Source organism: Ornatilinea apprima (assembly GCF_001306115.1).
Taxonomy (GTDB): Bacteria; Chloroflexota; Anaerolineae; order Anaerolineales; family Anaerolineaceae; genus Ornatilinea; species Ornatilinea apprima.
Window position 1 is genome coordinate 1 of sequence record NZ_LGCL01000012.1, and the last position, 40553, is coordinate 40553.

The following is a 40553-nucleotide window of genomic DNA, read 5'->3' on the forward strand; positions in this document are numbered from 1 at the left end:
TCCAATGCTCAATGCCAGTCTTCAAAGGCCCTCATCAAAACAGGCCTTGGGCCATTGCACTCCATAAGGCAATCTATGGCCGCTGAGCTCTCTCTTTTCCAGATCTATGGATATTCGATACAGTAACTTTTTCGCGACCCGGAGGACGATGGTTAAAATTATTAGAGATGTCAATTGAGAAAATTATCTATCAAAACCAACCGATCATATTTGGATTGAATTTCTAGTTGAAGAGGGCTCGCCTTCTTCCAGTTCAAAAAAACTGCTGGATGGCTAACACCCAGCAGTTTTAAAACCATTATGTAAAAGTTATTGGTTGAGCTTCAAGAAAGAGGAAAGCGGGCGCTTAACCAATTCTGAAATAATTAAATATAAAGTTGCCAGGCCTACTATCAAACCCAAATGTCCCCAGGTCGGTCTGATAAATTCAAAGAATGCGGCTGTCCAGGGAATCATGGGCAATGCAAGTGTGATAATAAAGGCTACTAAAGAAAGACTAATAATCAGTGGGGCGGGTTTTCCGGCTTTCTCAATTGGCAGCATTGAGCGTATCGAAATCAATAATAATAATTCTGTAATGACACTCGCGATATACCAGTTTGTTTGAAGAACTTCTGGTGAGATTCGATAGAATAATCCAAAATAAATAAAGTCAAAAACAGTACTCACTAATCCCAGACTGATAAAAATTATGTACAACGAGCGGAAGTCATATCGTTGGGGATGGGACACTTCTTTATCAGAGACCCGATCAAATGCGATTGCCATCATCGGAAAATCAGACAACAAGTTCAACAATAAAAGTTGTTTCGGAAGCATTGGCAAAAAGTCGATAAACAACGAACCGATTGCCACCGCATAAAAATTGCCAAAATTTGACACCAACGTGGCACGAATGTACTTTAATGTATTGGCATGTGTTTCACGCCCCAGTCGGATTCCTTCAACAATAACCCGTAAATCATTTTTCAAGAGCAAAATGTCTGCGGTTTCGCGCGCTACATCCGCTGCGGATTGGACGACCATTGAAACGTTGGCAGCTTTCAATGCAGGAGCATCATTGATCCCTTCACCGAGAAAACCAACGGTATATTGTTCTTTCAGCAACTCAATGAGTTCCAATTTTTGCTCTGGCGTTGTCCGGGCAAACACCCGTATCGATCCGATCAATTTATGCTGTTCCTGCAAAGGAAGTGATAGAAAGGTCTGGGCTTCCATCACCTCACTATCATGACTTACCAAGCCCGCTTCTCGCCCTACTGCTTCTGCCACGATTAATGCGTCACCTGTGATGATCGTGATTAACACATTGAGTTTCTTCGCTTCGGTGATTGTACCGATAGTCGTTTCTTTTAGACGGTCCTCAAAAGAAACAAAACCCGCAAATTTGGGACCACTTCCATCGTCATAACTTGTGCCGAGTACGCGGTGTCCTCTTTTTTCCTCCTCGTTTATCCACACTTCAACCTTATCTTTCGCAATCCAGCCTTGATTGAAGAAGTATTCCGGGCTTCCGCGGCGAATATGAAATTGTTTCCCTTCTTTCGATCTCACAATTGCGCCATTACTCCGAATCGCGGGATCAAAAGCTTCTTCTTGTATTATCGTGAATGAGTTGATCATATTTCTTTGTTCATCGCTCAAAGCTTCATCGCTTGCCTGGTCAAAGGGTTCCGGATTTTTTTTGTCCAAATTATGGGCAGCTAACCGCGCAAGCACCAATGGGTGGAATTGCGAATTAGGATTCACCCATTCATTCTGATATGTCAAGCGGTTTTCTGTGATGGTACCGGTCTTATCGGTACAGAGGAGGTTCACTGTTCCCAAATCTTGTACTGATGAAAGACGCTTTACGATGACATCTTTTTTGGCAAACAGCATCGCGCCACGAGAAAGAGAAAAAGTTAATACCAGTGGTAATGCTTCTGGAATAACAGAAACTGCCAATGCAATCGCGAATATTAATAAACTGGGAATATCAGCATTTTTACCTTCAATCAACACATTTGCCAGGATGACAAATACCAGTGTCAGGATGGTCGTTCTTAGAATAAACTTGCTGATACGGTCAATCCCCTTAACCAGGTCACTCTCAGACTGGACGGATGAAGCGGTTTTTGCAATATTGGCAAAACGGGTATGGACACCCGTCGCGGTCACTTCTGCAAACGCATTTCCACTAATGATAACGACACCTTGTAATAGTCGACTACTCTCTTGTTCAGAATCGTCGTTTGTTGCAGCAATTTTTCCGACCGGGATGCTTTCACCAGTAAATGTAGTTTCATCTACTAAAAGATTGTGTGCCTGGCGAATGACTGCGTCCGCGGGGACAATATCACCCGATTCAAGCTTCAGGATGTCTCCAGGCACGATTTCTTCCACGGATATTTCCTGCTCTTTGGCATCTCTTATCACGGTAGTATTTCTAACAAGATAGGTTTTTAATTTATCCGCAGCGTCATTTGCTTTGTACTCCTGGAAAACATTCAACCCGGTTCCCAAGAAAACAAAAAACAGGATAAATGTTGCATCGATTGGTTCTCCGAGAAGGAACGTGACAATAGACGCGGCGATTAATAGCAGGTTGAAGATCCCACTAAATTGGCGAAGTATCAAACGCAAAAAACGATTTTTCGGAACGGGTAATGCATTTAGCCCGTATTTTTCTTTTCGTTCCTTGACTTCATTCGTGGATAAACCAATGATTTTTTCCATATTTATACCGTCCACAACATTTATGTATGACTTTATAAATAATATAATAAATGAGCTGCCTTCTTATGGCAACCCATTACAATGCATATTGAAAATAAAAGACCCACCCCGGTGCGCGTGCAGAGCAGAGGCGTGGATTGTACTGTTGGATTTTTCAGGTCTAGATGATCAATCCTCACAAGAACTAATCCACCTATACTAATCAGATCTGAAGCTAAAGAAATCTAAACTATCATAATCCAAATTTCTTTATTCGCGTCATTTATATAAAAGCTGACAAAATTTACACCATCAATCGCGGAGATCGGTATGATCGAACGACAGAATTATCTTAAAACCAGCAAACATCTTCCCTTTCTCCAGGAAGTGATGCAACTGAACCCGGCATCTCTGGATCGCTACCGCTTTTATTTGCGTCATCTACTATTATGGGCGGATGATCAAAACTTCCGTCAGGTGCAGGCGATTCGCCCGACCCTCCCGTCCTATCTGGCTTCATTACCTGGTAAGGAAGGAAAAGGAACCCTGGCCAGCGCATCCCAAAAGAAGATCATTGACTCAAGTAAACGCTTTTTTCGTTGGGCGAAGGTTACATATCCCCGCGAAATGAACAACCTTCCTATTTCATGGATTGATACTCTACGGAGACCACGCCTACCACAAATTTCTTCCGAGCATGTTTTTGTTTCTCTGGATGAAATCCAAAAATAAATTACTGTCGCTGTTCCCGAAGATAGCCTGGCCTTACTCCGTGATAAAGCAGCTGCTGCCATGCTCTTCCTATCCGGTATGCGTGCCAGCGCATTTACCACATTACCAATCGAGGCTGTGGATCTGGATAACTTGAGACTTCGCCAGTGGCCAGAGCTGGGCGTCCATACCAAGAATGGAAAGAAGGCGACTACTTTCCTATTGAACATTCCTGAAATTCTTGCGCCAGTCCGCCAGTGGGATGCTATTGTTCGAAAGTCACTTCCAGGGTCAAGTCCCTGGTATGCACCGATCGCCCATTCCTGGGGAGATCAGTTTCTTTCCCAGGATGAACCTGGAAAGACGCGTTCTCAGGCGCTTCAAAAACGCCTAGAGTTGTTGTTTTCTATTGCAAACCTTGAATTCAAATCACCTCATAAATTCCGGCATGGACACGCCGTCTATGGGTTACTTCATGCTCAGACTATGGCGGATTACAAAGCGGTTTCCATGAACCTGATGCACGAAAGTATCGAGATCACTGACAGCACTTACGCTCCCATGCTTTCTTCTGATGTTCAAGAGCGTATTGCCGGGCTGTCTGGGAAGGCGACGTCCATGCCGGGTGATGAGCTTGAGGTCTTCCTTAATAAACTTGATCGAGAAAGCCAGAAAAAAGCATTGATGTTTATCGCAGGAAAGTTGGCTCAATGAAGACTTCTTGGTTACAGACGCATGTTATCGGCAGGACTGGCTTTGCGATGCGCTTGCTCCACATCCACTTCAGCTATCTGGGCATAGTGGCGTACCATATCAAGCGATCCATGACCCAGAAGCGATTGGAGGGTAAAAACATCCCCTCCGGAGCGCAGATAGGTGATGGCGAAGGTATGCCTGAATTTATGAGGATAAGCTTTCTTGATTTCTGCCCGGTCTCCCAACCGATTGATCAAGACTCGCAAACTGTCCTTGTTGAAAGCTCGATCCGCATGGCTGATGAAGAGGGGGGCGTCGGGATCGTCCCCATCTTCTCGGCTGGCAAGATAACGCCAGACCGTTTTTCGAGCAACTTTGCCCAGGTAAACGGTACGACCTTTGCCACCTTTTGCGCCACCAGCCACTCCGTGGCGAATGGTGACCTTTCCGGTCTTGAGATCCACATCGTTGATGATCAGAGAACACAACTCAGTTGCTCGCAATCCAGTGTCCAGCAACATCAATACAATTGCCTGGTCACGGTTGGCGGTTGGCCGCCGCATCACAAACTTCTTCCTTTCTTCAGTCTGCGATTCTCGCGAGTAAACGCAAGCCTTGAGAATTTTTTCCACATCCTCTTTTGTAAATGTTTCAACGGGATGTTTTTGAAACTTGGGCGCTGTGATTTCTTTTGCGGGATTGGGAAATTTGAACTCCACCTGCAACCATCCGAAAAAGGATCGGAATGTTACCCAAACATTTCGGATGGATTTGGCGGACAGCGGTTCGGAGCTACCGTTCCAACGTCGCGGTTTATACTCGGTTCGCAACCAGGCCATGTAACCGGTCAGGTCGGAAGATTGAATTTCCGACACCTCTCGGTCTCCAATGTATTTCAACCAATGACCAAGCGTGAACTCATAGGAGGTAATTGTGCGTTGGCTTAATCCCTCTGCTGTTTTGAATTTTAGGAAGCCGTCGATGGCTTTGGCTAAGGAAAGTGAAACTTTGGATTTTGACGTACCCGGCGAACTGCGGTTCATAAGAAATTCCTCCATTTTTGGAAAAATGTCTACCGCTGTGTGCCGGGCTAACGAAAAACCAGAGCCCGACGGACTCTGGTTTGACTTTAGTAGCGGGGAGTGGATTCGAACCACTGACCTCCGGGTTATGAGAGATTTTCCTGGTTTCGGAACGTTTTTCACTCAGGCTCCGCATTTTAGCCTGGCCTGAGGGACGCTCTTCTGATGAGGCCGGAGGATCTTTGGTTACGAGTTATTAGACGTATGATAGCGACTTTTTATGACAGGGTCAAGTAGTAGTTTTTTCGCGACCCGGAGGACGATGGTTGCGAATTTGTGAACGAACGTCCAAAAATCACGAACTTTTCGTTCTATCGTTCATGTGCGATTTGTTAAGGTAATTCAAGTTTTTCGTTGTCACAAAAGGTCAATCGTTGCAAAAAATGGATGTGTGTCAATCATCATTCAATAAACCACTTCCTAAATCGTCAAATTGTGGAAAAATTGACGATTTAGGAATTTAACAATAATCCCAAAAACCAGGTTTGTTTGAACTCGAAAGACAGAAATTGAACCGAACAAGTGTCATCAATTTTCAAGATTACCCATTTGTACTTGACCTAATGTCATCTTGCCTTACTGGTCTCGTTGACACTCTTTAATCCTTATTCACCTGTCGGCAGAGAATACAGCTCCTCGATCGTCATACCAAAGGTATCACTAATGTATTGCACCATTAAATTCATGGAATGCTGGTAAACATCCTCGATCGCGGGATCGTTGTAAGCTTTGATGAAGTATTCTTCCACGGTCTTGTCAGGATCGCTGCACCATTCATCGATGTGTTCGCCGGTATCCAGATAATAGTAAAAACTTGCACCACCGTTGTAATTATCGTCGGCGCCAACAAAAAGTTTGTTGTCGGTTGTGTGATAGAACAAGTTTACGCGGTAAACGTCAGTAATCGGTTGAAAAAATACGACATCATATTCCTTATTTTCTTTTTCGTTGTGGTCGATGCGGATGTTGGTATAGATGCCTTCGTGCTGCTCATACATGTAAATCCCGGGGGTCTCGTCTGGGACAAAGCCCAGACTCTTGAGGGTCGGCGGTTCATACGGCAATGTGAACAATTTTTCGGGGGTCATTTTGAAGGCGTTCTGAATGGTTTCATTAAAGAAGCGGATAGGTGCATACAGCGGATCTTCGCCATTTTCAACTTCCAAGGCGGCACGGATCATCTGTTCTGAGTTCGCCCGATCCTGCCCATCGATGGAATATTCGCCAGTGGCGATGTCGTAGAGGTAGTTTACGGGCGGCTGGCCTTCCTTATCCATTTGGCAGAGGTAAACCTTGTGTACGTCATAGTAACCGATAGAGGTTTTGTATTCATCATTCAGGTACAGGGTCATACGGATGATATTCTGGTTGTCTTCCCTGGATGGCGGCCCCCACTTGTCATGGGTAACGGTGAAATTGGCTAACTCGCTTTCGAAGTAAGCTTCGTGATTGTTGGGATCAAGGTTGAATCCAAGGTCTTTAAGTGTGGTAGGAATGATGAAATCTTTGTTGGCGAGGGTGGTGTAGATGTTTTCGAGGGATGAATAGTCTTCGATACTGCTTTTGTCGAGGTAAAGGGTCTGGAGGTTCGTCAGCGAATCCAGCGAAGAAACATCTGAAATGGTTGAATTGTCGAGCCACAGCACCTGCAAATTGATCAGGTTGGAGAGAGCGCTGTAATCTTGCGCCTGGCAGTTGGAAAGTATCAAGAGCTTAAGGTTGGTTAATTTGGCCAGAGGTGCGACATCCGTGACGGGATTGCCAGCTAGGGATAAGGCGGTTAGTTTGGTGAGCCCGGCTAGAGGGGAGATGTCGGTCACGGCGTTTTGAGACAGGTCGAGGCTTTCGAGGTTGGTAAAGGCTTCCAGGCCGCCGAGGTTGGTGATTGGGGTGAATTCGGAGAGCTGTCGCTGCAAAGAGTCGGTGAGATCCATGCGAGTGACGCCCTGGGCTTCCGCGAAGGTGATTTCGCCTTCAGGTTTGCCCATCGCGCTGCGTATCATTGCTTCCAACACTGGATCAGAAAAGGTTACGACGACGGGCGCCGATGTCGCAACCGGAGACGATGTCGTCGTGACCTCCACAGCCGGGTTTGATGAGGTCTTTGTCACAGTGGGCGTGTTACAGGCTGCAAGGGTTATGGTCAGCAAAACGGTTATCAGAATATTATGAGGTTTCATCTATGAAAGTAATCCTTTTTATTACTCCGCGTGAAAACTATAAAGGCGGGTATCTTTTTTAGTTATTTACATAATGAGAATTTTAGTACCCCTTTGAATTTTACACTAACCGTCTGATCACACGTAATGCTATGCACTTCAAAGGACATCACTTGTTGACGTTTTGGTTTAATAAAAAATGACCCACCTCGGTGCGCATGCAAAGCAGAGGCGTGGTGGGTACTGTTGGATTGATTATAACCAGTTTAACTATTACGGGGCTATTCTAACAAACTTCCTGGCAATCGCATTAAGCACTTTGTTATTATCAATTTCAGACTGAAATGATAATAACATTGGAAGTGTTCTCATTTATGATCTTAGCCACTGGGAAGCGAGCAGGTAAAGATGATGGGATTACGCAACCTTTTTCTATAAATTCAAGTCAGAGAAATCCAGAGATGTTTGATAATTTGATGGCTTGCCATACAATTCCTGTGCCCTGGAACGCGAGATCAAATCCTCAGCCAAAACGCGATAAATTAACCGTTCCATCCGCATGGGCGTTTCAGACGGATAAGGTTTTCCTGGTTCCTGGCGATGCCAATCATTGACGCAGAACTGCTGGAATAAACGCGCTGCGGTGTTTTCCGAAATAATGGAAAGATCCTTGGCGCGGTAAATCCAGATATACTAGAGTTATTCCTTGCTTTATGACTTGTACTCCATTTTCGTTGACATTTTTTGTTTCCTCACCTATGATTATAGAATACTCCCACGTGAGGTAGCTCATGCCCGGAAAGATTGTCAATCACTTTCGCATTTTACTGGCCCAAAAAGCCACAAAGCAACAACAAAGCATTGCTCTGATGGACGTTCAGCGCGAGACGGGCATTGCCTGGTCAACACTGAACTCTTGGGCGAATAATCAGTTGACCCGTTATGATGCACCAGTGATCATGGCGTTATGCGAATATTTTGATTGCCAGGTGGGGGATTTATTGGTATTTGAGAAAGAAATTTCAGCGCAATAATAAGATTTTCCACCAGTAATTTTTGGAAATCTTAATAACCAGAGGAGAATTATGCCAGCAAAAAAGAAAACAACGAATGGTGCCGCCCTGGGATTTGAGCAAACTCTGTGGTTGGCTGCAGATAAACTGCGTGGATTTATGGACCCGGCAGAATACAAGCATGTAGTACTTGGTCTAATTTTCCTGAAATATATTTCCGATGCATTTGAAGATTTGCACACCCGACTGGTGGCGCAGCAAGCTGAAGGCGCCGATGCCGAAGACCCGGATGAGTACCGTGCTGAGGGGGTTTTCTGGGTGCCGCCGGCAGCACGTTGGGGCTACCTGCAAGCCAATGCCAAACAACCAACCATTGGACGTTTGTTGGATGACGCCATGACTGCCATAGAACAAGTCAACCCTTCTTTAAAGGGTGTCCTACCCAAGGACTATGCCCGCCCTACATTGGATAAACAACGATTGGGTGGCTTGATTGACCTGATCGGTACCATTGGACTGGGTGATAAAGAGAACCGTTCGCGAGACATCCTGGGCAGGGTGTATGAATATTTTTTGTCCCAGTTTGCCAGTTCGGAAGGCAAGAAAGGTGGAGAGTTCTATACTCCCCGATCCATTGTTCAGTTACTGGTGGAAATGCTGGCTCCGTATAAAGGCCGCGTCTATGACCCGTGCTGCGGTTCGGGTGGGATGTTTGTGCAGAGTGAAAAGTTTGCCGAAGCACATGGTAGCCGCATTGGCGATATCAGCGTCTACGGGCAGGAATCTAACCCCACCACCTGGCGCATGGCGAAGATGAACCTGGCAATTCGAGGAATAGAAAATAATTTGGGGGCCGAGCCATCTGATTCCTTTCGGAGAGATTTACACCCTGATTTGAAGGCTGACTTTGTGATTGCGAATCCGCCATTTAATATTAGTGATTGGGGTGGAGAAATCCTTAAAGAAGATAAACGATGGAAATTTGGCACACCACCAACAAGCAATGCAAATTTTGCATGGGTTCAGCATTTTATTCATCACTTGGCTCCGGACGGGCTAGCTGGTTTTGTTCTTGCCATTTCATCGCTTGATTCAGAATCTTTGGCTGAAAATGAAATTAGAAAAAATATAATTGAATCTGACTTGGTTGATTGTATTGTGGCTCTACCAGGAAAATTATTTTACTCAACCCCAATTCCTGTTTGTCTATGGTTTATTAGTAGGAATAAGGCTGCATCTTTATTTAGAAACCATAAAGGAGAAACCCTATTTATTGATGCAAGCCAATTAAGTAAAGAGGAAAATAGAACCCATAGTTTCCTTACGGATACCGATATTAGTAAAATTTCTTCCACCTATCACTCTTGGAAGAGTAAATCAGGTTCATATGGTGATGTAGACGGGTTTTGTAGAACAGTAAGGACAGAGGAAATTCGTCAATTCGGATATTCGTTATTTCCTGCCAGGTATGTGAAGATAGATTATAAAGAAGATGTTGTTACTTTAAGTGACTTTACAACAAAAATAAATGCCAATTTATCTCAATACTCGATGCTCCTAAGCTCATTAATGCAGGCTATTGAGGAGGTAAAGAAGCAGACTGATTTATTAATGCCAAATAACACAATAAAGAAGCCAACACGGCTAATCACGGTGCCTCTGTCTGAAATTCTTGATTGTTCTGACGAACGATTAGGAAATATGGAAGAACCTGAAATATTAACGTGTACTGAACGAGCAGGTTTAATTTTTCAAAAAGAGCGATTTGCTAAACGAGTTGCTACCGATAACACATCCAAGTATAAAGTAGTAAGAAAAACTGATATTGTCTATAACCCCTATTTACTTTGGGCGGGTGCAATTGATCAGTGTTGGATAGTGGACATTGGTATAACTTCACCAGCATATGAGGTTTTAAGGATACGTGATGGCTATGACCCAACATTGATAGGGATCCTCTTAAAAAGCAAACAGATGATAAAAACTTACAGCGGGATTTCCGTTGGAGCCATTCAAAGACGAAGAAGAGCCCCGGTCGAAAAGTTTTTACAATTGCAGGTGACTGTACCCTCATTAGAAGATCAAAAAGTCTTAACGAAATTGAATACAGCGCTCCAACATGAAATTTCGAATTTTAGCCAATTAAGCGGAAATATGAGGAATCTAATCGCTGATATTTCTAAGTTTTGGTTATTCTCAAATCTTGAATAGGAATATTTTATGCCGCGGGTAAACCTTTCTCAGGCTGAAAAAGACTTGATAGAGCGCTGGAAAATCGCCGCCCGGTATCAAACACCGCGCCTGTCTGGATTGGCGATCGAGGGGAATGACGGCATTCGCGGAATTAGGAATTTGGCTGTCAATTTCGACCGGCCGATCACGGTGATCTGCGGTAAAAACGGCTGTGGTAAAAGCACGCTTATTTCCCTATCCAGGCTGGGATTTCAGCAAGATCATCAGTTAGATGATCTTTTTCTTGAAATCAACAATCCACATCCGTTCAATGATTTTTCGGTTCATTGGTCCTATTTAAAACATGATCCACCGCAAATCAGTCTGGATGGCGGCACCAGCACCTATTCTACTCCCCCTCCGGCTAAAAATGTCGTATATATCGGGCTTTCCAGGATTGCACCCGCCTGGGAAAACACTGCTCTGACGGCTCATTTTCGCCAACAGCCAGTGTGGGAATCGCAGAACCAGCTCGAACCGCGTAACCTTGAGCGGCTGCGCGATATCCTCAACAAACCTTTCACTGGTGCGGGTTGGGGAAAGTCCGGAGCATATGAAATGCGCACCTGTTCCACCCATGCCACATACACCAGTTTTAACATGTGTACCGGTGAGGAAATGCTGGTTGAAATGATCCGGCTACTCCAGCAGGCAGAAGTTGAAAGCTTGGTATTGATCGAGGACGCCGAGATTGGCCTCAATCCGGTGGTTATGCCGCGCTTTGCCAGGCACCTGGTTGAGATCTGTGAGAGTAAGCGTTTGCAGGTAATTTTATCTACACATTCCCTGGACCTCATCACCGCCTTTCCAAGCGAGCTTGTCTGCTTGATCAAGTCGGACGGGGCTGCACATCAGGCGAAAGATAACCCCGAAATGCAGGAAATCTTTACCAGCATATCTTCACAGGTGGAATCCGATGTCATTATCTTTTGTGAAGACGATGTAGCGGAAAGCTTAATTCGCCAGGCTGTTTCGGGCGATCTACGCAGAAGATTGAAAGTAGTCTATGGCTCAAAAACCAAATTATTAGCATACGCCGAAGCGCATTTAAAGGCTGGTTGGCCACAGATACCGTTGATCGTTTGGGACGGAGACGTTAACGATAATGAGGTGAAAAAGTGGTTGGATTCACTAGATCAGATGACAAGGGATGAGCTTTCCGCAAAGGTGAGTCGAATCAAATTACCAGGAGAGCTTCCCCCTGAACGATGGATGCTTACACAGCTGGATACTGACGAGGGCTGCCAGCTACTGGCAGAAGAGCTTAATGAGGACGTACCAACTACTAAGGCTTTTCTGGGGATGCTTTCGACAATGACGGCGTTTCATTCGCTTTCATACGAACTTGCTGAACGAACGGGACTGGATGAAAAAGCTGTTCTACGTTCGTTAACTCGCTCAATTGGTCGTCTGTCAACAGATCCTCTTGCGCCACTTCGGGAGCAAATTGGAAAAGCAGTGAACAAAGAAATAATCCAGGTTGTGTGAGATAGAAATACGGGAGTGGCGATGATTACAGAACAGTTTGTTGAAGAATTTGTCCTAACCTTATTTACCAGCCTCGGATACGAGGTAGTAAATGGCCCGCAAATTGCGCCAGATGTATCTTCCTTATACCGCGACAGTTATAACCATGCCTGCCTGGATAAAATCTTGCTCGAAAGTCTTCAAAGGATTAATCCTTCCATACCCGCTGAAATTATTGAAGACGCCGTTCGTAAACTCAAGACTCCTGTCTCTCCTTCATTGACGGTTAACAATCGCAATGTGCATAAAATGCTGGTGAATGGAATAGACGTTGAATACCACCGGCCGGATCACTCGATTGGTGGGGATAAAATCGCCCTGATTGATTTCGATAATCCCGACAATAATCGATGGCTGGTGGTTAACCAGTTCACCGTAATTGAAGGAAATCAAAATCGCCGCGCGGATGTTGTGGTTTTCATCAATGGTTTGCCTTTAGCCGTCTTTGAATTAAAGAATCCGGCAGACGAAAAGGCAACCATTTGGTCCGCTTTCAACCAACTTCAGACCTATAAAAATCAAATTTCCAATCTGTTTATTTATAATGAAGTTTTAGTGGTCTCAGACGGTATTGAGGCTAGAATTGGTTCATTAACCGCCGATCGGGAAAGGTTTATGCCCTGGAAAACAATTGAGGGGGAAGATCTGGCTCCGGTGCAAAAACCTCAGTTGGAAGTGCTTTTGCGCGGTGTTTTTGAAAAGCGTCGTTTTCTGGATTTATTGCGTTATTTTATTGTTTTTGAGGAAGAAAATGGCGGTGTGCTGAACAAGAAACTCGCGGCATATCACCAGTTTCACGCTGTTAATGTCGCTCTGGAACAAACCCTGCGGGCGTGCGATGTCATACAGAAAGGACAGGTCGCTGAGCGGCGCAGCGGCTATTTTACCCGCACGCCTGTTGACTGTGCTCCAGGGGATCACCGCGTGGGGGTCATCTGGCACACCCAGGGCTCCGGTAAAAGCCTGACCATGGCATTCTATGCCGGACGCGTAATATCCCACCCATTAATGGAAAACCCTACCGTGGTCATTATTACAGATCGCAACGATCTGGATGATCAATTATTCGGTACATTTTCACGCTGCCATGACTTGCTACGGCAGATTCCAGTTCAAGCTGAGAACCACCAGCATTTGCACCAATTGCTACAGGTTGCATCCGGCGGGGTGGTTTTCACCACCATTCAGAAGTTCTTACCACCTGCAGGACAAAATGGGAACGGCGAGCCGCTTTCAGAACGCCGCAACATCGTAGTCATTGCGGACGAAGCCCACCGCAGCCAGTATGATTTTATTGATGGTTATGCCCGCCACATGCATGATGCTCTCCCCAACGCCTCATTTATTGGCTTTACCGGTACGCCGATTGAACAGAATGATCGCAATACGCGAGCCGTTTTTGGAAATTACGTCAGCGTTTATGATATTCAACGAGCTGTTGAAGACGGTGCCACAGTCCCGATTTATTACGAAGGGCGACTTGCGAAATTGGAATTGGATGAGCAGCTCAAACCACACCTTGATGAAGTATTCGAGGAAGTCACAGAAGGCGAAGAACTGGAACAAAAAGAGAAATTAAAAACCAAATGGGCTGCACTCGAGGCGGTAGTCGGTTCTGAGAAACGGATTCAAATCATTGCTCGTGACTTTGTCCAGCATTTCGAGAATCGGCTAGAAGTAATGGATGGTAAGGCCATGATTGTTTGCATGAGCCGGCGCATTTGCGTTGAGCTTTACAATGCCATTATTGCACTGCGCCCCGAATGGCACTCTGAGGATGATTTACAAGGCGCGATTAAGATTGTCATGACGGGGTCGGCTTCCGATCCACTCGAATGGCAGCAGCATATCCGCAGCAAAGCCCGGCGAGAGGAATTAGCAAAACGTTTCAAAAATCCAAATGACCCATTTAAAATCGTTATTGTACGCGATATGTGGCTAACCGGCTTTGATGCCCCACCGCTGCATACTATGTACGTGGATAAACCCATGTATGGGCATGGTTTAATGCAAGCCATCGCCCGCGTCAACCGGGTATTCAAAGACAAACCAGGCGGTTTGATTGTAGATTATCTTGGTCTGGCTGATCAATTGCGCCAAGCCTTGGCAAATTACACCGCCGAAGGTGGCACAGGGGAAGCCGCAATCGAACAGGAACAGGCAGTTGCCATCATGCAGGAAAAGTACGAAATATGTTTGGGACTTTTCCATGGCTTTAATTGGTCAAAATGGACCATTGGCACCACTGCAGAGAAGCTGGGCCTATTACCAATGGCTCAGGAACACATTTTTGCTCAAGATGATGGCAAAAACCGATTATTAAAAGCCGTAACCGAGCTATCGCAAGCCTTTGCGCTGGCTGTGCCGCATCCAAAAACCATAGCCATTCGCGATGATGTCGGCTTTTTTCAGGCTGTTCGCTCAGCGGTAGCCAAAACCACTAGCGATAGTGGCCGTTCGGTTGAAACCATGGATCACGCCATTCGGCAAATCATTTCTCGTGCTGTAGCTTCGGAAGAAGTTATCGATATTTTTACTGCTGCCGGCTTAAAGAAACCCGATATTTCCATCCTCTCAGATGAATTCCTGGCTGAAATTCAGGGTATGCCCCAGCACAACCTCGCACTAGAACTATTGAAGAAATTATTGAACGACGAAATCAAATTACGTTCACGGAAGAACCTGGTTCAGTCTCGATCTTTTTCTGAAATGCTGGAACGCACCATTCGTGCATACCAAAACCGAGCCATAGAGACCGCACAAGTCATTGAAGAATTGATTTCGATCGCCAAAGAGATTCGTGAAGCGGACAAGCGTGGCGAAGAGCTGCACTTAACGGAAGACGAGGTCGCGTTCTATGACGCATTGGAAGTGAACGACAGCGCGGTTAAGGTCTTGGGGGATGAAACACTTCAGGAAATTGCACGAGAATTGGTCAAAATGGTACGCAACAATGTGACTATTGACTGGACTGTAAAAGAAACGGTACGCGCAAAATTAAGGGTAATGGTAAAACGGATATTAAGAAAATATGGTTATCCACCAGATAAGCAAGAAAAGGCCACTCAAACCGTATTAGAACAAGCAGAGTTGCTGGCAAGGGATTGGGCAGAATAAGGGGGATAAATGCCAAAAATTGTTCCAGCGTCAAAATTTCAAGAACTAAAGGGGCTTGATCGAATTTCCCAAGTGGTTCATGAAATGCAATGCATTTGGAGAGAGATCTCCAAAGATGATATTGGAATTGACGGTGAAATTGATCTCCTGGAACCCCGCCCGGATGGAAAAGGCGCGATTGCCACCGGCAAGATCATCAAGGTCCAAGCAAAGTCTGGATCCAGCTATGTAAAACAGGATTCTGCATCCGGTTTTATAACACCAGTACGACAAGAAGATCTAGAGTTGTGGACGAATGCAAACTATCCCGTGATTTTTATTGTCTACCACCCTGATGATGACAAGTTATATTGGAAAGATGTAAAAGAATACGTCAGGGCAACCCCGAATATTTTTCACCCCCCGATAAAATTCGTTTTCAATAAAGAAACTGACGAATTCACATCCAAATTTCGCGATAAAGTACTGCAAATTGGCAATGTTAGTTCGCCTCGCGTGTTATTTCAAAAACAAGAACGATTATTTTCCAACCTGTTTCTGCTCCAGCGTGCGCCGAAAGATTTGTATAACGCGCCAATCCTAACAAATTTAGACTACCCAATGATTACCTCCATTCTACGGAGCAGGCAATCTTTCACACCTCCATTTTGCGTCAATCGTGGACGAGTCTTCACTCTCAGCGATTTATCTGATCCTGGATGCGCTTTGCGGGAATTTTGTGATACTTCAAATATTCTGATAGAAAATGCTCAACCTTGGTGGGCAAATCCAGATCTAAACCGATCTTATGTTTCGATGCTAAATCGACTGTTGAGAATGCACACTAACCGGTGTGGGATTAAATACAACCAACAATTCAGGCGGTTTTATTTTCCGCGTATGGATGACACTTCTGATTCAGTAAAAGTGGCTTGGGTAAATCAAAGAACAAAATCTCACGCAACCCGAACTGTGGCGGCATATTACCACTATGGTCACGATTATTTTTGGCGGCATTTAGCTGCAGATATGACTTTTAAAAATATTGGCAATTCCTGGTTTTTGCAGATCATACCCAAATATCTCTTTACAGTTGATGGAATTAATATATGGGACACTGAAAAGGTCGGATCCTATACTACCCGGCAAAAATCCAGAGAACGAAATCCTCATGTATTGAATCACATTCTTTTCTGGGCAGATTATTTGTCCCAAGGAAAAAGCAGAGTTCAAGTGGAACTTGATTACAAACCAATCATGGTTATAGAAAAAATGCCTCAAACAGGAATTGCTGATTTTGCAATTACGGATGATCCGGCAATCTATGAAGAACCCCCAGAAGTGCTTCAGCCCAATTTGTTCAGCTATATATTAAATAACGAGGATGACGATTTTATTGAAGAAGAGCCAGAGGGGGCTGAAGATGATCAAAATTAAATATCTGCAGGAGCCAGCTCTTCAGTTTGGTGGGTATTTTGAACACCAGGACGCCAAAACCGGACTGTCAGAATTTGGCCCCTTTGGGAAAAATATCCCAGGATTGCATCCTACAGAAATAAATCTTGGTTTTATTGGTACAAGAGAGACTGTGTCATGGGCTCAGGAATGGATCGAGCGGTGTGGTGAGTACATCGAAAGCGAAAACATAAAGAGAAATAAACCATCAACTTCCCAAAGTATTGAAGGTCAACTATTTGATACCGAAGCCCTCTTCGATAGTCCACAAACCCTAAACCGTTTGGAAAAAATATTAACCCCTGATTTTATCGGATTTAACAATGATTCCGCATTTAACTGCAGTTTTCAAACAAATGATCGTTGGGTGCGATATATTCAACCTCGAGAATTGATAGAAATCCTTGCTCTTGATAACAAGACAGATATTATTTGGAAGATGGTCAATCTTTTTGATGAAAACATTGCGAATATCGCCGCGAATGATCCCACTCCAGATATTATCATTTTGGCGCTTCCCCCTGAAATCGAAAATAAGGCACATAGTGTGCGCATCTCAGGTAACTATTTTCTCAACTTTCGCCGGGCAATCAAAGCTCGTTCGATGAAATGGAATATTCCTTTACAGCTGATCACTAAAAGTACAGTAACCGGCGAAGGAAAAAATGTGCAAGATGTAGCGACTCGAGCCTGGAATTTTTGTACTGCACAATATTACAAAGCCAATGGGGTTCCTTGGCGAATTACATCCCTTGATGAAGCTACTTGTTTTATCGGCGTGAGCTTTTTTATCGCCAAGGATCTGTCCGATATTGTGACAATGAGATCAAGCGTAGCTCAAGCTTTTGATTTTATGGGGCAAGGTTTGATTTTAAGGGGCGACTATTTTAATTGGGACGTCCAACGGTTGGGAAAAACACCCCATCTCACATACGACGGAGCGAAAAAACTTGTTAAAGATACTTTGAATGAATATATCCGCTTAAAGGGTTACCCACCTAGAAGAGTGGTAATTCATAAGACCTCCGAATTTTGGGGAAAAGAACATATTGATTTCAATGAACTTGATGGATTTCAAAATGGAATAAACGAGGTGTTCGGTCGTTGTGAAATCGATTTGGTTTCCCTTGCGCAATCTGGAGTCAGGTTATTCCGAGAAGGTAAATACCCACCTCTTCGAGGAACTTACTTTTCAATCAATAACGCCTATCACTTACTCTTTACAATGGGTTACATTCCATTCCTGGAAACTTTTCCAAAACCTTATGTACCAGAGCCTTGGCAGATTATGCAACACATCGGGGGAAGTTCTCCGGAAGACCTCTTTAAAGAAATACTCGCTTTAACCAAAATGAATGTAAACAATTGTGCGTTCGCTGATGGATCCCCCATTACCTTATCCTTTTCAAGAATGGTGGGAGAGATTATGAAACACATCCCTGAAAACGGGATTGTGCAACCGAAATACCGGTTTTATATGTGATACGACAGAAATCCACTGTTGGCAGATGAATGGATCGAGAGGTTTAAAATGCAATTCAAAGACGCCGCGTACATAATACTAAAGAAAGCCGGACAACCCCTACACTATAAAGAAATTGCCGCCAGAGCTATGGAAGCAGGGTTGCTCGAAACACTGGGACGTACACCCGAAGCTACTATGGGCTCCTTACTTTATACTGATACCATCAATCCGGACTCGCGCTTTCGACGTGGTGACGAGCGGGGCACATTTGCATTAAAAATAATGGTTTCCAGCAACATTCAACAGCAAATAGAAAACATCCAATTACAGTTTCAAAAAGATCTTCGCAAGCAATTATTGAACATGCACCCACAAAAGTTTGAAGAGTTGATCCGCTTACTTTTAGAGCAAATGGGTTTTGAAGAGACGAAGACAACTCCTTATCACAACGACAAAGGCGTGGACGTGCGCGGTGTATTGCGTTCGAATCCACTGAGTGTCGTCAAAGTGGCAATCCAGGCGAAACGATGGACGGCGAATGTCGGTGCTGGTGTAGTTCGCGATTTGCGGGGTTCGCTTAAAGTAGCGGATTCAGAACAAGGATTAATCATCACTCCCAGCGATTTTTCTACCGGTGCGAAAGAAGAAGCGCAGGCCAGCGGGAAAACGCCGATCCGCCTGATTAACGGAAATCAACTGGTGGACCTATTGATTCAATACAATGTCGGTGTCAAAAAAGAAGAATATGTCGTGCCGACCATCGACAACGAGTATTGGACAGAAGTTTTAGGTGTCGCACTCGTTGAACTTGAACCTCCTGTGAAGAGTCCAAAGAAGGAGAAAGCGCCCGTTCAGGTACAAATAGCCTTTCCAGTCAATATTCAAGCCAGTCACAGAGATCACATTTATCAAGCGCAGCTCATGAATCTGAAAGGCGTTGTGCGATGGAATGGGCAAGATTTTGAAACCCCCTCCAGTGCAGCAAAAGCTGTTGCGGTGGATTGGAAATCCGTGAATGGCTGGGACTTTTGGCATTTCAAGGACCCAGAGACCGGGAAACTGGAAAAGATCGGTAAACTACGCAAATCCTAATGTTTAGAATAATACCGAAGGATTGTTAGTGATTTACAATCCAAATAGAATCGATCAAGGGTTTTGTTGTTGGATTATTATTTATGAATGATTTATATCCCCAATGGACTGCCGAAATCATTGAAAATACGGTGGCTGGTGAAGACCAACTGGGAATCGAGGGAGCTGCCCAGAGCTACCAGCAGGAAATTCTGCCGGGTATTATCACCGTTACAGACCATGCCCGGTATTACAGCTTCTATGCCTGGATCCTATATCGCTTTATATTCGGAAAAGAATCAAAAAGGCTCATTAAGGATTTCCGTGGAGCCTTCTTCAAACACCACGAGATGGCGTTAATTCTTTCTGGATATTTGCATCACAGCAATGGCAATCCATTTTCAGGTATTGTTGGCAGTGGAACCAATAATGTCAAAGTAAAACGGTTTTGGGGTACAGCCGATCCTGTTTCATTGGATCAGGACTATTTCCAAAATAAAGAGGGGGGATTTGGCCAATACTATCGAACAGCGATGATGGCGATGGGGATTATCGAAGAGCAGGAAGAGCCACGTCTCGTCTATCGGTTGACGGAACGTGGTAAAGCATTGGCAGAAGCTTATCAAGCATCAATTTCAGATACAAAATATTTTCAAAATCTGGAAACCCACGGGCAAATCTCACAAATCAGTAAACAAGATGCGGAAGAATATGCTCAGGTGGGATGTTTATGCCCCGAAGCAATTAATCACGGACAAGACCGCAAATTATTACTTGACACATTTTTCCGACTTGATGAACCCCCAAATTACAATAATCCCCATGTGCGCCGGCGTAATTCGCTCGGTGTTGCATTGGATATTGTCTATCAGGCAAAAGGACAATTCCATCGCGATCAACTTCGTCCAGCTTTGTATATCGGGGAATACTCACCAGGCATTCATTATTTGCCTGCCAATGACTTAACAAATTGGGTGCAGCGCTGGAAAATGGTAGAAGTTCGACATATGTTCACATTTGGTCTTCAATGCTTATGGGCTGCATTTTTACTCGAATTACGCTCAAAAACTGACATTAAGAAAGACGATTGGAAGAATTGGGTTCAAAATCAATTTATTGAGTCTGAGTGGAATCTTTCTGTACCGCAACTTGCTGAAAAATTTTGCGCAGAAGCTGGATTATCAGGTGATTATGGCACCCTGTTGAGCCGTGCCAAAAAAGATTTTGGTATGGGATCTGGCCTGGATGAGTACTCTTTGTATGTTAACGCATCCCGCAACCAAACCAATCCTGTTATCCTTGTCAAAACTGGCATCCGGATACTTCTTCAACTTTTTCTGCGATATTTTCCCGAATACCACAACCAGGATCCAATCTGGAAAGAAATGGCGGATAAACCTCGCTTACCTTTAGTTGACTATTTCCATTCCATGGATGGAAAACTTAAAGACTTTAAATGGTCAGTAATGGAATGGGGGCCCTGGATCTATCAAGAGTACATTTTTGAACAACATGAAATGATCGCTTTAGAGAAGTTCCGTTACCAGGAATATGACACTTTCAAGTTTTATTACGAAGATGGAATATTTCACTGGCCTACAGGGAAAACCCCATACCAAGAACCAATTCGCTTAGCTGGGAATCGATTGAACAACTGTATTACGATGTTGGTTGATCTTGGACTAATCCTTCAAGGTGACTTGGGGCTTTTATCACTGTCGTCAGAAGGTGAAGTTTATCGCGAAAAAATATTAGAGGGGTTAAGAAATGCCGATTAATCTTAAATCATTTATAGAAGATGAATCGGCAGTAAAAACCGAAGGTTTTTCAGGCGCTGTCTTTTTAACTTATACGCTTAATCTGGGTTTTTTTGAGCAAATCATCGCTCCTGCGCTTGAGCGAGCTGGCTGTTCAAACGTTTTGATAATTACCGATCCAGATGGCTACGCTGAAGCTATGGAGATGGGTCTGAGAAATGTCGTTTATGCTGGTTTACGGTATGTCTGCACACCACTTCCTCGTAAAGGGTATGGTGTCCAACATGCCAAAATACTCTTGATGGCTGGTGCAAATCAAGGAAGATTATTAATTGGCAGTGGGAACTTAACTTTACACGGATATAGCCGTAATTTAGAAATATTCTCCCGCTTTGAATTTGATCCCAAAAATCCAGATCCAGAAGCAAAACAGGCTTTTCATTCTGTATGGGACTTATTGCGGGATCTCTCGCAAAACGAGAAATTTTCTCCTTCAGCTCAACGTCAATTAGATGTAATTTCCGCAAATGCAAGTTGGCTCCTCGATCAAACCCCTACTTCTGATTCCTTCTATGTTTGGAACAATTTTCATTCATCTATTTGGTCACAAGTCATCGATTGGAGAGAAAAATCAGGTCTGCAAAATTCTCCAGTAAAAGCACTGAAGATTTTTTCACCTTATTATGACCAGGACTCTGGAATGCTGCGCAGATTTTCGGAGACTTTTCTACCAAATGAAGTGAATCTCTATGTAAGTCGTGAGAATACTACGTTGAATGGTCAAGCACTGCTTGGTAATTGGCCAAAGGATTTTCCGGATCCTCAGTTATCTGACATCAGAGAATCGAGGGCTAATCAAAGCCAACGCCTTTTGCACGGAAAGCTGATCGTTGGAATTGAGGAGGCTGGTTCTTGGTGTATTGCTGGCAGTGCAAATATGACCCGCGCCGCTTTCGAAAATTCCTGGCAAAATGGGTCTAATCTGGAAATGGTAACTTTTCGTTGGTCGCCTGATCCGGCCGCTTTTAATTATCTGTTCGAAGATCCGATATCGATTACACCCATTGCGATCAATTCTCTTAATAATTCTCAGCTCACAACTAATTCAGAAAACCCAAGAAGAGTAACTGAAGAAACCGTCCTGATTACGGAACTTATCCTCAACAATAAAATTCTAAGTGGTAGGTTAAGTCAATGGCCGGTTATTGATGATGAAAACGTGGAACTGATATTTCTAAGATCAGGTCTGAAATATTCTACTCAAATTGATAGAGATTTGCGTTTTCAAATTCCATTCGCGGACGAAATTCGAACGAGTGAATCTGCATTTGTCCGCGGAGGAGGAATTGAATCCCTACCATGTTGGATTGATATTCCGGCAGTTCTTCAGGAATATGGATCCCGTTCCTATCATGAACGGATTCAAGCTAAACTAGATACAGTTGTTGGAGCAGAAACTTTATTCCACGAGCTTATGGAATTTTTATTTGATCGTGCTATTCCAGATCAACCTTTGTCACAAAATTATCGTCGCTCATCACAAAAACCAAAAGGTGATAATTCGGATGACGAGGAAACCGGTGATTCATCCTCTGCTCCGGATATCGAACGATTTGTAGTTCCTGAACGAGATCCATCAGGATTATTCCAGATTGGAAAGTATACTCGGCTCCCGTATAGCCGTAATATTCGAAGCTTACGCGATCTTCTTTCCATTGTTCTTTTGAGACTCACTTCAACCCCCATAAATTCAACTGAGACGAAAGTGGATGAAGATAGTGAAGGAAGCCAAGGAAAAGAAATAAATCCTGAGGGTACAGAGACTGAAGAAGGCCAAATCAATGCCCGCCAACGATTATGTAGCTATTTAATTGATTACTGTAAAAGATATTCAAAACGTCTTTGCAATATTGATTTTATTGAGAAAATCACTCCCGAAATCTTACTGGACAACCACCTAACCTTATCTCGAGTATTACTTGAGTTCAACAGTCATATAATCGAATTCGGGCCAGATGATTTTGCACGCTGCACCTGGTTAATTTGGGCACCTCTATTTTCCCCATCCATTGTTGGAATAGATGAAAAATCAACCTGGCAATTATTTGAAGATAGAGGAATGAAAACCAATTTAATAGAAACATTGAATAGAATGGATATCTTTCCTCTCTTGGTTGTCATGACCAGTATGGCAATGGGTCAACCACCTTCTTGGTCATCCGGACTACATATGCCAAAAGTAGTTTCAAAGTTTTTAGCAATTAATAAAATGCTGCTTAAAGTAAATTCTTACCTACCCTTTAACGTTAATGAATTAACCAATCCAATAAGTTTTGGAATACAAAAAGTAAATTGGGATGAATGTATCCGTACTTTCTCAAGCATCATGGAATATCTTCCCCCTGCAAGAGAAAGACTATCTCTATTATTTGAGTGGATTGAAAATAACAATGACCAAACTAAACAATCAGAAATCATCGATCAGATAAAAAAGGCAAATTTAGTTACCGAATTTGAAATGTACAAGGAACAGCCCAAAAAAATTCTTGGCATTCTTACAGAACCTGATGATGAGGGATTAATCTATTGCCCCAGGTGTGGAGGTTCGCTTCGCACTAACACAGTCATCGAAATTAATCGGGGAAAATTAGTGATGTGCAGCACTAGTTCTGACACCTGGTTGTATAAAACAGAAAAGCCAGCAAAGTTAGTATTATAAAAACAATTACCACGCTGTTCTCCCGTTCCCTCTTAAGTCACTACGGGAATGTCTTGGAGAGAACGATCGGTCAGTTCTTAGCCCTTAATTCCTGGATAAGATAAAATTGTTAGCAATCAGGCACGATTATTATAGGATGGCTCCCGACAACATTCTCAACCTCACCCTAAATACCTGGATCATTTCCGACACCCACTTCTTTCATGAGAACATCGGAAGATACTGCAATCGCCCCCAAAACTGGCAGGAATTGATTATCAAGAATTGGAATGATCTTGTTTCCCCAGACGAAATTGTTCTGCACCTGGGTGATTTTGCGTTAGGCAACAAAAGCAATTTTGAGATGTTGACCGGCATTTTGAATGGCAGATTGTTCTTAATCCAGGGAAACCACGATCGGTTGAGCCAGTCCTTTTGTGTAGCACATAGCGTGACCCTGATAAAGAATTCATTACTGGTTGAATTAGAAAATCACATGAAACTGATTTTTTCACATCGCCCGATCATTCCTCTTGAAGATGGTTGGATCAATCTACATGGTCATATCCATAATGTCCCACCGCCGCCTGAAGGTTCCAATCTGGGACCGAACCATATCAATATGAGCGTTGAGGTCAGGAAGTATCATCCCTGGCGATTGGGCGATATTCTCAAAACCATCAAAGACCATCCAACAGAGAACGATGTGTCACTCCGTTGACCTGTTCCCCCTTAAGACTCTAGGGGATCGAAGTGGATAGAACAAAGTGCACACTGTTCCCATGGATCGGGGAAATTTTTCTTATCACAAAAAAATACCCGGATTTATTTGTGCAAGAATTTACGGTCCCTCATCTGGTAAATTCTCCAATTTACCTATCCGTAGTGGTGCAATTTATACCGGTTTAGATTCGAGTTTTTCTGGGTAGGGAGGGCAATTCTCGGTCGAATGGTATTTCCATATCTCGTTACGGTAAAAGGCGCTTCAGCGCTCTTCCTGTTCAATCAACGTCTGCGGAAAGGTCTGCGTCAACGTCTGCGGCGTGTCAACAAGGCGTCTGCGGCACGTCAGCATGGACGCAGACCTTTATTTTTGTCGATATTTTAAATTTGTCTTTTCCCGGACTTTGAAATCATCAGCCAAACAATAGGATACGTCATCCGGATTTCAGGTCACTTAACCTTCAGGTCAGTTAACCTAAATATCAGGGGACATGCAATAATTCTCTATTGCTGGACGATCCTTCACTTTCACTGTATGATTAACTTGTAGTAAATCGCATTCTGTGAGCAGTCCGTGAAACTCGATCAATCCCGTTTGGAATATTACATCACTCCCGAACAGGCCGCCAAACAGCTTGGGTTGGATTTGGATTCCATATATCAGTTGGCAGATGAGGGAAAACTTCAGGCAGCCGTGATGACCGATGGAAGTATTGGCATCAGTCAAATCAGCGTCAACAATCTGCTGCCCAAGGAAGCCTTACCTGAGTATCAGCTCAATGCCGACTTGAAAGGCGTTCCGATCAGCATCAATGAAGCCGGCCGGAAATACAAACTCAACACTTCCACGCTTACGCGCTGGATGCAGCGAGGGCTGATCCACCAATTGGGCAAAGAGGGTCGAAAGACCCTGCTGGATGAAGCGGATGTGGCTTACTGCGCCAGAGTCTATCGCCAAAACAGTGGCCAGGGCAAATGGGCATTTGATGATTCAGGTCGTCCATATAAAAAATAATCCCCTGAATAATTACTACAAGTTATTGATTAACATGGAGTAATATGCTACAATAAATTCAACCGATGAGGTTGATTTTTTTACCTCAATATACTCCAAGTTAACTTGTATCTTGTAGAATAAAGGAGATTGCATGACAGAAACAATGAATTTTGGACTTGATCTGGGAATGGGAGCGCTCAAGCTGCACGGGAATCAGCAGAGCATTCAATTGATCTCTCAGGTCGCGGTCAATAATGGCCCGCTGGTAGGGCGCATGCTGGGATTGGGCAGTTCCCGCCTGCCGTTGCGGATTGCTTTGCCATCGAGAAGCACGTTCTTTGTCGATAGTGGCGCACACGACAGCGGACGGCCAGTAGAAAACCTGAGCATGGATCGTTTTGCCGGTTCACCGGAAATGCTGGCGCTTTTCTATGGGGCATTCACCCGCCTGATTCAGCGGTCGGGTGACATCTCTCAGCCGGTCAGCATCACCTGTGGTTTGCCATTGGATACGCTTTCCGGAGAGGAAGCACGAACCACGGTGGAGAGCATTCAGCGCTGGATGAAGGCAGATCACATCTGGAAAGCCAATGACCAGGAAAATCACCTGAATGTGACCGAGGTTCGGGTTACATCTCAGCCCGCTGGTGCTCTGTTTGATTATGTGCTGGATGATGAAGGTAAGATCGTTCCTGAACGGCGCAGCGCATACACCCAGGAGGTCGGGATTGTATCCATCGGCATGAACACCACCGAATTGTTGGTTGTGCGCGAAAAAGTTCCAGTTCAACGATTTACGGGTGCTTCAACCACTGGTGTACGCCGGCTTTTGGAGCTGGTCAACGGTCAGCAGCTTTACTCCCTGGGTGAATTGGACACGCTCCTGCGCGCCAATAAACTCGACATTTCGCAGGCACTACCAATCTGGGAGCGTGAGGTCACTGGAGAAATTGAAAAGCGGTGGGGCAAAGCCTGGCGGCGTTTCACAGCCGTCATTCTGGTAGGCGGTGGGGCGATCCTACTCAAGAACTCATTGCCTTATTTCTTCAACGGTAAAGGCATCCTGACAGATGATCCTGTTCAATCGATTGCGAGGGGTTTATGGAAACTTTCGCTATTTCAGAACCACAATCGAAAAAACTAAACGTGCATTCAAAGCGCGGTCGCCCAAAGCTGGATTGCAAAGTTCATCAGATTCGCTTCACACTGAGCCTGCGAGAAGGGGAGGATGATGATCTGATCTTCTTCTTTTCCGATATTCCCGAACGGAGGCGAGCTGCAGCCTTGAAAGCCGCTTTACGAGCGGGGGGTATTTCACTTAAAGCCGGATCCGTTCCAATCACGGATGATCTTGACCTGACCATTCAGGGTCTGGTTTTTGGCTAATCAATTTTCTGGAGGAAGATATGTTTCTGCTGAAGGGATTTCATTTGGTCTTCAAGATTTTCAAAAACGCTTTGCTTCTGTTGGTGATCGCAACCATCCTGTTTATCGCTTATCGGGGCAATCTGCCGATGAGCGTTCCCCAGGCACCACAAGGTATAACCTATTTCGAATTCATGGCAGATCGGATCGATGCTGCGAAAACGGTCAAACCGTCTCAATGCGGATGGGGGATGATGCTATCACTGGCTGCACTTGGGCCAATCTATTCAGTAGTGTACACAACGGTTGCGGTCAATCCAGATAGTGCATTGGCCAAGGGAACCGCTCCGGACCCGGATATTGCGCGGGATGTTGCCGGCGCAGCCTGGTATCAAATCCCAGATATCTGGTGGAAAACGGTTGAGCGATTATCCTGGACGATGCTGGGTAAACCTGCTGCGTATGGTTGTCAGTTCCGACCTGTCCAAATCGCTGAACATACGAATTAACATGACCACCTTGGATCATGCTTGATTTATTTGTAGAATAAAAATGTAATCGTTTTGGGTCGCTAATCTCATTGGACATCCATCAAATCGTAGGAGCGGCCGCATAACAAAGAACTTTGTTATGCCGGTCGCTTTTCGTTTTCTCCGGCGACCTTCTTGTTGAAGCAAAGAGTAAATATCAAATCATTTGGAGCCTTTGATGCCAGATCCCATTCCGCCCAGAGATATTGATGCCGAACAGGCCTTGCTCGGTTCGATCATGATTGCACCTTATTTATTTGAGGATTTGGTCACCATCGTGAAAGCGGAATATTTTTATCGCAACTCACACCGCTGGATTTGGGAAGCAATGAATCACCTGTTGGAATCTGAGCAACAGATCGATCATGTCACCTTGTGTAATGCTTTGAATACCAGCGGAAAACTAAAGGAAATTGGTGGGCCGGCATACATCATGGGCTTACTCAATGCAACTCCGACTTCCATGCACGCCGAGTCTTACGCGAAGATCGTGCGTGAAAAAGCATTTAAGCGAAAAGCGTTAGAGGTCGCTACAAACCTTGCGCAAAATGCTATTCAAGATAAACCGCTTTCTGAAGCTCTGCAGCAAATGGAAAAATTCTTTGTCAGCTCATCCGCCTTGTCGGGAGTCACGGAGCGAATGGTTATGACCGCAGAGAAATTGTGTTTGTCGGAGATGGGTGAACTGACCTGGATTCTCAAAGACTGGATTATGGCCGGCGGAATCAACTTGATCGCCGGTATGCCGGCAGCGGGAAAGAGTTTTCTCGCGCTGGACCTGGCGATTGGCATGGCTTCTTCGGGTGTGGCATGGGATAACCAACCGGTAACCCAGGGTAAAGTGCTGTATCACTTCCTGGATGGCAGCTACCGGGGTATGCGCTCGCGGGTTCTTAAACTGTGCCATGCGCGAGGCATTCAACCGCCTGCCAACCTGATTTTCGACTTTTCTCCGCTTAACCTGAAAGTCCCTTCGGAAGTGCTGGCTTTACGCCAGCGAATTCATCGATTGGATGCCTCTGTAGTCATTTTTGATGTCATGGCCAAATTTATGCCTGGCGCAGATGAAAATTCGGTCGCGGAAATATCTCCGATGATGAACACCCTGCGTGAAATTGCCAACCAGACCGGTACGACTTTCATTCTGATTCATCACCTCAATAAGGGTGGAAACACCGATCTTTCCTATCGCGTCCGGGGTTCCTCCGATATTTTAGGGTCTGTCGATACCGCCATTGTGATTACACACGAAAACCAGCATTCGGCACACTCGATGCGAACGATCATTCCACAAAAGGTGCGTGAATCCCTGCCACCTGCGCAGTTGCAGTTTCAAATTGAATCGACCGAAGATAGCATCGCTCTTCGATTTTCTGAAGCGAATGCTTCTGAACTGCTGCGCGCTCCTGGTCAGGCGGAATTGATCTTTGCGGATATCCTGGAATATCTGCAAAGCGTTCCGGCGCAGGAATTTAAGAAGAATGAGCTCATCTCAGCACTCCAAATCAATAGCAGCGCCAGGACGATAGAACGGGCATTTTCAAAACTCAACAATGATCCGCGTATCAGAGTTACAAAACGAGGATCTTTCAACACCTATCAGTGGGAAGAGGATACGCCAGCCACGCCATTCCCTTAAGGGGTTGGCGTGGCTGGCGTATGTTTGTTTCATGCAAAGTTTACAAATAACAAAGGAGAAGAATGTCAGAAAACCAAAATACTTCAAATTGCCGGATTTCCAGGAATGTCTTGATCAAAGCACCTGGTTTGCTGCCCATGCTCTACACACCGCGGGAAATCGCTGAAGACCTGGACGTTCCTGAAACCACCTTGCGGGATTGGCTCAATCATGGCGCGCCACACAGCCGGGACGAATCCAACCATATCTGGATCGACGGCAAGCAATTTGCCGCCTGGGTTGACAACCAACGGAACGCCAGAAAGAAACCAGCCCATCAGCTTCAAGCGGGGGAAGGTTTTTGTATGCGCTGTAATACGATCGTCAAAATCCAAAATGCGGAAATTCGCCCTGTCAAAGGCCGCCTGAGCCATCTGAAGGGCAAATGTCCCATCTGCGGCAGGATTGTTAATCGCGGGATTTGGAATGCTGGATCGGCAGAACTATCTCAAGGTTAAGTTGTTCCTAAAATTTTCACGAGATGTTCATGGGCTTTCATCGCTTCAGATCTCTAATGATTTCGAACATCTTAAAGCGCTGCTTCTCTGGGCTGGCTCGCAACCGCTCAGTTCAGCGCACGCTTTCAACACCAATCTCCCTGATTCCCTTTTTCAGATAGGCGAGAAAGGATTGGATCAAACAGAATTACAGAGCATCTTGAATACCAACCAGCGATTCCTCTTGTGGGGGAAAGCCATGTTTCCGGTTGAGTTTCAGAATATCCGGCTGAGCTGGATTATGAAAATTACAGGAATCTCGAAAGGAAAGGAGGTGATTATTTGAAAAAACGACCGATTATCATTACCGCGACCAACGCCATCACAATCCCCAAAAAGGTTCGTAACCTGTTGGATTTACAACCTGGTGACTGCCTGGATTATGAAGTCATGGCAAATGGTTCAATCATTTTGGTGCGCAAGGAATGCTGCGATTCGCCGTCGCTCCGTCCAACATGCAAACTTCCCTGCCAGGCTCAAAAACGGAAATAACCTGAATGGCTGGAGGAAGGGTTTACTGAATCCCTTCCTCCAGCTCTGGCGTAAAGAGAAAATGATTGTTTTTAGAACCTCAAGTTATCAACAGGACTGGCTTTCCGATGCACTCGTTCAATGTCCATCTCAGCGATTTGAGCATAATGACGGACCATGTCCAACGAGCTGTGACCTAACAGGGCTTGTAGGGTGAACACATCCCCACCTGAACGGAGGTAAGTGATTGCAAAAGTATGCCGGAATTTATGTGGATGAGCACCTTTGACGCCCGCTTTATCAGCCAGGCGCACGATCAAATGTCGCAGGCTATTGGAGTTAAACGGATGATTGCCACGGTTGATAAATACTGGCGATTCTGGGTCATCGCGATCTTCGCGGTCAGCCAGATAGCGCCACACAGCCCGTCGGGTACTCTTTCCTATGAACACGGTGCGCCCTTTGCCGCCTTTTGCCCCACCTTCGTCTCCATGCTTGATGACAACTTTACCAGTGCGCAAATCCAATTCGCCGATTTTCAAACTGCAAAGCTCGGAAGCGCGCAAACCGGTATCCAACAGGAACAGTATCATGGCTTCATCTCGTTTGGCGGATGGTCGTCGGGTAACAAAATTATGGCGATTGATTGGATTGTATTCACGGGAGTAAACGCAGGCTTTAAGCAGTGCCGCAAGATCCTCTTGAGTGAAGGCAGCCACGGGTGCTTCTTTGTAACGCGGTCCCGGGATGCCTTCCATGGGATTCTTGATTTTGAACTCTGCGACCGCCCAACCGAAGAAAGCTTTGAAAGTGATCCAGTGGTTTCGCAGTGTCTTGGGGGAGAGTTTGCGCGTTGGTGCATCATGCGCAGGATTCGGTTTGGCGAAGGTGTGGGGAACGTACTCTGTGCGCAGATAGGTCATGTAATCGAGCACATCAGCAGAGGTGATCTTCCCTATCGGTTGATCGCCGATCTTTTCCATCCACTTACGCAGCACCCACTCATACGAATCGACCGTCCTTTGGCTTAAGCCTTCGGCGGTTTTGTATTTGACGAAGCCGTCAATACAAAGTGAAAATAACAGGCCTGAGGGATTACGGTTCATCGAAAAATCCTCCTAATAGTGATTTTTCGTAACCATCGACCCTCAGGCCTATCAAAAAACCGTAGCCCCAGGGACTACGGTTCTCGTTAGTAGCGGGGAGTGGATTCGAACCACTGACCTCCGGGTTATGAGCCCGACGAGCTGCCACTGCTCTACCCCGCATCAATGAGTGTAATTCTACCCGAAGCGGAGGGATGTGTCAAGGGCAATCTATTTCTGGTTTTTTAACATTTCTCCGATGGTTTATACCTGCGTAAAGTAATCATGCTCAATTTGCTGCCAGGTTTCATCGCTGCAGCAGCGCAAGTGCTGGCCCAGCAGGGGTGTTACCGTGCGTATTTGTTCAGCGATGCGCTGGGCGACACGGCGGATGGCATAATGGGCGTTGGGGGCGGTGCGCAGGTTGATGAGGTGGTCGGCACTTCGCAGGTTGGTGCAGAACAATACGCGCCGGTTATAGCCGTTGGGCACTACATACGCTGCCACATGCGGATTGAAACGGTACAGTTGCTCGTAGGCGGATGCGGCGCTGTGCATGGCGGCTCGATATGCGTTTTCTAAACCGGCTTCCACCAGCAGGCGCGGGACGGCGTAGCCCAGGCAGGTGGTGAGCGCTTGCGCGGTTTGGGTCATCATGCGGTGGCGTTTGAATTCAAAGTAAGCGCCCTGGTCCAGAACCAGGTCGAAGGTGTAACTGGCATATTCCAGTTCGCGCAGGGGAATGTCGTGGCGGCCCAGGCCAGAAAGGATCTGCGCGGCCAGGTCTTGTTTTTGGGGGTGTGAAAGGGTGCCAATGAAATCCGTGTTTTGCGTATAGCCAATGCTATTGAATCGGTAAAGGGCGGCAGCCAGGGCGCGGTCTTCGGCGTCTTGATCCCAATGGACCAACTCACACCAATCGGATGAGCTGCTGGGCGAGGGAACCTGACTGGCAATCCGGGTGAGATCCTTTTGCAGTTGCTCAATGCGATGGTCGGGTTCGGCGTATTTAACCAGGGTGGGGGCGTTTTGCTGGGCAACCTCTTTGATTTGCGCGCCCATTTGGCGCACTTCTTCCAGAGGGTGCGAGAGCATTTTTTGTAGGCTGTGTTCGAGGGCGCGCGCGTTGATGCTGACGCCCACATTCGCCAGGGCGGCGGCCGGTAAGAAGTACCGGCAGGAGTCCACAATTTCCGAGCGCACGCGGCGCTCCCAGGTTTCTTCACTTTCACCCGGTTTGCGCGGAATTTTGGCGGCTACCACCTGCTGCACTTTAGGCAGGGCCGATTGGTATGCTTCAAACAAACCGCGCACTGTTTTGGTGTAGATTTCTTTGAGCGGGTGGTTTTCCAACTCCATGGGGGTGTGGAATTGGTCATTTTTCCATTTTTGGTAGCGGGTGGATTTCTCGGTATAGGAGGCCAGACGGCAGCTTTCAAGGGTTTCTACGGCCAGGCGGGATATATTTTCCACAGCGATATGGAGAACGGCGTGTTCGGCCACCGAAGAGTGCCCGTAACCCACCACCCATTTCTCATGAAATTGGGCGCTTTTTTCTTCGCTTAATTCCTGGGCAATTTGTTGAAAAGATTCAGGGGATCGAGATGTTTTGGCAAAAGCGACGGCGATGGTCTCGGGAGATAATTTTTGCGGGTCAAGCAGGTAGATCTGGCGTGGGTTGGGCATGGCTTAATACCTCTCTGGCTTGGGAGGAATCTTGCTGCATTTGGTCGATCAGCGCCTGAACGGTCTCAAACTTTTCTTCAAAACGCAGCCGGCGAATAAATTGGAGGGACAAAGTTTCTCCGTAAATGTCTTGCTGAAAGTCAAAGATGAAGGCCTCTACTCGCGGAATGGGTGGGGTGTCGGTAAAGGTGGGGCGAAAGCCGACGCTGGTTACGGATGGGTGACGTGCTCCGTTGAGCCAGGCCCAGGTCGCGTAGACGCCCGGTGCTGGCAATATTCTTTCCAGCGGCAATTCCAGGTTGGCGGTCGGGAAGCCGAGCAAACGGCCGCGGCCGTCGCCACGGATGACGGTGGATTCCAGGGAGTACCACCGTCCCAAAAGTTGGCTGGCGTGCTCGATTTCTCCCTGTTCCAATAACTGGCGAATTCGGCTGCTGGAAATTTTCTCTGAACCGTTTTTCATCACAGCTTGAATGACTCGAGTCTGGAAGCCGAGGGACTGCCCAATCACTTTAAGCTGCTCCACGTTGCCTTCGCGGTTGCGCCCCAGGGCAAAGTCGCTGCCCACCCATAGTTCCCGAGGGTTGAGTTTTTCGGTGATATTCCGCATGAAGTCAGACGCGCTGAGGGCAGCCAATTCGCGGGTGAATGTCAGGGTAACCACGGCATCCACACCCAGTTCCGCCATGAGCGCGGCACGTTCTTCCGGCATGGTGAGGTAATAGGGCTTGTCCAGGCCGCGTAAAACCACAGCCGGGTGGGGGTGAAAGGTGATGACCACCGCTTTGGCCTGGTGTTGGTGAGCGCTGGCTACCATATCTTTGATAATGGTTTGGTGGCCTAAATGGACACCATCAAACGAGCCGATGGTGATCCAGGTGTGTTGGTGTTGGTATTGAATGTTTTCCAGGCCGTAAAAATGCTGCATGTCTGAATCCATCACCCGCATTAATTTCCTTGCTATTCTACCAGCAAGCCCTCCATTGATCAATCAAAACCCCGCAAGGTGATGCTGGCGGGGTTTTGAGTTTCTTCAAGTTAATGCTGGTCTACATCCAATTTAGCTGAAAAAGACTTTGCGTGGCTGGTATTCGTTGGTGTCTTCTTCGTAGCTCAATAGCGCGACCAGTTCACCCTGTGCGCTGACGCCGCGCACCATGTTGCCCAGTTTCTCTTCGGCGGGGATGCGATGACCGTGACGCACCACGTCAAGCTGGTCGTCGTCCAATTCGAGCGCCGGCCATTCGGAGAGGGCTTCAGCGGCAGGAATGAGGTATTGGTACCAACTGCCATCATCGAACGCTTCGCGCAATTTTTGGAGGGGCACTGCATCTCGCAGGGTGAATCGGCCGCTCTTGGTGCGGCGCAGGCCAATCAGGTGCGCACCGCAGCCCAGTACGTTGCCCAGGTCGTGGGCCAGCGAACGCACATAGGTTCCGGATGAGCAATAAATATCGACAACCGCTTCAGGGGGCGCCCATTCCAGCAGTTCCAGGCTGTGAACGGTAATTTTTCTGGGTTCCAGGTCTACCTCTTCGCCTTGACGGGCAAGCTGGTAGGCTTTTTTGCCTTTTATCTTGACGGCGGAATAAGGCGGCGGCACCTGCTCAATTTCACCTATAAACTGGCTCAGTGCGTTTTCAAACTGTTCTTCGGTAATGTCCACTGGTGAGGTATCGGTTACAGTGCCATCTGCGTCGTAGGTGTCGGTGCGGCTGCCCAAGCGGATAATGCCCTGATAGCGTTTGTCCGACGCAGACACATATTCACTCAGGCGAACAGCAGGGCCGATTAAGACGACTAATACGCCTGATGCGCGTGGGTCCAGCGTGCCAGTATGGCCTGCGCGGCGGATATTGGTACCTTTACGAACGACCTGAACCACGTCATGTGAAGTCATACCGACAGGTTTGTCGATCACCAGCACACCTGACACGGTATTCTTTATTTCGTAGTTTTCCATATCGCTCATTGGATATCTCTCCTTTGGAGCAGGATCCAATAACATTAATATATTGGATTACCCCTCTTTATTTTTTCCATTCAGGATGGCTTTGGTTGCGTCTAAAACTTTTTCCTGAACTTCTTCTAACGAACCAGTAATTTCTGCGCCAGAAGCAGCCGGGTGGCCACCTCCGCCAAATGCCAGAGCAATTTGAGAAACATCAATCCCAGGCTGCGCTCTCCAGCTCACCTTCACTTTATTCTCGTCTTTTTCGGTGAAGATGATGGAAACATCATTGTCTTCGATGGAAGAAATGATATTGATCAAGTCTGCGTCATCTTTCCCCTGATAGGCAGCTGAACGCCGGTCTTCATTGGTGAGGGCAGTCCACACCAGGCGCCCTTTACGCTGCATGCGGGCGATGCCCTTGCCCCAGAAGCGAACCGCTTCGTAAGAGCGGTAGGTGATGGCACGCTGGTAGATGTCTGAAAGTTCTGCGCCTTCATCCATTAAGTTCGCGGCAATTCTCAGCGCTTCTGAGGTCATATTTGAGGTGCGAAAGCCTATGGTGTCGGTAACAATGCCAGAGAGCAGGGCCGTGGCGACTTTTTCGTCCATCGGCAAGTCCCAATCCGCGCGGAGATGGCGGGCAATGAGCGCCGTGGTGGAAACAGAGGAAATATCCACCAGGTTCAGGTTGGCAAAGTTCAGATTGGTGATGTGGTGATCAATGTTCAAATCGGGCTTTTGCTCGCCCAATACCGCGCCAGTGCGTTCAAGATCAGAGCAGTCAACCACGATGCTCAAATCAAAGGTCTGTTCCGCGTGGGTAGTGACCAGCTCCGCGCCAGGGATGAAGCGCAGCTGCGCTGAAACGCGGTCTGCCAGCACCATTTGAACTTGCTTGCCCGCCAGGCTGAGCGACAAGCCCAGCCCAACGACGGATCCGACCGCGTCTCCATCTGGACGAATATGTGAGGTGATCACAACCGAGTTGGCGTTATGAAGCCTGTCGCGGATGGATCTGTGCAACGCCTCATTCTTCATCTTCTTGTTCACCTTCTTCGTCTTGCATTTCCAGGTCTGCCCCATCTGACTGATGCAGTTGGGCGAACAATTTTTCCATGCGGTCCGCGCGCTCTGGCGTGGGGTCCCAGAAGAAACGTAGTTTTGGGAAGGAGCGAAGCTGAACTTTTTCGGCAAGGTAGTGACGGATAAAGCTTCCGGCGTGCTGTAAGGCCTCGATGACGTCTTTGGCGCGTTCCTGGCCCTCCACCGCGGAGACATAAATATCGGCGAAGGCCAATTCGCGGTCAATTTGCACATCGGTAACCGATACGCCCAGCAGGCGTGGGTCTTGAATTTGATAGACCAGCAGTTCAGACATTTCTTCACGCACGCGGCCAGCGATGCGTTGGATTCTCATTTGTGACGGCATAACTCAACCCTTTGTTCCATTCACCCTTTCGGGTTAAAGGACATTTGACTTTTCCATGACATAACAGATGATGCGGTCACCAACCTGCATGTCCTTAAAATTCTTGAAGCCCATGCCACATTCAAAGCCTTTGCGCACTTCGCGCACGTCATCTTTGCCGTGTTTGAGGGATTGCAATTCACCGGAATAAACGGTCTCTTCGCCGCGAAGGATATGCACTTTGGCGTTGCGGCGGATTTCACCGGTTAAGACTTTGCAGCCGGCAATCGCGCCCAGTTTTGAAACCTGGAAAATAGCCAGGATTTCGGCTTCACCGATGGTCTTTTCGACATATTCTGGTTCGAGCATGCCCTTAAGGGCTTTCTCAATGTCTTCGATCAGGCGATAAATGATGTTGTAAACACGCACTGAGACTTCTTCGGTTTCGGCTAGGCGTCGGGCGGCAGCATCGGCATCTACGTTGAAGCCAATCACCACTGCGTCCGAGGCAGCGGCAAGCATGATGTCGCTTTCGGTGATGTTGCCGGTTTCGGCGTGGAGAATGCTGACCTTGATGGACTGCTGTTTGTTCAAATCATCCAGCGAATTGGTAATAGGCTCTAGCGAGCCCTGAACGTCGGCTTTGACAATCAGTTTAAGTTCCTGCGTGGTGCCCGATTGGAAATTGGCGAACAGCTCTTCCAGAGAGGCGCGTTTGATCGATCCTTTGCGGTCTTTTTCTTTCTGTTTGCGTTCTTCCACAATCGCGCGAACTTCTTTTTCGTTGGCAACGACTTCAAAAATATCACCAGCGTTAGGCACGTCAGAAAGACCCATAATCTGGACAGGAGTGGATGGGCCGGCTTTACGGATGCGCTTGCCGCGGAAGTCGAACATGGCGCGGATTTTTCCGCCGGCCATGCCGGCAACAATCGCGTCGCCGGCCTGCAGGGTGCCATTTTGAACCAACAAAGTGGTCATCACGCCTTTCGAGCGGTCAATTTCCGCTTCGATGACCGTGCCCACGACTTTGCCGGCAGGGTTGGCGCGAATGGATGTCGAATCGGCAACCAGCAGAATGGCTTCAAGCAGATCTTCGATGCCGATTTTTTGCTTGGCAGAGACTGGAACCATAATTGTATCGCCGTCCCATTCATCAGGAACCAGGCCTAATTCGCCCAGTTGTTTTTTGACAAATTCGGGGTTGGCATCGGGGCGGTCAATTTTATTCAGCGCGACAATGATCGGTACTTTAGCGGCGCGGGCGTGATTGATTGCTTCTTTGGTTTGCGGCATTACGCCATCATTGACGGCCACCACCAGCACAACAATGTCGGCGCCTTGCGCGCCACGGGCGCGCATGGCGGTGAACGCCGCGTGACCGGGAGTATCGAGGAATGTGATTTCGCGGCCGTTGTGTTCCACCTGGTACGCGCCAATATGCTGGGTAATGCCACCAGCTTCGCCTTCGGCTACTTGCGTGTGACGGATGGCGTCCAAGAGGGTGGTTTTTCCATGATCGACATGACCGAGGATGGTTACCACGGGCGCACGGGATGAGAGATCGGCGTCTTTTTCATCGGCCAGCATTTTTCGCCAGAGGGGAATCTCCCCCGTTTCTTTAACCTCTTCTTCTTCGGGGGTTTCCAGACTGGCTTCGAATCCCATTTCGCTGGCAACAATCGCAGCCGTATCGAAATCAACCAGTTGGTTGATATTTGCCATAACGCCATTAGCCATCAGGATTTTAATTACCTGAATCGGGCTGGCTTCCATCATCTGAGCCAGCTCTCGAACTGTTAAACTGCCGGGCAGTTCCAATGTTTTCATTTTTGTCATCGTATAAAACCTCCTGATGAATTGCGTCCCCTGCTGTGCCGCAATATTATCTTATAGTTAGCCTGCTTGTTCATTATTTCCTGAAGCTTTCAGGAATCGGCGCCAAGTTTAGTGTTTTCGCCACCACCCTTTCAACAATGAGCAAGGGAGCATTTTTCAAAGGAAGGATCAACTGGTTTCTTCCAGCTCTGATTCTTCAGGTAATTCCGCCAAGAATGATTCAAGAAGTGCCTGATCCTGGCTGGAAAGTTGTGTTTTCAACGCGTTAGCCAGCGCGCCTTTGAGCCCTTTGATCCAGCAGGAGCGAAGCGCGTGTAAATACGCGCCTCTGCCTGCCAGTTTGCCAGTCCGGTCAATCTGCACCCCTTCTGGTGTGCGGACGACCCGAACCAGTTCGCGTTTATCGTTAATCTGGCGGCAACCCACACAGGTGCGTTGAGGAATGTGGCGAACTCGTTTGCCTTTCTGCTTGTTCATTCCCTATCCCTCTGCCGTGAAGACTAGAAAGTCCATTCGTCATCCCAGGCACCACCGCCGCGTTTGTGTTTCTTGCGGCGCACAACCATGTCGCGCTCGGGGTCATATTCCACAGCAACGCTTTTCTTCTTCTTTTTCTTCTTGTCCGTTTTGAGATCTGAATCCTCTTCCTCTTCTTCTTCTTCGGTAAAGAATTCGATGGTTTTTTCGCTAGGTTTTTCGTTGATGACATCCACGAAGGAAATTTCTTCCCCTTCTTCCACTGGCTCAAAGATGTGCACCATTGGAGGTGTCTCTTCTACTGCTCCTTCAGCAACCGGGGCTTCCTCAACGGGGGGTTCAATCACGGTTACTGGCTGTTCAACCGATTCGCCTGCCGCCTCAACGGCCTCGGCAAGTTCTGCTTCCACCAGTTTTTCAGCGGGCTGGGCAAGCAAGGCCTGAACAACTTCGTTGATTTTTTCCATCGATTTCAGCCCAATACCTTGCAGTTTGAGCACAAAATCGGGGTCTTTCTTGACCTGGATGGCCAGGTCGCCCAGGGTAGCCATTCCCGATTCTTGCAGGATCACGCTGATGTGTTCGGGCAGCTCGCTGTCGAGGATATTGGTTTCAAAGGCCGAGGCCGGGATGGCTTTGCGCAGTTCATCATCCACAGATACTTTTTGAGGCGCCGGAACAGCAGCCGCGCGGGTGGCTTTTTCAATGCGGTCAATAAATTTGGCAATCTGGTCGTATTCTTCCTGCGCCAGAGGGCGGCCTTCTGCTTTACGGGCAAGCAGATCTTCCACTTTACCGACAGTCTCTTTTTCTTTCTCGGCCGTTTGGGCCAGTTTGGCGTCGTTCTGCAAGCGGTAGAGAATGTCGGCGGCGGCTTCGGACAGGCTCTTGATGTCGATGCGCCAGCCGGTCAGTTTGGCGGCCAGGCGGGCATTTTGACCGTCGCGGCCGATGGCCAGCGAAAGCTGGTCTTCGGGGACAACAACGGTAGCGGTGCGGCCGCTTTCGCTGCCCAGATCGAGGTACACACCGTTGACACGCGCCGGGCTGATGGCTTTGGCAATGAAAACGGCCGGGTCTTCGCTCCACTCGATGACGTCAATTTTTTCATCGTGCAACTCGCGCACAATGGCCTGGATGCGCACGCCGCGGACGCCCACGCACGCGCCAACCGGGTCAATGCCCGACTGCGTGGCAGATACGGCCACTTTCGCGCGGTCGCCGGGTTCGCGGGCGATGGAGCGGATTTCTACCACGCCATGGAAGATTTCGGGAACTTCATTTTCCAGCAGGCGGCGCAGGAAATCGCGATGGGTGCGGGATAAGAAAATTTGCGGGCCGCGGGGCGAGTCTTTGACTTCTGAGATCAAAGCGCGCACGCGGTCGTGAATGCGGAACTTTTCGCGAGGGATGACGTCTTTTCGCAGCATAGTGCCTTCGGCGCGCATTTCCATGCCAACCGTGTACCCCTGGGCATTGGTGGCTTGAACGACACCGCTGATGATTTCGCCGATTTGTTTCTGGTAGTGCTCCATCTGAAGCTGGCGTTCTGCGTCGCGGATGCGCTGTTGAATCACCTGGCGAGCGGTTTGCGCGGCGACACGGCCAAAATCGCGCGGGGTACTTTCCACGACCACCATACTGCCGAGTTCGGCTTCGGGGTTGTAGCGCTGCGCTTCTGGAAGGCTGACTTCGGTTCGTTCATCCTGCACAGAATCAACCACCTCTTTTTCGGCATAAATGACCACTTTCCCAGTTTCTGGGTCGATTTTTGCTTCGACGAGCTGGGCGTTGGACGCGTTGACTGAACGCCGATAGGCCGAGACCATGGCTGATTCAAGTGCTTTGAGGATGACTTCTTTCGGAAGCCCTTTTTCTTCTAACACTTCATTAAAAGCCAGAACAAATTCGTTCTTCATTCCTTATTCTCCGACAATTTTCCCTTTATATGAAGAAAAGTGGGGCAGGCCCACTTTTCGTTGTTGCGAAAAGATTTTCTTGATGACGAACATATTTTAACATAAATTCAAAGGCCTTGCAAGGTGTCCCGAAGAGGTGGTTACAGTCACAAAAATCCATAGAAGGGGTTGAAAAAAGAGAGAGTTCCAGTCAATATTGAAGTTGGCACAAACAACAAAGAAAGGAACTCTCGATGACAGACGAAGCTGTCCATATCAGTATAAC

General features: G+C 46.9%; 32 protein-coding genes, 1 tRNA gene and 1 pseudogene. 21 read left to right on the forward strand and 13 right to left on the reverse strand.

Annotated elements, in window-relative coordinates; all coding sequences use genetic code 11:
• Positions 1-309: 309 nt before the first annotated feature.
• Positions 310-2718 (reverse strand): cation-translocating P-type ATPase, encoded by a 2409-nt coding sequence (locus tag ADN00_RS02590; protein WP_075061392.1) that lies wholly within the window; start codon positions 2716-2718, stop codon positions 310-312.
• A 309-nt stretch (positions 2719-3027) separates the two neighbouring features.
• Here ADN00_RS02590 and ADN00_RS02595 point away from each other — a divergent pair, with 309 nt between their 5' ends.
• Positions 3028-3429, forward strand: coding sequence for a hypothetical protein (locus ADN00_RS02595; protein ID WP_075061393.1), 402 nt, complete (start codon positions 3028-3030; stop codon positions 3427-3429).
• Positions 3430-3456: 27 nt separating this feature from the next.
• A complete protein-coding gene (locus ADN00_RS02600) occupies positions 3457-4122 on the forward strand; it encodes a site-specific integrase (protein WP_269083461.1) in 666 nt (221 codons plus the stop codon).
• Positions 4123-4133: 11 nt separating this feature from the next.
• Here the strand turns inward: ADN00_RS02600 and ADN00_RS02605 are convergent, their stop codons facing one another.
• Both ADN00_RS02605 and ADN00_RS02610 read right to left on the reverse strand, forming a co-directional pair.
• On the reverse strand, positions 4134-5147 hold the full coding sequence (locus ADN00_RS02605; RefSeq protein WP_075061395.1) for a tyrosine-type recombinase/integrase: 1014 nt from the start codon (positions 5145-5147) through the stop codon (positions 4134-4136).
• Positions 5148-5791: 644 nt separating this feature from the next.
• On the reverse strand, positions 5792-7366 hold the full coding sequence (locus ADN00_RS02610) for a leucine-rich repeat domain-containing protein (protein WP_082389824.1): 1575 nt from the start codon (positions 7364-7366) through the stop codon (positions 5792-5794).
• Positions 7367-7719: 353 nt separating this feature from the next.
• On the opposite strand from ADN00_RS02610, the gene ADN00_RS19660 reads away from it, so the two are divergent.
• The 19 genes and pseudogenes from ADN00_RS19660 to ADN00_RS02700 all read left to right on the forward strand — a co-directional run bounded on the left by ADN00_RS19660 (position 7720) and on the right by ADN00_RS02700 (position 29941).
• Positions 7720-7959 (forward strand): hypothetical protein, encoded by a 240-nt coding sequence (locus tag ADN00_RS19660; RefSeq protein WP_152966230.1) that lies wholly within the window; start codon positions 7720-7722, stop codon positions 7957-7959.
• A 177-nt stretch (positions 7960-8136) separates the two neighbouring features.
• On the forward strand, positions 8137-8379 hold the full coding sequence (locus ADN00_RS02615; RefSeq protein ID WP_075061397.1) for a helix-turn-helix domain-containing protein: 243 nt from the start codon (positions 8137-8139) through the stop codon (positions 8377-8379).
• Between the two features lie 51 nt (positions 8380-8430).
• Positions 8431-9954: pseudogene (locus ADN00_RS02620) on the forward strand (N-6 DNA methylase); the annotation flags it as partial.
• Positions 9955-10578: 624 nt separating this feature from the next.
• Positions 10579-12078, forward strand: a complete 1500-nt coding sequence (locus ADN00_RS02625) for an ATP-dependent nuclease (protein ID WP_075061399.1) — start codon at positions 10579-10581, stop codon at positions 12076-12078.
• Between the two features lie 15 nt (positions 12079-12093).
• Entirely contained in the window at positions 12094-15234 is a 3141-nt protein-coding gene (locus ADN00_RS02630; protein WP_075061400.1) for a type I restriction endonuclease subunit R, read from the forward strand.
• A gap of 9 nt (positions 15235-15243) precedes the next feature.
• Positions 15244-16650, forward strand: coding sequence for a DUF4365 domain-containing protein (locus tag ADN00_RS02635; RefSeq protein WP_075061401.1), 1407 nt, complete (start codon positions 15244-15246; stop codon positions 16648-16650).
• Positions 16637-18151: an argonaute/piwi family protein gene (locus tag ADN00_RS02640; RefSeq protein ID WP_075061402.1), complete on the forward strand. Its 1515-nt coding sequence runs from the start codon at positions 16637-16639 to the stop codon at positions 18149-18151. Before ADN00_RS02635 ends, ADN00_RS02640 begins: the two co-directional genes overlap by 14 nt.
• 48 nt (positions 18152-18199) lie before the next feature.
• Entirely contained in the window at positions 18200-19225 is a 1026-nt protein-coding gene (locus ADN00_RS02645; RefSeq protein WP_152966232.1) for a restriction endonuclease, read from the forward strand.
• Positions 19226-19308: 83 nt separating this feature from the next.
• Positions 19309-20982, forward strand: coding sequence for a hypothetical protein (locus tag ADN00_RS02650; protein WP_075061404.1), 1674 nt, complete (start codon positions 19309-19311; stop codon positions 20980-20982).
• The gene (locus tag ADN00_RS02655; RefSeq protein ID WP_075061405.1) at positions 20972-23680 is read left to right on the forward strand and encodes a phospholipase D-like domain-containing protein; all 2709 of its coding nucleotides are present in this window, start codon (positions 20972-20974) and stop codon (positions 23678-23680) included. Before ADN00_RS02650 ends, ADN00_RS02655 begins: the two co-directional genes overlap by 11 nt.
• Positions 23681-23816: 136 nt before the next feature.
• Positions 23817-24380 (forward strand): hypothetical protein, encoded by a 564-nt coding sequence (locus ADN00_RS02660; RefSeq protein ID WP_075061406.1) that lies wholly within the window; start codon positions 23817-23819, stop codon positions 24378-24380.
• A 576-nt stretch (positions 24381-24956) separates the two neighbouring features.
• Positions 24957-25397, forward strand: a complete 441-nt coding sequence (locus ADN00_RS02665) for a MerR family transcriptional regulator (RefSeq protein ID WP_082389825.1) — start codon at positions 24957-24959, stop codon at positions 25395-25397.
• A 133-nt stretch (positions 25398-25530) separates the two neighbouring features.
• Positions 25531-26523, forward strand: coding sequence for a ParM/StbA family protein (locus tag ADN00_RS02670; RefSeq protein ID WP_075061408.1), 993 nt, complete (start codon positions 25531-25533; stop codon positions 26521-26523).
• Complete coding sequence (locus ADN00_RS02675) at positions 26481-26765, forward strand: hypothetical protein (protein ID WP_152966233.1); 285 nt, start codon at positions 26481-26483, stop codon at positions 26763-26765. The genes ADN00_RS02670 and ADN00_RS02675 overlap by 43 nt, the downstream gene beginning before the upstream one ends.
• A gap of 20 nt (positions 26766-26785) precedes the next feature.
• The gene (locus ADN00_RS02680) at positions 26786-27253 is read left to right on the forward strand and encodes a hypothetical protein (protein ID WP_075061410.1); all 468 of its coding nucleotides are present in this window, start codon (positions 26786-26788) and stop codon (positions 27251-27253) included.
• Positions 27254-27452: 199 nt separating this feature from the next.
• Positions 27453-28913: an AAA family ATPase gene (locus tag ADN00_RS02685; RefSeq protein WP_075061411.1), complete on the forward strand. Its 1461-nt coding sequence runs from the start codon at positions 27453-27455 to the stop codon at positions 28911-28913.
• A gap of 62 nt (positions 28914-28975) precedes the next feature.
• On the forward strand, positions 28976-29410 hold the full coding sequence (locus ADN00_RS02690; RefSeq protein ID WP_075061412.1) for a MerR family transcriptional regulator: 435 nt from the start codon (positions 28976-28978) through the stop codon (positions 29408-29410).
• Positions 29379-29735: a hypothetical protein gene (locus ADN00_RS02695; protein ID WP_152966235.1), complete on the forward strand. Its 357-nt coding sequence runs from the start codon at positions 29379-29381 to the stop codon at positions 29733-29735. The genes ADN00_RS02690 and ADN00_RS02695 overlap by 32 nt, the downstream gene beginning before the upstream one ends.
• Positions 29732-29941: an AbrB/MazE/SpoVT family DNA-binding domain-containing protein gene (locus ADN00_RS02700; RefSeq protein ID WP_075061414.1), complete on the forward strand. Its 210-nt coding sequence runs from the start codon at positions 29732-29734 to the stop codon at positions 29939-29941. The genes ADN00_RS02695 and ADN00_RS02700 overlap by 4 nt, the downstream gene beginning before the upstream one ends.
• A 71-nt stretch (positions 29942-30012) precedes the next feature.
• On the opposite strand, the gene ADN00_RS02705 is transcribed toward ADN00_RS02700, so the two are convergent.
• From ADN00_RS02705 to nusA, 10 genes are all read right to left on the reverse strand, one after another.
• Positions 30013-31026: a tyrosine-type recombinase/integrase gene (locus ADN00_RS02705; protein WP_075061415.1), complete on the reverse strand. Its 1014-nt coding sequence runs from the start codon at positions 31024-31026 to the stop codon at positions 30013-30015.
• Between the two features lie 90 nt (positions 31027-31116).
• Positions 31117-31188: transfer RNA gene (locus ADN00_RS02710), tRNA-Met, on the reverse strand.
• A gap of 81 nt (positions 31189-31269) precedes the next feature.
• On the reverse strand, positions 31270-32691 hold the full coding sequence (locus ADN00_RS02715; RefSeq protein ID WP_075061416.1) for an FAD-dependent thymidylate synthase: 1422 nt from the start codon (positions 32689-32691) through the stop codon (positions 31270-31272).
• Positions 32660-33631: a bifunctional riboflavin kinase/FAD synthetase gene (locus ADN00_RS02720; RefSeq protein WP_160317454.1), complete on the reverse strand. Its 972-nt coding sequence runs from the start codon at positions 33629-33631 to the stop codon at positions 32660-32662. Before ADN00_RS02720 ends, ADN00_RS02715 begins: the two co-directional genes overlap by 32 nt.
• 120 nt (positions 33632-33751) lie before the next feature.
• Positions 33752-34663 (reverse strand): tRNA pseudouridine(55) synthase TruB, encoded by a 912-nt coding sequence (gene truB, locus ADN00_RS02725; RefSeq protein ID WP_075061417.1) that lies wholly within the window; start codon positions 34661-34663, stop codon positions 33752-33754.
• 48 nt (positions 34664-34711) lie between these two features.
• Entirely contained in the window at positions 34712-35683 is a 972-nt protein-coding gene (locus ADN00_RS02730) for a DHH family phosphoesterase (RefSeq protein WP_075061418.1), read from the reverse strand.
• The gene (gene rbfA / locus ADN00_RS02735) at positions 35673-36062 is read right to left on the reverse strand and encodes a 30S ribosome-binding factor RbfA (RefSeq protein WP_075061419.1); all 390 of its coding nucleotides are present in this window, start codon (positions 36060-36062) and stop codon (positions 35673-35675) included. The genes ADN00_RS02730 and rbfA overlap by 11 nt, the downstream gene beginning before the upstream one ends.
• Positions 36063-36107: 45 nt before the next feature.
• Positions 36108-37892 carry a translation initiation factor IF-2 gene (gene infB, locus ADN00_RS02740; RefSeq protein ID WP_075061420.1) on the reverse strand — a complete coding sequence of 595 codons (1785 nt, stop codon included), beginning with the start codon at positions 37890-37892 and terminating at the stop codon, positions 36108-36110.
• A gap of 168 nt (positions 37893-38060) precedes the next feature.
• Positions 38061-38369: a YlxR family protein gene (locus ADN00_RS02745; protein ID WP_075061421.1), complete on the reverse strand. Its 309-nt coding sequence runs from the start codon at positions 38367-38369 to the stop codon at positions 38061-38063.
• Between the two features lie 23 nt (positions 38370-38392).
• Positions 38393-40288 carry a transcription termination factor NusA gene (gene nusA, locus ADN00_RS02750; RefSeq protein WP_075061422.1) on the reverse strand — a complete coding sequence of 632 codons (1896 nt, stop codon included), beginning with the start codon at positions 40286-40288 and terminating at the stop codon, positions 38393-38395.
• Between the last annotated feature and the right edge of the window lie 265 nt (positions 40289-40553).

What these genes read in the sequence shown, in the direction of transcription:
- ADN00_RS02590 (WP_075061392.1), bottom strand. Translation starts at nt 2,718, where the DNA reads ATGGAAAAAATCATTGGTTTATCCACGAATGAAGTCAAGGAACGAAAA.
- ADN00_RS02595 (WP_075061393.1), top strand. Translation starts at nt 3,028, where the DNA reads ATGATCGAACGACAGAATTATCTTAAAACCAGCAAACATCTTCCCTTT.
- ADN00_RS02605 (WP_075061395.1), bottom strand. Translation starts at nt 5,147, where the DNA reads ATGAACCGCAGTTCGCCGGGTACGTCAAAATCCAAAGTTTCACTTTCC.
- ADN00_RS02610 (WP_082389824.1), bottom strand. Translation starts at nt 7,366, where the DNA reads ATGAAACCTCATAATATTCTGATAACCGTTTTGCTGACCATAACCCTT.
- ADN00_RS19660 (WP_152966230.1), top strand. Translation starts at nt 7,720, where the DNA reads ATGATCTTAGCCACTGGGAAGCGAGCAGGTAAAGATGATGGGATTACG.
- ADN00_RS02615 (WP_075061397.1), top strand. Translation starts at nt 8,137, where the DNA reads ATGCCCGGAAAGATTGTCAATCACTTTCGCATTTTACTGGCCCAAAAA.
- ADN00_RS02625 (WP_075061399.1), top strand. Translation starts at nt 10,579, where the DNA reads ATGCCGCGGGTAAACCTTTCTCAGGCTGAAAAAGACTTGATAGAGCGC.
- ADN00_RS02635 (WP_075061401.1), top strand. Translation starts at nt 15,244, where the DNA reads ATGCCAAAAATTGTTCCAGCGTCAAAATTTCAAGAACTAAAGGGGCTT.
- ADN00_RS02640 (WP_075061402.1), top strand. Translation starts at nt 16,637, where the DNA reads ATGATCAAAATTAAATATCTGCAGGAGCCAGCTCTTCAGTTTGGTGGG.
- ADN00_RS02645 (WP_152966232.1), top strand. Translation starts at nt 18,200, where the DNA reads ATGCAATTCAAAGACGCCGCGTACATAATACTAAAGAAAGCCGGACAA.
- ADN00_RS02650 (WP_075061404.1), top strand. Translation starts at nt 19,309, where the DNA reads ATGAATGATTTATATCCCCAATGGACTGCCGAAATCATTGAAAATACG.
- ADN00_RS02655 (WP_075061405.1), top strand. Translation starts at nt 20,972, where the DNA reads ATGCCGATTAATCTTAAATCATTTATAGAAGATGAATCGGCAGTAAAA.
- ADN00_RS02660 (WP_075061406.1), top strand. Translation starts at nt 23,817, where the DNA reads ATGGCTCCCGACAACATTCTCAACCTCACCCTAAATACCTGGATCATT.
- ADN00_RS02670 (WP_075061408.1), top strand. Translation starts at nt 25,531, where the DNA reads ATGACAGAAACAATGAATTTTGGACTTGATCTGGGAATGGGAGCGCTC.
- ADN00_RS02675 (WP_152966233.1), top strand. Translation starts at nt 26,481, where the DNA reads ATGGAAACTTTCGCTATTTCAGAACCACAATCGAAAAAACTAAACGTG.
- ADN00_RS02680 (WP_075061410.1), top strand. Translation starts at nt 26,786, where the DNA reads ATGTTTCTGCTGAAGGGATTTCATTTGGTCTTCAAGATTTTCAAAAAC.
- ADN00_RS02685 (WP_075061411.1), top strand. Translation starts at nt 27,453, where the DNA reads ATGCCAGATCCCATTCCGCCCAGAGATATTGATGCCGAACAGGCCTTG.
- ADN00_RS02690 (WP_075061412.1), top strand. Translation starts at nt 28,976, where the DNA reads ATGTCAGAAAACCAAAATACTTCAAATTGCCGGATTTCCAGGAATGTC.
- ADN00_RS02695 (WP_152966235.1), top strand. Translation starts at nt 29,379, where the DNA reads ATGCTGGATCGGCAGAACTATCTCAAGGTTAAGTTGTTCCTAAAATTT.
- ADN00_RS02705 (WP_075061415.1), bottom strand. Translation starts at nt 31,026, where the DNA reads ATGAACCGTAATCCCTCAGGCCTGTTATTTTCACTTTGTATTGACGGC.
- ADN00_RS02715 (WP_075061416.1), bottom strand. Translation starts at nt 32,691, where the DNA reads ATGCCCAACCCACGCCAGATCTACCTGCTTGACCCGCAAAAATTATCT.
- ADN00_RS02720 (WP_160317454.1), bottom strand. Translation starts at nt 33,631, where the DNA reads ATGGATTCAGACATGCAGCATTTTTACGGCCTGGAAAACATTCAATAC.
- truB (WP_075061417.1), bottom strand. Translation starts at nt 34,663, where the DNA reads ATGAGCGATATGGAAAACTACGAAATAAAGAATACCGTGTCAGGTGTG.
- ADN00_RS02730 (WP_075061418.1), bottom strand. Translation starts at nt 35,683, where the DNA reads ATGAAGAATGAGGCGTTGCACAGATCCATCCGCGACAGGCTTCATAAC.
- rbfA (WP_075061419.1), bottom strand. Translation starts at nt 36,062, where the DNA reads ATGAGAATCCAACGCATCGCTGGCCGCGTGCGTGAAGAAATGTCTGAA.
- infB (WP_075061420.1), bottom strand. Translation starts at nt 37,892, where the DNA reads ATGACAAAAATGAAAACATTGGAACTGCCCGGCAGTTTAACAGTTCGA.
- ADN00_RS02745 (WP_075061421.1), bottom strand. Translation starts at nt 38,369, where the DNA reads ATGAACAAGCAGAAAGGCAAACGAGTTCGCCACATTCCTCAACGCACC.
- nusA (WP_075061422.1), bottom strand. Translation starts at nt 40,288, where the DNA reads ATGAAGAACGAATTTGTTCTGGCTTTTAATGAAGTGTTAGAAGAAAAA.